Origin of the sequence: Kitasatospora sp. NPDC091276, from assembly GCF_040684355.1 — a bacterium.
In the GTDB taxonomy this organism is placed as follows: Bacteria; Actinomycetota; Actinomycetes; order Streptomycetales; family Streptomycetaceae; genus Kitasatospora.
In genome coordinates this window covers 1-47,868 of record NZ_JBFBFU010000048.1, presented here as the reverse complement: position 1 = coordinate 47,868, position 47,868 = coordinate 1, and the positions used below count along the sequence as shown (strand labels likewise).

56 protein-coding genes and 1 pseudogene are annotated in these 47,868 nt (G+C 71.7%); 42 read left to right on the top strand and 15 right to left on the bottom strand.

The window, feature by feature from the left end:
- Positions 1 to 478: 478 nt before the first annotated feature.
- The 13 genes from AB0O19_RS35945 (at position 479) to AB0O19_RS35885 (ending at position 13,484) form a co-directional block, all read left to right on the top strand.
- Positions 479 to 760 carry a hypothetical protein gene (locus AB0O19_RS35945; protein WP_363625710.1) on the top strand — a complete coding sequence of 94 codons (282 nt, stop codon included), beginning with the start codon at positions 479 to 481 and terminating at the stop codon, positions 758 to 760.
- A 196-nt stretch (positions 761 to 956) separates the two neighbouring features.
- Positions 957 to 1,082, top strand: a complete 126-nt coding sequence (locus AB0O19_RS35940; RefSeq protein WP_363625709.1) for a hypothetical protein — start codon at positions 957 to 959, stop codon at positions 1,080 to 1,082.
- Positions 1,075 to 1,587, top strand: coding sequence for a hypothetical protein (locus AB0O19_RS35935; protein ID WP_363625707.1), 513 nt, complete (start codon positions 1,075 to 1,077; stop codon positions 1,585 to 1,587). Before AB0O19_RS35940 ends, AB0O19_RS35935 begins: the two co-directional genes overlap by 8 nt.
- The gene (locus tag AB0O19_RS35930; RefSeq protein ID WP_363625705.1) at positions 1,574 to 4,009 is read left to right on the top strand and encodes a phage/plasmid primase, P4 family; all 2,436 of its coding nucleotides are present in this window, start codon (positions 1,574 to 1,576) and stop codon (positions 4,007 to 4,009) included. Before AB0O19_RS35935 ends, AB0O19_RS35930 begins: the two co-directional genes overlap by 14 nt.
- A gap of 67 nt (positions 4,010 to 4,076) precedes the next feature.
- Positions 4,077 to 5,936, top strand: a complete 1,860-nt coding sequence (locus tag AB0O19_RS35925; protein ID WP_363625703.1) for a DNA polymerase — start codon at positions 4,077 to 4,079, stop codon at positions 5,934 to 5,936.
- Positions 5,937 to 6,363: 427 nt separating this feature from the next.
- Positions 6,364 to 7,179, top strand: a complete 816-nt coding sequence (locus AB0O19_RS35920) for a sigma-70 family RNA polymerase sigma factor (RefSeq protein WP_363625701.1) — start codon at positions 6,364 to 6,366, stop codon at positions 7,177 to 7,179.
- A 411-nt stretch (positions 7,180 to 7,590) separates the two neighbouring features.
- A complete protein-coding gene (locus tag AB0O19_RS35915) occupies positions 7,591 to 7,962 on the top strand; it encodes a hypothetical protein (RefSeq protein ID WP_363625699.1) in 372 nt (123 codons plus the stop codon).
- Positions 7,959 to 8,231: a hypothetical protein gene (locus AB0O19_RS35910; RefSeq protein ID WP_363625697.1), complete on the top strand. Its 273-nt coding sequence runs from the start codon at positions 7,959 to 7,961 to the stop codon at positions 8,229 to 8,231. Before AB0O19_RS35915 ends, AB0O19_RS35910 begins: the two co-directional genes overlap by 4 nt.
- Positions 8,232 to 8,396: 165 nt before the next feature.
- Positions 8,397 to 9,632 (top strand): helix-turn-helix transcriptional regulator, encoded by a 1,236-nt coding sequence (locus AB0O19_RS35905; RefSeq protein WP_363625695.1) that lies wholly within the window; start codon positions 8,397 to 8,399, stop codon positions 9,630 to 9,632.
- A 182-nt stretch (positions 9,633 to 9,814) separates the two neighbouring features.
- Entirely contained in the window at positions 9,815 to 9,937 is a 123-nt protein-coding gene (locus AB0O19_RS35900) for a hypothetical protein (protein WP_363625693.1), read from the top strand.
- A complete protein-coding gene (locus tag AB0O19_RS35895; protein ID WP_363625691.1) occupies positions 9,930 to 10,415 on the top strand; it encodes a hypothetical protein in 486 nt (161 codons plus the stop codon). The genes AB0O19_RS35900 and AB0O19_RS35895 overlap by 8 nt, the downstream gene beginning before the upstream one ends.
- Positions 10,416 to 11,566: 1,151 nt before the next feature.
- Positions 11,567 to 13,039 (top strand): ASCH domain-containing protein, encoded by a 1,473-nt coding sequence (locus AB0O19_RS35890; protein WP_363625689.1) that lies wholly within the window; start codon positions 11,567 to 11,569, stop codon positions 13,037 to 13,039.
- Entirely contained in the window at positions 13,023 to 13,484 is a 462-nt protein-coding gene (locus AB0O19_RS35885; protein ID WP_363625687.1) for a low molecular weight phosphotyrosine protein phosphatase, read from the top strand. Before AB0O19_RS35890 ends, AB0O19_RS35885 begins: the two co-directional genes overlap by 17 nt.
- A gap of 96 nt (positions 13,485 to 13,580) precedes the next feature.
- On the opposite strand, the gene AB0O19_RS35880 is transcribed toward AB0O19_RS35885, so the two are convergent.
- A complete protein-coding gene (locus tag AB0O19_RS35880) occupies positions 13,581 to 13,847 on the bottom strand; it encodes a winged helix-turn-helix domain-containing protein (RefSeq protein WP_363625685.1) in 267 nt (88 codons plus the stop codon).
- Positions 13,848 to 13,994: 147 nt separating this feature from the next.
- On the opposite strand from AB0O19_RS35880, the gene AB0O19_RS35875 reads away from it, so the two are divergent.
- Together AB0O19_RS35875 and AB0O19_RS35870 are read left to right on the top strand one after the other, a co-directional pair.
- Positions 13,995 to 14,441 carry a hypothetical protein gene (locus tag AB0O19_RS35875; RefSeq protein WP_363625683.1) on the top strand — a complete coding sequence of 149 codons (447 nt, stop codon included), beginning with the start codon at positions 13,995 to 13,997 and terminating at the stop codon, positions 14,439 to 14,441.
- Positions 14,442 to 14,851: 410 nt separating this feature from the next.
- Entirely contained in the window at positions 14,852 to 15,268 is a 417-nt protein-coding gene (locus AB0O19_RS35870) for a DUF732 domain-containing protein (RefSeq protein ID WP_363625681.1), read from the top strand.
- A gap of 67 nt (positions 15,269 to 15,335) precedes the next feature.
- On the opposite strand, the gene AB0O19_RS35865 is transcribed toward AB0O19_RS35870, so the two are convergent.
- Positions 15,336 to 15,692, bottom strand: a complete 357-nt coding sequence (locus AB0O19_RS35865) for a VOC family protein (protein WP_363625679.1) — start codon at positions 15,690 to 15,692, stop codon at positions 15,336 to 15,338.
- 542 nt (positions 15,693 to 16,234) lie between these two features.
- Here AB0O19_RS35865 and AB0O19_RS35860 point away from each other — a divergent pair.
- On the top strand, positions 16,235 to 16,663 hold the full coding sequence (locus AB0O19_RS35860) for a hypothetical protein (RefSeq protein WP_363625677.1): 429 nt from the start codon (positions 16,235 to 16,237) through the stop codon (positions 16,661 to 16,663).
- Between the two features lie 314 nt (positions 16,664 to 16,977).
- On the opposite strand, the gene AB0O19_RS35855 is transcribed toward AB0O19_RS35860, so the two are convergent.
- The gene (locus tag AB0O19_RS35855; RefSeq protein ID WP_363625675.1) at positions 16,978 to 17,913 is read right to left on the bottom strand and encodes a LysR family transcriptional regulator; all 936 of its coding nucleotides are present in this window, start codon (positions 17,911 to 17,913) and stop codon (positions 16,978 to 16,980) included.
- Positions 17,914 to 18,099: 186 nt separating this feature from the next.
- On the opposite strand from AB0O19_RS35855, the gene AB0O19_RS35850 reads away from it, so the two are divergent.
- Together AB0O19_RS35850 and AB0O19_RS35845 are read left to right on the top strand one after the other, a co-directional pair.
- Positions 18,100 to 18,711, top strand: coding sequence for a cysteine hydrolase (locus AB0O19_RS35850; protein ID WP_363625673.1), 612 nt, complete (start codon positions 18,100 to 18,102; stop codon positions 18,709 to 18,711).
- Between the two features lie 225 nt (positions 18,712 to 18,936).
- Positions 18,937 to 19,161, top strand: a complete 225-nt coding sequence (locus AB0O19_RS35845) for a hypothetical protein (protein ID WP_363625671.1) — start codon at positions 18,937 to 18,939, stop codon at positions 19,159 to 19,161.
- Positions 19,162 to 19,230: 69 nt separating this feature from the next.
- On the opposite strand, the gene AB0O19_RS35840 is transcribed toward AB0O19_RS35845, so the two are convergent.
- From AB0O19_RS35840 to AB0O19_RS35825, 4 genes are all read right to left on the bottom strand, one after another.
- Positions 19,231 to 19,956, bottom strand: coding sequence for a dienelactone hydrolase family protein (locus tag AB0O19_RS35840; protein ID WP_363625669.1), 726 nt, complete (start codon positions 19,954 to 19,956; stop codon positions 19,231 to 19,233).
- A 231-nt stretch (positions 19,957 to 20,187) separates the two neighbouring features.
- Positions 20,188 to 20,718: a hypothetical protein gene (locus AB0O19_RS35835; RefSeq protein ID WP_363625667.1), complete on the bottom strand. Its 531-nt coding sequence runs from the start codon at positions 20,716 to 20,718 to the stop codon at positions 20,188 to 20,190.
- A gap of 165 nt (positions 20,719 to 20,883) precedes the next feature.
- Positions 20,884 to 21,396 (bottom strand): protein phosphatase, encoded by a 513-nt coding sequence (locus AB0O19_RS35830; protein WP_363625665.1) that lies wholly within the window; start codon positions 21,394 to 21,396, stop codon positions 20,884 to 20,886.
- A gap of 139 nt (positions 21,397 to 21,535) precedes the next feature.
- Positions 21,536 to 22,678: an AI-2E family transporter gene (locus AB0O19_RS35825; RefSeq protein WP_363625663.1), complete on the bottom strand. Its 1,143-nt coding sequence runs from the start codon at positions 22,676 to 22,678 to the stop codon at positions 21,536 to 21,538.
- A 555-nt stretch (positions 22,679 to 23,233) separates the two neighbouring features.
- Here AB0O19_RS35825 and AB0O19_RS35820 point away from each other — a divergent pair.
- Both AB0O19_RS35820 and AB0O19_RS35815 read left to right on the top strand, forming a co-directional pair.
- The gene (locus AB0O19_RS35820; RefSeq protein WP_363625661.1) at positions 23,234 to 23,656 is read left to right on the top strand and encodes an STAS domain-containing protein; all 423 of its coding nucleotides are present in this window, start codon (positions 23,234 to 23,236) and stop codon (positions 23,654 to 23,656) included.
- Positions 23,657 to 23,668: 12 nt separating this feature from the next.
- A complete protein-coding gene (locus AB0O19_RS35815) occupies positions 23,669 to 24,175 on the top strand; it encodes an ATP-binding protein (RefSeq protein WP_363625659.1) in 507 nt (168 codons plus the stop codon).
- An 8-nt stretch (positions 24,176 to 24,183) separates the two neighbouring features.
- Here AB0O19_RS35815 and AB0O19_RS35810 read toward each other — a convergent pair whose 3' ends face one another.
- Entirely contained in the window at positions 24,184 to 24,450 is a 267-nt protein-coding gene (locus AB0O19_RS35810) for a hypothetical protein (RefSeq protein WP_363625656.1), read from the bottom strand.
- Positions 24,451 to 24,460: 10 nt separating this feature from the next.
- Positions 24,461 to 24,784, bottom strand: coding sequence for a plasmid stabilization protein (locus tag AB0O19_RS35805; protein ID WP_363584226.1), 324 nt, complete (start codon positions 24,782 to 24,784; stop codon positions 24,461 to 24,463).
- Positions 24,785 to 25,068: 284 nt separating this feature from the next.
- Between AB0O19_RS35805 and AB0O19_RS35800 the strand changes: the two genes are divergently transcribed.
- The 9 genes from AB0O19_RS35800 (at position 25,069) to AB0O19_RS35760 (ending at position 32,584) form a co-directional block, all read left to right on the top strand.
- Complete coding sequence (locus tag AB0O19_RS35800; RefSeq protein ID WP_363625654.1) at positions 25,069 to 26,112, top strand: SigB/SigF/SigG family RNA polymerase sigma factor; 1,044 nt, start codon at positions 25,069 to 25,071, stop codon at positions 26,110 to 26,112.
- A gap of 103 nt (positions 26,113 to 26,215) precedes the next feature.
- The gene (locus AB0O19_RS35795) at positions 26,216 to 26,374 is read left to right on the top strand and encodes a hypothetical protein (protein WP_363625652.1); all 159 of its coding nucleotides are present in this window, start codon (positions 26,216 to 26,218) and stop codon (positions 26,372 to 26,374) included.
- Between the two features lie 37 nt (positions 26,375 to 26,411).
- A complete protein-coding gene (locus tag AB0O19_RS35790; RefSeq protein WP_363625650.1) occupies positions 26,412 to 26,774 on the top strand; it encodes an STAS domain-containing protein in 363 nt (120 codons plus the stop codon).
- Positions 26,775 to 26,964: 190 nt separating this feature from the next.
- Positions 26,965 to 27,531, top strand: coding sequence for a response regulator (locus AB0O19_RS35785; RefSeq protein WP_363625648.1), 567 nt, complete (start codon positions 26,965 to 26,967; stop codon positions 27,529 to 27,531).
- Positions 27,528 to 29,870: a SpoIIE family protein phosphatase gene (locus tag AB0O19_RS35780; protein ID WP_363625646.1), complete on the top strand. Its 2,343-nt coding sequence runs from the start codon at positions 27,528 to 27,530 to the stop codon at positions 29,868 to 29,870. The genes AB0O19_RS35785 and AB0O19_RS35780 overlap by 4 nt, the downstream gene beginning before the upstream one ends.
- Before the next feature lie 130 nt (positions 29,871 to 30,000).
- Positions 30,001 to 30,456, top strand: coding sequence for a hypothetical protein (locus tag AB0O19_RS35775; RefSeq protein ID WP_363625644.1), 456 nt, complete (start codon positions 30,001 to 30,003; stop codon positions 30,454 to 30,456).
- A gap of 75 nt (positions 30,457 to 30,531) precedes the next feature.
- Positions 30,532 to 30,957, top strand: coding sequence for an ATP-binding protein (locus AB0O19_RS35770; protein WP_363625642.1), 426 nt, complete (start codon positions 30,532 to 30,534; stop codon positions 30,955 to 30,957).
- A gap of 241 nt (positions 30,958 to 31,198) precedes the next feature.
- The gene (locus AB0O19_RS35765; RefSeq protein WP_363625640.1) at positions 31,199 to 32,008 is read left to right on the top strand and encodes a ribonuclease BN; all 810 of its coding nucleotides are present in this window, start codon (positions 31,199 to 31,201) and stop codon (positions 32,006 to 32,008) included.
- A gap of 117 nt (positions 32,009 to 32,125) precedes the next feature.
- Positions 32,126 to 32,584: an SRPBCC family protein gene (locus AB0O19_RS35760; RefSeq protein WP_363625638.1), complete on the top strand. Its 459-nt coding sequence runs from the start codon at positions 32,126 to 32,128 to the stop codon at positions 32,582 to 32,584.
- A 94-nt stretch (positions 32,585 to 32,678) separates the two neighbouring features.
- Here AB0O19_RS35760 and AB0O19_RS35755 read toward each other — a convergent pair whose 3' ends face one another.
- Complete coding sequence (locus AB0O19_RS35755; protein ID WP_363625636.1) at positions 32,679 to 34,850, bottom strand: catalase; 2,172 nt, start codon at positions 34,848 to 34,850, stop codon at positions 32,679 to 32,681.
- 255 nt (positions 34,851 to 35,105) lie between these two features.
- Between AB0O19_RS35755 and AB0O19_RS35750 the strand changes: the two genes are divergently transcribed.
- The 9 genes from AB0O19_RS35750 (at position 35,106) to AB0O19_RS35710 (ending at position 40,001) form a co-directional block, all read left to right on the top strand.
- Positions 35,106 to 35,624, top strand: coding sequence for a hemerythrin domain-containing protein (locus tag AB0O19_RS35750; RefSeq protein WP_363625634.1), 519 nt, complete (start codon positions 35,106 to 35,108; stop codon positions 35,622 to 35,624).
- Positions 35,625 to 35,679: 55 nt separating this feature from the next.
- A complete protein-coding gene (locus AB0O19_RS35745) occupies positions 35,680 to 36,009 on the top strand; it encodes a helix-turn-helix domain-containing protein (protein ID WP_363586941.1) in 330 nt (109 codons plus the stop codon).
- Between the two features lie 346 nt (positions 36,010 to 36,355).
- Complete coding sequence (locus AB0O19_RS35740; protein ID WP_363625632.1) at positions 36,356 to 36,736, top strand: STAS domain-containing protein; 381 nt, start codon at positions 36,356 to 36,358, stop codon at positions 36,734 to 36,736.
- Between the two features lie 40 nt (positions 36,737 to 36,776).
- On the top strand, positions 36,777 to 37,013 hold the full coding sequence (locus AB0O19_RS35735; RefSeq protein ID WP_363586939.1) for a DUF6296 family protein: 237 nt from the start codon (positions 36,777 to 36,779) through the stop codon (positions 37,011 to 37,013).
- A 191-nt stretch (positions 37,014 to 37,204) separates the two neighbouring features.
- Entirely contained in the window at positions 37,205 to 37,528 is a 324-nt protein-coding gene (locus tag AB0O19_RS35730) for a helix-turn-helix transcriptional regulator (protein WP_363625631.1), read from the top strand.
- Positions 37,529 to 37,531: 3 nt separating this feature from the next.
- Positions 37,532 to 38,041 (top strand): hypothetical protein, encoded by a 510-nt coding sequence (locus AB0O19_RS35725; protein WP_363625629.1) that lies wholly within the window; start codon positions 37,532 to 37,534, stop codon positions 38,039 to 38,041.
- A gap of 101 nt (positions 38,042 to 38,142) precedes the next feature.
- Positions 38,143 to 38,835, top strand: a complete 693-nt coding sequence (locus tag AB0O19_RS35720; RefSeq protein ID WP_363625627.1) for an SDR family NAD(P)-dependent oxidoreductase — start codon at positions 38,143 to 38,145, stop codon at positions 38,833 to 38,835.
- 99 nt (positions 38,836 to 38,934) lie between these two features.
- Positions 38,935 to 39,132, top strand: coding sequence for a hypothetical protein (locus AB0O19_RS35715; protein WP_363625625.1), 198 nt, complete (start codon positions 38,935 to 38,937; stop codon positions 39,130 to 39,132).
- Positions 39,133 to 39,221: 89 nt separating this feature from the next.
- Positions 39,222 to 40,001, top strand: coding sequence for an SDR family NAD(P)-dependent oxidoreductase (locus AB0O19_RS35710; RefSeq protein WP_363586935.1), 780 nt, complete (start codon positions 39,222 to 39,224; stop codon positions 39,999 to 40,001).
- 69 nt (positions 40,002 to 40,070) lie between these two features.
- Here the strand turns inward: AB0O19_RS35710 and AB0O19_RS35705 are convergent, their stop codons facing one another.
- The 3 genes from AB0O19_RS35705 to AB0O19_RS35695 form a co-directional block, all read right to left on the bottom strand.
- The gene (locus AB0O19_RS35705) at positions 40,071 to 41,462 is read right to left on the bottom strand and encodes a hypothetical protein (protein WP_363625624.1); all 1,392 of its coding nucleotides are present in this window, start codon (positions 41,460 to 41,462) and stop codon (positions 40,071 to 40,073) included.
- A 215-nt stretch (positions 41,463 to 41,677) separates the two neighbouring features.
- On the bottom strand, positions 41,678 to 42,256 hold the full coding sequence (locus AB0O19_RS35700) for a TetR family transcriptional regulator (protein WP_363625622.1): 579 nt from the start codon (positions 42,254 to 42,256) through the stop codon (positions 41,678 to 41,680).
- A gap of 173 nt (positions 42,257 to 42,429) precedes the next feature.
- Entirely contained in the window at positions 42,430 to 43,953 is a 1,524-nt protein-coding gene (locus tag AB0O19_RS35695) for an FAD-dependent monooxygenase (protein WP_363625620.1), read from the bottom strand.
- Positions 43,954 to 44,021: 68 nt separating this feature from the next.
- Here AB0O19_RS35695 and AB0O19_RS35690 point away from each other — a divergent pair, with 68 nt between their 5' ends.
- Positions 44,022 to 44,651: a TetR family transcriptional regulator gene (locus AB0O19_RS35690; RefSeq protein ID WP_363625618.1), complete on the top strand. Its 630-nt coding sequence runs from the start codon at positions 44,022 to 44,024 to the stop codon at positions 44,649 to 44,651.
- Positions 44,652 to 44,775: 124 nt separating this feature from the next.
- Entirely contained in the window at positions 44,776 to 45,078 is a 303-nt protein-coding gene (locus AB0O19_RS35685) for a hypothetical protein (protein ID WP_363625616.1), read from the top strand.
- Between the two features lie 58 nt (positions 45,079 to 45,136).
- On the opposite strand, the gene AB0O19_RS35680 is transcribed toward AB0O19_RS35685, so the two are convergent.
- Positions 45,137 to 46,042, bottom strand: coding sequence for a LysR family transcriptional regulator (locus tag AB0O19_RS35680; RefSeq protein ID WP_363625615.1), 906 nt, complete (start codon positions 46,040 to 46,042; stop codon positions 45,137 to 45,139).
- Between the two features lie 138 nt (positions 46,043 to 46,180).
- Here AB0O19_RS35680 and AB0O19_RS35675 point away from each other — a divergent pair, with 138 nt between their 5' ends.
- Entirely contained in the window at positions 46,181 to 46,993 is an 813-nt protein-coding gene (locus tag AB0O19_RS35675) for an EamA family transporter (RefSeq protein WP_363625712.1), read from the top strand.
- A 144-nt stretch (positions 46,994 to 47,137) separates the two neighbouring features.
- Positions 47,138 to 47,797 (top strand): dihydrofolate reductase family protein, encoded by a 660-nt coding sequence (locus tag AB0O19_RS35670; RefSeq protein WP_363625613.1) that lies wholly within the window; start codon positions 47,138 to 47,140, stop codon positions 47,795 to 47,797.
- On the opposite strand, the pseudogene AB0O19_RS35665 reads toward AB0O19_RS35670, so the two are convergent.
- Positions 47,784 to 47,868 (bottom strand): annotated as a pseudogene (locus tag AB0O19_RS35665) (hypothetical protein); the annotation flags it as partial. The gene AB0O19_RS35670 and the pseudogene AB0O19_RS35665 overlap by 14 nt on opposite strands.

Sequence of the window (47,868 nt, the reverse complement as noted above, 5' to 3'; positions counted from 1 at the left end):
GCACACCCAACACGGCCGGGCGGCCCCCCCCCCCCCCCCCAGTCTGCCGCTTCCCGAAGCCAACCTCACGGAGCCACGCTTGCCGATGAAGTGTGCTTTCTACTGCCCTACTCCGACAGCCTCAGACGGGCTGGGCGGACCGGGGACGGGACCGGCCCGACAGGGCGGAATGAATCTGCGGACTCTGGTCATTCACCTGCCGCATGGTGGGGCGACTACCACCCCGTAATCCACCAGTGGGAAAAGCGGTTCGGCTATCCGGCACCCGCGCCCACCGAACGGGGACCACGCGGCGGAATCCGCGTCACGGCCAAGTTTGCCGAATGGCTCATGGGATTTGTCCCGGGCTGGGTGACGGGCATTCCCGGGCTCACCCGAGGCCAGCAGCTAAAGGCCATCGGCAACGCAGTGCAGCCGCAGCAGGCATACGCGGCATTCACACAGCTACTTGAAATCGAATACGAGGGGGACGCCGAGGATGGGTAAGCGGGGAGTTCTCGCCGACTACGGCGGCGAGGAGCTTTACAGGGGCGATCTGATCGCCTACGCGGCACGCATGGGGAACCGCGTGCGCATGGCTGACGCGATCGTTCTACGGGTCACTACGCGGCTGGAGAACGGGCGACTCCGCCCCATGCTGCTGGTACGCCCCACCGGAGTTGAATCCGGTTTCGCAAAGCGCCGCACGCTGCGCGCCGAATGGATTTCCGCCGAACACGTGCGGTTGATCGTTCCGGGCGCTACCGGCGAGCGCGACTAGCAATCTACGGGGGATCAATGGAACTGCGAATCACGGCGGAGTCGGCTCCGCCTCTGGGGGACGTACGCGCGGCGGGGCCGGGTGACGTGGTGGTCATGGTCCCCGGATACAAGACCCGCCCGGATTGGGTGCGGTATCTCGCTGCGGCGGCACACGCCTTTTCCCGGGGTGCCCGGATTCGGCAGGGGGACAGCGCGTGAGCATTCCGTCCGAGCCGTTCGGCTTCTGGCTGGTGGTCTCGCTGCTCGGCGAGGCCGCTTGCCTGCTGGGGCTGATTGCCGCCCTGGCGTACCTGCTGTGGGGGTGGATTGACCGTGGCTAATCCCAACAAGCGCCAGGGAACCGCGTGGGAATCCTCGGTGCGCAACTACCTGAATCGGGTTCTCGGGCTGGTGGACTCGGCGGGCCGGCTACTGAATCCCGCTGACGGGATGAACGTCCGCAGGGCCGCGCAGGAAGGCGCCAAGGACGTTGGCGACGTGCACTGTTGGCCGTTTGTTCTGGAATGCAAGGACGTACGGAATCCGGCCGTCCCGACCTGGCTCCGGCAAGCGAATGCCGAGGCGGAGAACGCCAATTTCCCGTTCGGCGTGGTCGTGCACAAGCTGCGCGGCAAGCCCGTGGCCTCGGGCCGGGTGCACGTCTCGGTGAGCACGTGGACGGCCGTGCGGAACTACCTCGGGGTGCCCGTGGACGACGCGGCCGGGCTGTACGGGGTCGAGTACCGGGCCCGGGGGCTCGAAACCGCCCGGTGGTACGTCTCGCTGTCCCTCGGGGACTTCGCCGACCTGGTGAGCGACGTTCGGGGGGCCCATGCTGTTCCGTGACCTGCTCGCCCGGTTCTCCGGGGTGCTCGACCAGGCCGACGGCGGATACGCGGCGCTGTGCCCCGCACACTCCGACTCGCGGCCGTCCCTGCGCATCTGGCGCGGGGCAGACAACAAGGTCAGGTTGACCTGTCGGGCCGGGTGCCGCACCGAGGACGTGATCCGGGCCGCCCGGTTGTCCTGGCCGGACCTGTTCGACGTGACCGGCCCCGGCAGCACCGTTCCGGCCGCGCGCCCGCAGCTGGTCCCCGTCGCCCTGGTGGCCGCGCTCTCCGGCTACGTGGACCGGTGCTCGCTCGCCCTCGGGGACTTCGCCGGCCAGTGGGCCGAGCGCGCCCGTGCGTACCTGCTTGACCGGTTCGGGGTGGACGCCGAGACGGCCGCAGAGCTGCGGATCGGCGTTGACCCGGGCGACCAGGCCGAGGGGTTCCCGTACGTCTCCCGGGCCTACTCCGCGCACCCGAGGCTGACCGTGCCCCTGGTCGGGTTCGACGGGGCCCCTCGGGGCCTACAGGGTCGGGACCTGTCCGGCCAGTGCCCGGGGCGGTGGCTGTCGCTGACCAACCCCGAGGGCCTGCGGTGGGCGCCGTACGGGGTGATGCGCGGTACCGGCGGGTGGGGCGTGGTCCTGGTGACTGAGGGCCCGGGGGACGCCCTGACGGCCGTAGGGGTCGGCTATGACGCACTGGCTATCCGGGGCGCTTCACTGGCCAACTCCCCTGAGATGGTAGCCGAGTTGGCCGAGGGCCTGCGCGGCTCGCTGGTGGTGATCTGCGGCGACCACGACACCGCCGGGGCCGGGTTCTCCGCCCGGCTCGCCGAGGGGCTGACCGAGCACGGAGTGACAGCCCACGTTCTCCAAATCCCCGTCCGTGGCTGGGACTTGACCGACTGGCGCGAGTCGGCGCCCGAGGCGTTCGCGGGCGAGCTGCACCGCGCGGTCAAGGTGGCCCGGCCGGCTCTCGCCCCGGCGGAAGCCCAAGAGGCCACCCGCGCGGCCGAGTTGGCCACCCGCACCGGGGCCGACACCGTGTCCCGCGACCAGGGCACCGAGGCGGCCCGCATCCTGTCCGACCTGGTGTCCACCTACGGGGAGTCGGACGCCATGAACGCGCACGCCCTGGTGGCGTTCACCAACGGCACCATTCGGTACGCGGCGGGCCTCGGGTTCTACACGTGGAACGGCCGAATATGGGTCCGCTCGGATATGCGCGTCCGGCAGGAAATCCACCGCATGGGCGCGGCGCTGGTGCTCGCCGGTCAGAATCAGCTAGCGCGCGGCTTCACTATGACTTCGCGCATTGACGCGCTGCTGACCGAGCTTTGTTCCGTCCCGTCCGTCTCTATCGACGCCTCGGATTTCGACAACCGGCCCGACCTGCTGAATTTCAAGAACGGGACCGTGGACCTGCGGACTGGAGAAATCCGCCCGCACGACCTCGGGGACTTGCTGACGTACGGGCTCGATATCGACTATGACCCGTACGCGCAGTGCCCTCGCTGGGAATCCTTCCTCTTGGAAATCTTCCCTGGAATGCCGGAGATGCCCGCCTATATTCAGCGGCTGGTGGGCTACGGGATCACCGGGCACGTGACAGAGCAGGCGTTCGGCGTACTCTGGGGAAAGGGAGCGAACGGAAAGAGTGTTCTGGTGGACACCCTTACTTCCGTGTTCCGCAGCATCACAAAGACAACGCCGTTCGCAACTTTCGAGGAACGCAAGAACGCCGGTATCCCGAACGATGTGGCAGCCCTCCGCGGAGCCCGTTTGGTAATGGCCAGCGAGGGCGAGTCCGGCAAGGCAATGTCGGAATCAATCCTCAAGCGAGTGACCGGCAAGGACATGATCTCGGCACGTTTTCTTCGCCAGGAATTTTTTGAATTCAAGCCGTCCTTCCTGCTGCTGCTGGCGACGAATCACAAGCCTAAATTCAAGTCGCAGGACGAGGGGCTTTGGCGTCGGGTCAAGCTGCTGCCTTTCGCCCGCTACTTCGCGCCGCACGAGCGTGACCCGGACCTGGACCGGAAGCTGTTGGCCGAGGCCGAGGGAATCGCCGCGTGGGCGGTGCGCGGTGCGGTCGAGTGGCACCGCCGAGGGCTGCAAGACCCGCAGGTCATCGCGGGTGCATCGCGTGAGTACCGCGAGACCTCGGACCCGCTCGCGGGTTTTCTTCCGGGCATTCTGGAGCGCGCGGAAGACTCCGTTCTCATGAACGGGAACGAGGCTTTCAACGAGTATTTGGCGTGGTGTGAGGCTGAGAACCTTCCCGCTCGGGAGCAATGGACTCGGCGCACTTTCTACGACGCTATGGAGGAACGCGGGGCGGTCCGGAAGACCACTAAGCGGGGCATCGCGCTGGCGGGCGTACGGCTCGCCGGCCAGGGCCCCGAGCCGACAGGGCCAGGCATTTTCGGCGCCTGACCAGCACCACACGGGGCCGTCCACCTTGACCGGGTGGGCGGCCCCTTTTTTGTTTCCGGGGGGAAGCATGATTGAGTACCGGCACCAGATTGCCGGAGACACCATCACGGTTCACGTGCCCGAGACACCCGAGGATCTACAGGAATTCCGGGAATGGCTCGACCGGGCCCGGCGGCGCGGCCCCGTGGCGGTCGATACCGAAACCACGGGCCTTGATATCCACGGCCCGTCTTTCCGGCTCCGCACGGTCCAATTCGGGGACGCGCACGACGCTTGGGTGATCCTGTACGAGCGGGGCGGATACCACGAGGCTTACGCCCGGGACTCGCTGCGGCGGTGCCGCGAGATCCTGATTCACAATGCGGCCTATGACTGGCTGGTGATCAACCGGTGCGCGGGAATCCCGCTGGAAGAACTCGCGCCCCGGACCACGGACAGCCGCATTCTGGCGATGCTCCACGACCCGAGGCAGCCCCAAGAGGGCGGCATAGGAACCGCACTCAAGCCGCTTTCCGCGCGCTGGGTTGACCCGTCCGCGCCGGATACTCAGAACGGCTTGACGAAGGTTTTCAACAGCCTCGGGTTCACGAAGGAAACCGGGTGGGCGAATATCGAATTGACCCACCCTACTTTTTTGCTCTACGCCGGTTTGGACGTGATCCTTACCGCCCGTCTGGTGCCCGTCCTGCGGGCCGAGCTGGACCGCCTCGGCGTCCCGGCCCGCCTGGTCGAGTACGAGCACCACATAGCCCGGCTGTGCGCCGTGATGCAGCGGGCCGGGCTGCTGGTTGACCAGGAGTACGCACGCGCCCTCGCTGGCCGGCTCGCCGAGGAGGCCGAGCGGTACGCGGCCGTGGCGGCCCGGTACGGGGTCGTCTCGCTCGGCAGTCCCGCGCAGGTGGCCGAGGCACTGCAAGCCCTCGGCGAGACCCTGACGGAGCGCACAAAGGCCGGGGCGCTCAAGGTGGACAAAGCCGTGTTGCTCCCGCTCGCGGACCTTGACCGGGACTGGCAGCGGATTGGCGCCCGGGAGCCAAGTGCCCTCGCGGATGCGGTACTTCGGGGGAAGCGGGCCGCTAAGTGGGGTGTCAGCTACGCCGAACGCTTCCTGCACAAGCTCTCGACCGAGGGGCGCATACACCCCACGGTGTCAGCACTGGCCGCGCGCACGGGCCGTATGTCCGTGACGGACGGGCTGCACCAGCTACCGAGTTCGGATCACGTGATCCGCCGCGCAATCCTCGCCGAGCCGGGGCACGTCATGATCTCGACGGACTTTCAGGCAATCGAGATGCGCGTCTTGGCGGCCCTGGCGAACGTCAAGGCCATGAAAGCCGGATTCCTCGGAGCCGCCTCGGGCGAGAAATTCGATATCCACCAGTTCACGGCCGAGCTGATCAAGGGCGAGCACGCCACCAAAGCCGACCGCAAACTGTTCAAGGCGGCCGGGTTCGGCAAGGTCTACGGCGGCGGAGTTACCGGTATCGCCAGGCAGACCGGGGCCCCGGAATCCGAAATCGCCAACGCGGTTGCTGCGTACGACCGGGTGTTCCCCGAGATCAAAAGGGCGTCGTCCCGCTGGCAGCGAGAGGCTTTCCAAAACGGAATGGTCTACATCTCGGCCGTTGGCCGGCGGCTCCCCTTGGACCGGGACCGCACTTACGCCGTGGTCAATTACGCCTGCCAGTCAGTTGCCCGCGATGTTCTTGGACAGGCAATGCTGAATGTCGAGGCGGCCGGGCTGCTCGACTATTGCCGCCTCCCTATTCACGATGAGCTGTTGGCTTCGGCCCCGCGCGAGGACGCCGAGGACGTTGCCCGCGAGTTTGAGAAGTGCATGACGTGGAGCCTGTACGGCGTACCCATCACGGCCGACGCCGAGATAGGCGGGCGGTCCTGGGGGAGCCTGTACGGCGCCGATTACTGATTGCCCGTCACAGAGTTGCACTCCTGCTGATCACGAGTCGATGACGGTTCGGGTCGCACCCCCTACTACCAGCGGATACAGCAGTTCTGGAGATCATCCCCAAGGGGGATGCGGAGCCGCATCCGCTACTCGGGGTCACCTCAATGTTTCGACTTGGGGCACGAACTCAAGCGTATGCCCCGCCTGTCCGAAATAGTCCGTAATAACACCTTTGCCGCCACATAGCCAATTCGCTGAATCTGGTTCCACGCAGCGATTAGGCAATGCGCAAGCCCCGTCCTGCTAATCCGGGACGGGGCATTTTTATGCCCTTTTTGAGGCGCATTCATTAACGGCCGCGGGGCGATTTCTCGACCCCGCACGCCCCGTTCCGGGCAAGCCCCGCTCCCCACGTGGAGCAAAGCCCCCGAAGCACGGAGCACGCCCCATGACGCACCTCACCATTGACCAGCTCTACGCCGCTAAGGCCAATGACATGGACGCAATATCGGCCGTGATCACTGAAACTGACGCCCTGGTGATCGGCCGAGCGAGGAACTTTGCCACACAAGCGGGCCGCCTTGACCAGGACTTGGCGGAAGACCTCGCGCAGGCCGGACGCATGGTTGTGTGGGACAGCCTGCGGACGTTCGAGGGGACGACCCCCGAGCAATTCATGACCTACATCACCCGGGCCATGACTTCCGCCATGCGCGACCACCGCCGGGAAATTACCCGGCCCGGGGTCACGGCGCAGACGGCAAAGGACTTCGACCTTGCCTTGACCCTCGCAGCCGGCGACCCGTACGAGGCAGTGCGAATCGCCAGCACGGCTGAAATGGGGCCGCGCCGAATGGAACCGGACCGCGCGAACGCCGCGCTTCTCGCGTGGCTCGGTATGGACTCGCTCGACCGGCCGTGGGTGCTCGACACCGGAGAGGTTCCGTCCGTCACCCTCGGGGACGTGGTGGCCACCATCGCGGCCGTGCCCGTCGATCTGGTCGAGGCGGCCGACTTCGAGACCACCCGGCGAACGGTCATCCGGGACCAAGTTCACCGCACGCTCGGCCTGTTGAGCGATCGGCAGCGCCACGTACTCAAGGCGGACCACGGTATTGCCCCCGTCCGGGACTACGCCGCGCACGGCGGTGACGCCGAGCTGGCCGACGAGATGGGCATCACGCGCAAGGCCGTGCACGAGGCCCGATGCAAGGCGCAGAAACGTTTCGGCGAGCTGTACCAGGCCGGAGCGCAGACGTGGTGACCCTGCCGACCCGCGACGGAGGGACAGTTGAGATCACCCGGTGCGGTGCCCTGGTGGACGTCCACGTTCGGGACGCCGAGGGGCGGACCGTGGCCACGGTGGTCCGCCGGGCCGGCCAGGCTGCCCTACTCCTGTCGCAGCCAAGGAAGTTGAAGGATGAACACTATTCGACATGATCTGATGACTGTGAGTCACTGAAAAGGCCCCCCCTTGCTTCGGCGAGGGGGGATTTTTTCATGTCCACAGACAATTGTGTCCACGACAAACCGCGGAACGCGACACGCTACGAAACATGCAGGTCAGGGGCCCTTGTCGGTGGTAAAGACTACCTAATGGGAAGCTTAAGGAGTGGTCTAGATCACACCAAGAAAAGGGCTGCCGATTGTCGGTCCTGTGGTTTAACGTCAGGTCATGGTTACGCACCGCAACGAGTTTCGAGTTCGAACGACTGTCGTCGTGTCCGCGTCCGGGGGAAGCCTGCCCGGAGTGTGGCCCACCTGCCCCGAGCTGCCCGAGCTGTTCGGCGAGACCCGCATTCACCGCTGCCACGACCTGTACCGCACGCTGGAGACTCAAGGCGGGATCGTCGCCCGCCTGGTCGCCCGCAGCCCGTATCAGGCGTTCCGCGTGCTGGCCCGAGACACCGAGACGGACGGGCTCGCTGGCTTCGTTGAATGGGTCCGCAGCGCCGAGACCGGCCGTTGGGTGCAGTGGGACGAGCCGGTAACCGGGTGCGCCCACGGGCTCCACCAGCCGGCCCCGACCATGCTGGAGGCGGCGTGAGCACCCGGCGTGAGTTCCTGCTGTCCTACGACTGCGAAGTCACGGCCTGGTCGGTCGGGTTCCGCCTCGGCGGTCACCTGGTCGGCTACGGCCTGGCCGAGCGGTACGGCATCGCGGTCCGCCGCGTCCCCGGGCGCCGAGCCGATCCCGCGTGGGCGCTGTGGCTGGTGGACCGGACCCCGGGTGAGCCCGCGCCCTCGGTGGTGCTCGCCTCGGTGCCGGTGACAACTCGCGCCCTGGTGGTCGAGCTGCTTGCCCTGGCTGCCTGAGCCCAGCAAGGCGGGTCGGATCAGTTGACGGGAACTGGTCCGGCCCGCCGTTGGACATGGCACCGTTGGCGGTGTTGCCCTCCGGCCCTTTGGCGGGTATGGGCACCTGTGGACGGAGCAGCGGCACACGGCGCGCGTACCGTGGTGCCGAGGATGGGTGAGGCTATGTCAAACGAGCTGTCAGAGAACGTTCGTAAGTACCGCCGGGCTGCCGGCTGGAGCCAGCAGCAGCTAGCCGACGAATCGGGCCTGTCCATTGGCACGGTCCGCAAGATCGAACAGGGCGGAGAAGTACGTACCGACACACTCCACACGCTTGCCCGTGCGTTGGGCGTCGCTACCTCCGCGCTTTTCGCTGCGGACTCTCCCGCGCCTGTGGTGGGCGACGAAGCGACCCGGCGCAACCTGGTAGACCTGCGGATGGCACTGATGCCCCCCGTAGGGCTCAACGCGCCCGTGGTCAGCACCGCAGGGGCAGGCAACGTGCGCGAGCTTCGGCAGCGCATCGAGGACAGTCACGCTCTCTACTGGGCAGACCGGTACGACTCGGTAGCCCGGCGATTGCCTGATCTGTTGCGGACCGCCGAGGCGACAGCCGCAGCCGCAGACGGCGACGACCAGCACGAAGCCCAAGTGGCGTACAGCCATGCGCTGTTGCTCACGGGCAAGTACCTGACGCAGGTTCGGCAATACGACATGGCGTATCACGCTCTTGCGTCCGCCATTCGCCTGAGCCGGGAGACCGGCCAGACCCTTACCGCAGGTACCGGCATCGTGGGCATGTGCTGGCTCTTGCTCCGGCAAGACCGATTCGACGAGAGCGAGCAACTTGCCGCCAGTACAGCCGAGTTGATGGAACCTCGCATGTCGGGCGCTACTAACGAACAGTTGGCCGTCTGGGGCGAGCTGTGGTTGCGAGTGGCGTCAGCCTCGGTGCGCAACAACCGGCCCGACGTGGCGCGGGAGGCTCGGCGAATGGCGGCCACGGCCGCAAGCGCTATCGGCTCCGAACACGACAGCTTCCCGAATCACTGGGGCGGATTCGGTCCGGTTACGGCTGAGATGAAAGCGACCGAGGATCTTGCGCTCATCGGCGACTCGCGCGGAGTGCTCCGGCGTGCTGACGAGGGGGTCCTAAGTGGCAAGGCCCTGCGGACAATTGGGAAGCCCACCGCCCCAAACTGGGGCCGTCACCGGCTCGACGTGGCACAGGCTCACGTGCGGCTCGGGTCGCACCAGGACGCCATGACCGAACTGCTCGGGCTCAAGGAGACCTCGGGGGCCTGGCTCCGGCACCAGCCAATGGCGCGGTACGTCATGGGCGACATCCTCCGTTCGCGCAAGCGAACCCTTACACAGGACATGCGAGACATGGCGGCCTTCCTGGGGGTGGTGGCATAACTACCACGCTCCGTGGTACTTCCCTCACAGTGCGCCTCAAACTACGGCGAGTGGTATCTATCTGACCGTTCGTCACGGCTCTACGGTCGTTAAGTCCCACCCACGACTCAACGACCGGGGGCACGGTGGCAAGGCGAAGCGAGGCGGACCGACAGCGCCGCCGAGACTTGTACGACTGGATGATGGGCGGCGCTCGCCCGGCGGACACTCTTCGGTCCATCGTGGACCGGATCGACGCGGGCACCCCGTACGACTGGGACGCGCTGCTCTCGGCGATCCTCGGAGACGGGGGCCGCAATGACTAGCTCCCTGCTCTCCCAACTCGCCGAGGGGTTGCAGGCGCAGGCCAAGGAGGCTTGCGCCGAACTCCGGGGGGCGACCAAAGAGGCGGGCTGCCCGCTGCCCTCGCTGTCGGTGGACCCCCCGTCGATTGTGACGGGGCGAGTCCTGGTGAACCTGGGCAGCGTGATGCCGGAGACGGCTCTCCGGCTCGCCGAGGTGATCCGGGCCGGGGTGGACGCCCTTGCCGCCGAGGACCGCCGCACGGGCGCCGTGACGCCGCTAGGGACACCGCGCGTTGGTGACCCCGTGGTGGACCTGTCGGCGGGCGTTGTCGGCGCGTACCAGGGACGGGACGGCGACCGGTGGCAGCTTGCTCCGCTGACCGGCGGCGAGCCGTGGTTAGCGGACCCTGAGCACGTCAGGACGGCCACGGTCAACGAACTTGTCCGGGACGGCATGACCGGCGCGGAGCCGGCTGCGGACGCCAAGAGGGCCGGATGAGGACGGGACGCGGGAGGCTCGGCGCTGTCGCCCTGGCGGTCGCGGTCGCTCTCGGGCCTGCCGCTCTGGTGCTCGCCCTCGGCAGGCTCGACCCGCAGGCCGCGCGTCGGTGGGTGTGGTGGTTCTCCGCCCTGGCGGTCGCCATGCTTGGCATCGTCTACGGCGGGGACTGGGAATCCTGGTGGCGCCGAAGACGGGCCCGAGCGCGCGTGCGGATCGCTCGGCGCCACGGTACGGCGCTGTGTCGATCGGCGCGGCATGGGCGGGTCGGAAGGTGAGCGGGGAAGCCCACATACCGCCCGACGGCCCGCGCTGGGCCTCGGGCTGGTGCTACCCCTGCGGGGCGACGCAGGACGTTGCACCGGTACCGGCGGTAGGGCTCCGGTCGATCCTGACCGTTTGCCCGAAGCACTACGACCGGTACTCGGAGCGGTTCCGACGCACGGTCCAGTTCCGGGCCTGGTACGGCGCGCGCTCCCGCCCGCGTGTCCGTCCGGCGCCGCAGTCTCCCGGAGTGTTCCCCCGACACTTCGGGACGCCCGCCGGTCCCACCCGGCGGAAGGATGCGCAGGACAGCGCGCGTCGGTGGTCCTGGTTCAGCTCCCCGGCGCGAACCAGGGCCACCCCTTAGACCCCCCCGGCGGGTGCCTGCTTGCCGCCGGAGGAAGCACAACCCCCGCCCCGGTGACGCGACTTGGACGGACGCGGACGACCGGGGCGGGGCACAACGGATCACGGTATGGAGCGGAGATGCACGAGTGCCCCGAGGGCGCCGGACACACGGTCGAGACGACCACAGAACCCGGTGCCTTACAGAGCGGTCCGGGCGGGCCGGTCTGGCGGTGCCTGACCTGCGGCCGATGGGGCGGCATCCTCACCCCCGAGTGGGCTGCGCTGTTCCCGGGTGAGCTGGAGTTGTTCCCCCTCGGCTGGACGCGTCCCGGGGAGCCTGCTCCGCTCCGCAAGCCTCTGCCCCTCGGGCGCAGAACGTAGCGCCGCGAACTCCCGTTCCGGCGGGCGGGGAAGGGTCAACACCCCCGCCGGGACGGGGCTCAACTCCCGCTCCGGGCACACCCAACCCCGTGCCCGGAGTGGGACACCACCGCAAACGCACTACCTCACCGGACCACCGACCAGAGGGAGAGCACACGATGACCATCACGGAGCCGGACATTCTCCGGTCCCCGAACACGGTGCTTGCCAACGCTGTTGACAGCACGCTGGACGTGCTCCGCCCGCGCATCTTCGCCGAGGACCCCGAGCGCATTCGGTTCACGGTCGGGACGCAGATCAACGGGCACCCGCACATCGGCACGCACCTGGTGCAGTCGCTCGCGTTCCTGGTCGCTGAGCGGGCCCGGGACGACTACGGCATTGACGTGGACGTGGAGTTCTACGCGCTCGACAACGCGCCCGCCGAGACCGTCCGCGACCCCGAGAGCGGGCACCGGTACCAGCGGACGTACTTTCACCAGCTCGGGCCGGACGCCATTGGCGCGTTGGTCGGCGAGCACTACAGGCCCTTGTTCGCCGAGCTCTCGCAGCGCACGGGCGTCCCGTACGGGCTGACGACCTACACCGCTCAGCAGAACTCGCCGGAGTTCCGAGCCGAGTTCGTGCGCACGCTGGAGTATCTGGACGAAATCCGGTACTGGCTCGACCCCTCGGCCGGCTCGGCGCACATCCGGCTTCCCTGCCCCGTCTGCGGGTGGGCCGAGAAGAACGCCGAGCGAACCCGACTGCTCGAACTCGACGACTCGGGAGCCCTGTTCGAGTCCGTGTGCATGCACCACGGCCGGTACGAGTCCGATATCACTCCGCTTGGCGGCGGGTACCTGGACCTGGCCACCTTGTACCGCAACGTCGTCAAGGAACGGTCCTACCGGCCTGACGACACCCTGCGCGTGATGGTCAAGGGCGGTGACTGGGTGTTCGGCTGCTCGCTGGTGGACGGGGCACAGACCGCCATCGGCCCCACCACGACCGCCCCCGCGCGCATCTTCACCCCTCAGATTCTCGGCTCTGACGGCGGCAAGCTCAGTAAGAGCCTGCTCCGTGAGGCGGCCGAGGCCGGACCCGCCGAGGGCAACCCGTTCGGGTGGTTTCTCGATCCCTCGCGCTGGCCTGGCACCCCCGAGGACTACGTAAGCACGTTGACGGGGCTCGGTGAGCTGCTGCTCAGCGACCCCCGGCACTTCTTCCGGTCCTACACCACAACCGAGATGGAACGACTCATCATGAGCACCCGCCAGCCTGCAAGGAACCAGTCCCAGGCGCATGGCCGCCCCCGCAACATCCAGATCTACCGGGAGTACTTCGACATGATCGCCGACGGGTCGAAGACCGTCGAAGTCCGCGTGGCGTACGACTCCATGAAGCGGATCAAGGCCGGCGACCTGCTCAACTTCACGTGCCGCGAGCTGTCGTGCCTCACCCGCGTGACCCGGGTGGGTACGTACAGGACGTTCAAGGAGATGTTCGGCACCGAGTCCGTGAAGGCGGTCAACCCGAACGCCACCGAGGCCGAACAGCTCAAGGCGATTCAGTCCATCTTCCCGCCCGCGAAGGAAGCGTTGGGCGTGCTCACGTTCGAGCTGGAGTTGGTCAATGAGAACAACAAGTGAGCAGCCTCGGCGGGTCCTGGTGGTCTGCAAAGGGAACTACTGCCGTTCCCCGCTGGCCGCACTGCTGATCGGTGCCTTGTCTGACGGGGCGATCGTGGCCAAGTCCGCCGGACTCCGAGGCTGGCACGTGGGCGACCCTGCCCACGCTTTCATGGTCTCGGCGGCGGCGGGCCTCGGCTACGACCTGACGGAGCACACCGGCGCCGACCTGACGCCCGAGCTGATCGACTGGGCTACCGACCTGGTCGCCGTAGACGATGAGACCGCGCACGATCTCGCCGAGCGTGCCCCCGGACACTCGGTGTTCGTGCTCGGTGGCGGAATCGCCGACCCGTACGGCGAACGGCTGGACGTGTTCGTTACGACCGCCAGCCAGATTGAAGAGGCTGCGCGGGCCTACGTCGCCACCGTGGCCGCAGAGCAGCCGGCGACCCCTGCGGGGTAGTCTCCGGTGGGGGCGCGGGCGTCGATACTCACAGACGATCCATGCCGGACCCGTGCTCCCGCTAGGCCCCGCTCGCTGGTCACCAGTGCGCGGGGCCTACTCGCTTTCGGCGGGGGCTTCGCTCGGCTCGACCACGTACGTACCCCGGTTCGGAACGGTCTCCACCAGGCCGTCATCACGGAGAACCCCGAGCGCCGAACGGGCCGTGTTCCGGGCGACGCCGAACCGCTCGGAAAGATCTCTTTCCGACGGGACCGGACTCCCCGGAGCCAACTTCCCAGACTTGATCTCGTGAGCCAACACGGCGGCTACCTGCCGGAACGGGGGTGTGGCTCCCCGGGGGTCGATTTCGCGCGCTGCCATGCGGAGCAGCGTAGACAATCTGCCCGGCCTATACCGGCCTGCACCAAGGTAGACCGGCCTATACCGGTTGCCGTACCGTCAGACACGAAAAAGCCCCCGGCTGCAACCGGGGGCCCGTGCCGAACAGCTTTCGAGGAGCTGCCAGCAATGCGTCATCTTATCGTTTGGGTCCTGCTTCGGGCCCTGGTTCTCTGCCTGCCGGCTCGCAGCCAGCACCGCCCCACCATGGCCCCCGAGGCCGCCCCCGAGGTCCCGCCGCTGCACATCTGCGGATGGGAGAAGCCGATCCACCCGCACCACCTGGTGAAGACCATGCCGCCCGTGGCACTCGGCTTCCGGATAAGCCCCGTGGTGCTTCGGTGGGAACGGCTCCCCGAGGAAGTGCAGCAGGCGGAACTCAAGGCGCACGCCGAGGCCGCTTGGCCGCAGTGGCTCAAGACCAGGACCGCAATCGAGCGGAGCCGACAGACCCCCGAGGACGAGAAGCGCCGCAGGGTCGAGCTGTTCGCCACGGCCTACAGCCTCCCGAGCCCGGCCGATTGCTGGGCCGAGCTGACCGACGCCGCGCCCGCGATGGCCGGGGCGGTGGCGTGATGACCATGGCCACCGACGACAAGCCCACGTGCGGCGCACGGCGCCCCGGATGGGAGTACGGTCCCGCCATCGGGATCAACCGCCTTCCGTGCGTCCTTGACCCCGAGCACCAGGAAGACCACGAAAACGCCTGGTGCCTGCGCTGGCCCCGAGTCGAGACGCCCGCTATGCGGCGCTGCTGCCGCTGCCACCAGCTCACCGCGACCCCGGTACTGGTCGGCGCCATTGAGAGGCAGAGTGGCGCCCCGTGGCCCGTCTGGGGATGCGCCGAGGATGCTCCCGCGTTGCGCGTGCTGCTCGGCCAGTAGGACCCCCTCGCCCCGTCCGGGACTGCCCCGGGCGGGGCTTCCGCATGTCAGAGCCCGTGTGATAGCCATTGCTGATCACCAAATAATGATCAAGGGGTGGCAATGAGTAGGAAAAAGTGGCTGGTCATAGGCGGTGCCGTGCTCGCGTTCGGTGCGGTGCTCTCGCTGTTCGAGGACAAGCCCGACAAGGCGACCGCCGAGGCCAAGCCGTCCGCCAGCGCTCCGGCCCCGCAGGCGCCCGCTGAAACCCCGAAGCAGCCTTCCGGCGCCCCCTCGCCCGACCAGGCACAGACGGCCGCCCTGGTGGCCTCTCTGCGGGCCGTGGACCCGGCGTTGGTGGCCAAGGAGGACAAGGCCGTATCGCGGGCCCGAGACACCTGCCTAGACCTGCGGAGCGGCAAGGACGCTGCCACGGTCCAGAAGAACGCTGCGGCTCGGTTCACGGGCGGCTCGGTGGCCGTCACGGACGACCAGGCCGCGAAGATCGTGGACGCGGTGAAGGGGTCGTTCTGCGGCTGACGCCAGACAGCAAAGCGCCCCGTTCGGCCAAGTGCCGGGCGGGGCTTCTTTGTTACCTGACCTGCGGCTATGCTGCACAGAACTGGTAGTCACGTGTGTTGGGGTCCGCGAGGACGGCCCAGCCGGCACCATCGGGTTCCCGGCGGTCGTCGACGAGGGTGGCCCCGAGGTTCAGCAGCCGCTCGACCTCCGCCTCGCGGGTGGTCTCCGGACGCAGGCACAGGTGGACCCTGTTCTTGATCGTCTTCGGTTCCGGCACCTGGTGGAAGTACAGCAGCTGGCCCTCCGGCAGCATCACCGCAGTCTCCGGATCACCCGGGCCGTCCTCCGGGTGCAGCGGACGACCGAGCACCTCACTCCAGAACCGAGCCAGCCCGTAGGCATCCGCACAGTCGATCGCCACGTTCTGCAACACCGAGACCATGCACGCGAGCCTGCCCGAAGCACCACTCGGTCCGCTACCGAATTGCGGCCGGACAGCAGACAGCGCCGGCACTTTCCGGCGCGGCGGGGAGCGGGGGCCTGCGGACGCGTTGACCCTCGGAGTCGCAGGCGGCGACTGCCCGGTACCCGGACGAAGATCGCGCAGCACTCGTCGTTGGCTGTCTCCGTCATGTCGCGCCGTTCTCGGCCGACTCGCTCCCGGACCCGTACGTTCGACCGGTCCGGGTGCTTGACGGTCTTCCGCGCCTCCCGAACGTACCGGGTCCGGAGGCGCCGTGCCCTCGCGGGCCGTCGCGGCGGACTATCGGGTCCGACTGCCGTGTCCGTAGAACAGGAAGCGCCAATTCCGCTCGTCTGCTTGGGTGTTGGGAACTCCGAAACATCGCCGACCGTTACAAGGCGGTGACGATCCGCTCACAACCGAAGCGTGGAGCGCGGCGTCCCTACAGATGACAGAGCCCGAATCGCGCCGACCGTGCTCTTCGGGCCGAGCAATCACCTCCCCTTGAAAGGGGTGCACCCGTGATCGTCTCCAAGCGGAACTCCCTGCGCCTGGCCGCCGTGACCACCGTCGCCGTGCTCTCCCTCGGGCTGGCGGGCACCGCCGCCATGGCGGCCGCCCCGGCCGCCTACCCCACGTCCACCACGCAGCAGGCCGCGGCGCAGCAGGCCGCCGCGCACGCCGGCATCACCGCCAAGCCGTCCGTCACGACCGTCCAGGCCTGGCAGCTGTTCCGGGTCACCGGCACCACCACCGGGCTCAAGGCGGGCACCGAGGTGACCCTGCAGCAGAAGCAGCACGGTAAGTGGGTCACCCTGCCGGCCTCCGTCCGCACCGACCACAACGGCTCCTACTCGCTCGGCGTGAAGCTCGGCATCAAGGGCCTGAACGAGCTGCGCATCGTCAGCGGAGACGTCGCCTCCCCCGTGTTCACCGTCACCGTGCGCTGACCCACGGCCTACGGCCCCCGCCGTCGGGCGGTGCGGTGCCCGCTTCCGAGCGGCCACCGCACCGCCCGACGCCGCACGTGGGAACCAACTTCGGTGCCGGGTTCGTGGTTGTGGCCGTCGTCCGGGTCTGCTGGAGTTTGACCGCTTGTCCCTTCCGTCGGGCCCTGCCTGCGTCCAGCTGAGCAGGTGGTCGAGCGCTGTGACCACGGTGAACGACACGTCCGGCCACGGCAGGGCCGAGGTCCGCGCGTGGGACCAGGCCAATCCCAGGCCAGAGGCCGAGGACCAAGCTGATTGCGGGCGCGCGGTGGCGTTCAGCGTGGAAGGACCCAGTCCGGTGTCCAGGTGCCGGGGGCGTCGTGGCCGGTCGTGGTGGCGGCGAGGTGGGCGCGGAGGGTGGCCAGTGCCGGGTGGGGGTTGTCGCGGTGCCAGAGGAGTGAGTGCGGGTAGACGGGCGTCGGGTCGGTCACCGGGATGCGGCGCAGGCCGTGGTCGGTGGGCCAGACGAGGCGGGTGTGCTCGCCCATGAAGGTGGCCAGGGCCGGAGTGTCGGCGATGGTGTCGAGGAGCGCGTCGGAGCCGAAGTTGGGGCCGGTCGCCTCGATGGTGAGGCCGAACTCGGCGACGAGGTCGTCGTAGTAGGCGCCCCACTCGGTACCGGGGACGATGCCGGGCATCCAGATCCGGTGCCCGGCGAGCTGGGCGACGGTCACCGACCGGGCGCCAGCCAGCGCATGGGCGGGACCGGTGAGGAGCTGGAGCGGTTCGTCGATCACCCGGACGGACTCGATGTCCTCGGGAAGGGGCCGGCCGGGCGCGACGACGGCGCGGAAGGAAGCGTCGATCGCACCGGAACGGATGGCGTTGACGGCCGTCTCGATCTCGAACAGCATCATCACGTCGAGATCGATCTCGGGGTGCGCGCGGTGGAAGCCGCGCATCAGGCCCGACGCCGAGCCGCGAAGGTTGATCACGTCGACGCGCAGCGGACGGCGGCCGGGGCGCACGGACTCGACCGCGCGCTCGGCGGCGCGCAGCAGCTCGCGCGCGTGGGGCAGGAAGGCCTGCCCGTCGATGGTGAGCTCGGCCCCGCGTGCGGTGCGGGTGAACAACCGCACGCCGAGGTTGCGCTCCAGCGCGGCGATGCGCTTGGAGACGGCCTGCTGGGTGACGGCCAGCTCGGCGGCGGCCTCCTGGAACTGCCCGGCGTCGGCGGCGGCGACGAAGGTCCGAACGGTGTCGAGGTCCATGACGACACTCTATAGGTACAACTGGTGGTTGTGTCTTGGCGGTCCTGTGGTTGTTTGATCCCCGAGGATGAGGCGCGCTTTGATGCTTCCGATCGCTGATCGGTTGTGCGGAGGGGGATGGCCGTCGGTCCGCCGAATCGTCTCCCCGCGCCGACCGGGTGCCGCCAAGGTAAGGAGAGAACTCGCGTGAGTACTGCCCCTGCGTCTGCCCCCGCGCTTGACCCCGAGCACACCGCTCTGCTCGTCCTGGACTGCCAGCCCGCGATCCTGGCCGTTCTGCCCGAGGGCGGGGGCCGGGAAGCCCTGCTCGACCGTGTGGAAGCGGCGATCGCCGACGTCCGCACCAGCGGCGCCACCGTCGCCTACGTGCGCGTCGGCTTCACCGAGGCCGACTGGGACGCGATCCCGGCCACCAACAAGTCCTTCGACCCGCTGGCCCGACACCGCGTCATGCACCACGAGGACCCTGCCACGGCCGTCCACGAGCGCCTGGCCCCCCGGGACGGCGACCTCGTCGTGCGCAAGACCCGCTACGGCGGCATGTCCACCACCGACCTCGACCGGCAGCTGCGCGAGCGCGGCATCACCACGCTGGTCGTCTCCGGCATCAGTACCAGCGGCGTCGTCCTGTCCACCGTCCTCGACGCGGCCGACCGCGACTACCGGCTCTACGTCCTGTCCGACGGCGTCGCCGACCCGGACACCGAAGTCCACGACGTCCTGCTCCAGAAGGTCCTCCCCTCGCGGGCCCACATCATCGACACCGCCGAGCTGCGCACCCTGCTCCGGGCCGACTGACTCGAGCCGCCGAACCGCCGAACCGCCGAACCGCCGAGCCGCTGAGCCGCCGAACCGCCGAGCCGCTGAGCCGCTGAGTGGTCGAGCCGGAGACGGGAACGGTGTCAGCCGGACACCGCGCGCGCCCGGCGAGCACACTTCCACCGCGCCCCCCGTGCCCGAGGGTCGTGGTACTCGGCCGGCTGCGGGTTCTCCCCGGTCCCGGCGGCCGCCGCGGATCCGCAGGTGTTCATGTGGGCCCTCGGGAAGGAGGACGCGAGCGCTGCCGAGACGGCGCTGATCCGTTTGGCGGCGATGACCGGCGGCACGCGGCTCGCCCAGGGCGCCGGCTGGGGCTGGGGCTGGGGCCGTGGAGACCGGGCGGGGAGTCCGGACCCGGTTCACCAGCTGTTGAGCCGCTGGTTCGAGGGTGATCACATGGTCCGTCAGATCGCAGAACCCGACGCTTGACTCGCCGGGCAGGTCGGGTCCGCCGACCGGGTCGCCCCGGTACGGCCAGGTCACTCCGTTACGACCGGGTCACTCCGTTACGGGCAGGCACTCGGTGAGCAGGCCGACGATGTCGCGCCAGGCGCGCTGAGCGTGCCGGGGGTGGTGGCCGACGCCGGGGAGCACGGTGTGGCCGACCGTCGGGTGGTGGAAGGCGTGCACGGCGCCGCCGTAGACCACGAGGCGCCAGTCGACGCCCGCGGCCTGCATCTCGGCGGCGAACGCGTCCCGTTGTGCGGGCGGCATGATCGGGTCTTCCGATCCGACCCCGGCCCACACCGGGCAGCGGATGCGCGCCGCCTCGCCGGGTCGGCCCGTGGTCAGGGCGTTGACCGTCCCGATCGCCCGCAGGTCGACGCCGTCGCGCCCGAGTTCCAGTGCGATCGCGCCGCCGGTGCCGTAGCCGATGGCGGCGATCCGGTCGGGGTCGGTCCGCGGTTCGGCGCGCAGCACGTCGAGCGCCGCGTGGCCGATGCCCCGCATCCGGTCGGGGTCGGCGAGCAGGGGAGTGACGTGCGCCAGCATCTCCTGCGGGTCGGTGAACCAGCGCCCGCCGTTGATATCGAAGGCCATTGCCACGTAGCCGAGTTCGGCGAGGGCGTCGGCCCGGCGGCGCTGGAAGTCGTTGAGCCCGGGCCCCTCGGGCCCGACCAGGACCGCGGGTCGGCGGCCGGTACCGGCCGGGAGCGCGAGGTGCCCGATCATCGTGAGGCCGTCGGCCGGGTACTCGACCGTGTGCGTGGTAACCGTCGTCATGGGACCGGACTGTAGTGAGCGTCGAGCCCGGGCGGGCCGGTTTTTCGCCGGCGGCAGAACGGCGCGGGTGTGCCTCGGACGATGCGGCGATGGCCGTGGTGGGACCGGCTCGGGGGCCGGTCCCACCACGGACGGCGGTCGGCGGGAGGCGGATCGGCGGGTTCGTCTCCCGCGACGTCGTCGGCCGCCCGCGCTTGCACCGCCCGCTCCGTCATCCGCTCCAGACTCGTGTCAGTATCCGGCCGGGGCGTCCTCGATGTCCGAGATGAGCTTGGTGCTCAGGTCGCTCTGCACGGCCAGCTTGGTGTGCGTGGCGTTGGGGCCGGTGCCCCAGGTGAGCGTGACGGTGGTGAACAGGTGGCCGGCTCCGGAGTCGTGGTACCGCACCTCCCAGTGGGTGGGCACGTCCTGGGCGCGGAGGACGCCGTCGGCGTGGTTGGCCTGCTCCCAGGCGGCCAGTCGCTGCTGGAAGTCCGCCGTGAGGTAGTGGGCGCGCAGGCCGTCCGACAGGTTGTCCGTGCCGTCGGAGACGGCGTCGATGTAGGCGCCGTAGAAGTCGGCGACCCGGTCGACCGCGGAGTCCGGGCTCCCGTCGCGGACCGGGTCCCCCGGCGCCACCCGCTGCCCGCCCGCCTGCTCGGTACGGGTCGTGGAGGCGGGGTGCTGCGGGCCGGCCGCCGTGGCCTGCGGCGCGGCCGCCGCCAGGATCAGGCCGACCGTGGCTGCCGCCGCCAGCAGTCCGCGTCGAACACTCAGCTTCATCGTCAGTCTCCCTCGTCATGCCAATGGGTCGAGCCCTGGGCGGGTCACCTGGCAATGCGCGGACCGTCCGGGCCGGATCACACCAATCACCTGCTCAACGACGCCCGGCCCGGAAGGGAACGGGCCGCGCGAAATTCCGGCGCAGATCCGACCCTTCGGCGCTGGTCAGGTGCGGGCTTCGAGTCCGGCCAGGAGGTAGGCGACGTCCAGTCCTGTGTTGAGGTACTGCTCGAAGGTCCGGTTGTTCAGGGCCCAGGGCGATCGCTTCTGCCGGATGAGGGCGATGGCGGTGACGGCGTCGTGGCCCAGCTCGATCAGGGTCTGAGCGACGACGAGGCCTGAGCGGTTGTAGCCGGAGTGGCAACGCACGAGAACGGTCCGGTCGTTCCGTACGGCCGCAGCGGCAGTGACGGCCAGCTGTCGGACCGAGTGGAGCTGCTCGGCAGTCAGTGGGCTGTCGGGGATTTCACTGATCAGATGGTCGACTCCAGGGCTCGGCCCGTGGCCTGCTCGGGTGAACAGACTGATGACCAGGTCGAATTCGCGACCGACAACGGCGGTCTGCGCCTCGCCTTCAGGGCCGGCCCAGAAGTGTCCGCCCAGCCATAGCTGCGGCCTGACCTCGTTCCACGGCGCCTGCGGTTCGGGGGCATCGCGGTCCTTCTGGCGCGTCTTCATGGGCGCTCCTCTCCGGGTGGACCAACGACACGGTCGGACGGATGCGTTCCCTGCCCATTCCGATGCGCTGACGGCGGCCCCGTAGACGCAGGCGGTGCCGAGGTGGCGAGGTGGCGAAGGTGTCGTGAGGTCCGGCCGGTCACCGGGTGCCGCGGCTGGGGGCGGGTCGGTGCGGGGGGCGGCGTTCGTCGCGTTGGCGGTGCGGCTGCCCGTGGTGTGCCGTTGGGGGGCTGGGTCGTGACCCCGGTCGGGGTGGTGGGCCGTGGTCGCGGAGTTCGCAGATCACCGCCCAGGCGACCGACACCACCGGCACCGCGACCACCGCGCCGAGGACACCGGCCAGCACGGCGCCGCCGATCACCGACAGCGCGACCGCCACCGGGTGGATCCGGACGGACCAGCCCATGACCAGCGGGTGCAGCAGATGGCCCTCGATCTGGCCGATGACCACGATCAGCCCGAGCACCAGCAGCGCGACCACCGGGCCGCGGGCCGCCAGGGCGACCAGCGCGGCGACGGCCAGCGCGATGGGGGAGCCGATCAGTGGGACGAGCGCCGCGACGAACTCCAGCATGATCAGTGGCAGCACGAGCGGCACGCGTAGGACGGCCAGCGCGACGCCGACCAGCACCGCGTTGGTCGCCGCCACGATCAGCACACCCCGGGTGTAGCCGGCGAAGGTGCGCCACGCGGCGTGCCCCGCGCGGTCCCAGGCAGATCGTGACCGGGCCGGGAGCTGGTGCTGCGCCCAGCACCACATCCGGTCGCCGGAGTGGAGGAAGAACACCGAGCAGAACACCGCGAGCGCCAGCCCGGTGAGCATTTCGACGACCCGGCTCGCCCCGCTGAGCGCGGTGCTGAGCAGCGCCGAGCGGTGGGCGGTGATGAACTCGCCGAGCTTCGCGCGCAGGTCGGTGACGGTGCCGGCCCGCAGGTGGAAGGGGGCGCCGGTGAGCAGGTGGTCGATCCGCCCGAGGCCGCCGCGCAGTTCGGTGCCCAGCCGGCCCCACTCGCCGGCGACGGTCGTCCCCACCAGGGCGAGAACGCCGCCCACGACCACGATGGCGCACACGAGGACCAGCAGGACGGCGATCGAGCGGGGCAGCGCCCGTGCCAGCAGGTCGACGAGCGGCCGTAGGACCGAGGTGATGACCAGCGCCAGGAACACGGCGATGACCGGCAACTGGAGCCGGCCGAGGACGGAGACGGCCAGGTAGGCGGACACCCCGAGCAGGAGCAGCCGCCAGGTGTACCCGGCGGCGGTCCGCAGCCCGGCCGGCACGCGGCCTCCGGACCCGTCGGACACGACGGGGCGCGCCCGGGGCAGGACCACCCGGGTCGGGTGGCGCCGCCGGGCCGGTCTCGCGCCGTTCACTCGCACGGGCGGCCTCCCTGGCGTCTGCCGGGCTTCGTCCGGCGTCGCGCGGCTACCCGGGCCGACGGGCCGGAAACGGGAGAGGGCCCGGAAACGGCCGAGGGTCCGGAAACGGTCGGCGGGCCGGAAGCGGTCGGCAGGCCGGAAACGCTGGCGTCCACAGCTGCGCCGTGAGCGCGCGACCGGCAGCGCCGCGAGGCCCGCCACGTACACCGCCGCGGCGGTCAGGGACAGGCCGACGTGCCCGACGGTGGAGAACGCGGGCACACGTGTAGCCACCGTGGCTGCGGGCACACGCGGGGCATGGATGAGGAGCGGGTGGTGAGCCCGGCCCTGCCCGGGGCGGCGGCCCTGCCCGGGGCGGCGGCCCGTCCGGCCCGGGCCGGACGCGGGACCCGAACCGCCGCGCGGGACGGCGGTCGGGACGGCAGGACTTCGCCGCGAACGGACCGGGAGCCCGCTGTGCCACGGCCGGCCGAGCAGCCCGGCGGGGGTGAGGGGGAGCAGCAAGTCGGCGGCCTGCGCGTCGCGGTGCGCCGGGAGGGCCGCGCGCGGGTGGTCTCCCTCGGAGGCGAACTGCGCCCCGGCAGCACGAACGGTCTGTGGACGGCGCTGTCCCGTCCGGTGGCCGGGAGCGAGGAACGGATCGTCGTCGACCTCACCGGCCTGCGGTTCTGCGACTCCACCGGGCTGAACCTGCTGCCGCGCTCACGCCTGGACGCCGAGGCGGCCGGCCTGCGGCTGGGACTCGCCGGTTCGAGGCCCGTGGTGGCGAGGCTGTTCGCGATCACGGAAGCCGACGCGGCGCTGCGCATCCACCCTGACCTCGACGCCGCTCTGAAGACCGCGGACCCGCAGCAGCGCGGCTGCGACGACGTGGAGTGAGGAGAACCCGGCATGAAGAGCTCCGGGGAGGGAGCGTTGCCGAAGGACTCCGGCCGGAGGACGACGGCTTCCGGCCGGCGGCCGAGCGGCTCCGACCGGACCAGGCGGCTCGTGCTGGCCGGCAGTGAGAGCGCGGTCCAGCGGTCCCGGGACTTCAGCCGTGCGGCGCTGCTCGCCTGGCACTGGCTGCCCGCGCCGGATGCCGGGCGGCTGGCGGCGGCGGAGGACGTCCTGCTGATGGTGTCGGAGCTGGTCACCAATGCGTGCCTGCACGCGCCCGGCGGCCCCCGGGAGCTGCGGCTGGGCTGGGACGGCGAGCGGCTGCGGGTGGAGGTCTCGGACGCCAGCCCGGCCGCGCCGCGGCTGCGCCCGTTCGCGGACCCGGGCCGTCCCGGCGGCCACGGCCTGCGGGTGGTGGACCGGCTGGCGCGCGACTGGGGCTGCCTGCCCGAGGGCGAGGGGAAGCTGGTCTGGCTGGAGGTCGCGTCTCCGGTGGACCCTGGCGCCCTCCAGAGCTGAGCGGGGTCTCAGGCCTGACCGGGGTGCGGCTGGGGCGGCGGTGCCGGATCGGGGTCGGAACCGGGGCCCGGGAACGGGTCGGGAGTGGGGAAGGGCGGGATCGGCGACGGTGCCGGATCGGGGTCCTCGCCCGGCTTCGGGGCCGGGTTCGGGTGGGGGACCGGTTCGGTGTCCGGGCCCGGGGGAGCCGGGACGGTCATCATCACCGGCGTGGTCGTCATCAGCGGCATGGTCATCCTGACCGGCGTGGTGGTTCTGACCGGCGTGGTCGTCATGACGCCCTCCTCAACGGCCCAGCGCGTGCGACAGCTCGCGCTTGTTCATCTTCGAACGGCCCTTGACGCCGCGCTGCCTGGCCTCGTTGTAGAGCTGGTCGTAGGTCGGGCCCCGGGCCCCCGTGTGCGAGCGCTGCCCGCCGCGGCGGCCGGAGGAGATGTCGTGGAGCGAACTGCGGCTCGCGGTCTTCGACTCGCCGTGCCGGGCGCGTTCCTTGTTCACCGTGCGGGCGGCGATCTCCTCGGCCCGCTTCTCTGTCTCGCCCCGGTCGAGCGCGCTCTCCTTGATGTGCTCGTACTGGCGCTCCCGTTTGGGGCTGGATCCTCGGGGCATGGCGGCGCTCCTTTTCGTGACGGCAGGGCGTTGCCCGAGCGCGTGTACCCGTGGACAAGGTAATAAACCGCCCAAAACATGAATCGGAAGTCGTGTGTCGGGTAGAGAACGCATGACGCGGCCGTGGATCGCAGCCAGTCGCGTCCGCACCCTCACCGGGTGCCACCGGGACCGTCGCCCGACGACGCCGGGCCCAGGTCCTCCGGAAAAGCAGCCCCGTCGCGTTCGGCGCGAGCCGCTCGCGGCGCCGGGCGTTCGCCCCGATGCCCCAGGAGAGAGCCACCGTGTCCACCACGCTGGAAACCGGTCGCCCCACCGACCGGACGGCCGCCCCGCCGTCCGGCCTTCCGCCCGACGTGCCACCCCGCCCGACGGACGCGCAACTGCGCGCGATGGGCAAGTACGAGGCACGCGAACTCAGCGACGCGCTGTTCGAGCGCCTGGCCGCACTCGCCCGCGAAACGCATGCGTACAGCTACGTGCGCGGCACGATCATCGAACTCAACATGCCGCTGGTGCGCTTCATCGCCGCCCGCTTCCGCCACCGCGCCGAGGACATGGACGATATCCTCCAGGTCGGCACGATCGGCCTGATCAAGGCGGTCGACGGCTACGACCCGCACCGCGGCGTCGAGTTCGTCACCTACGCCATCCCCACCATCGCCGGTGAGATCAAGCGCTTCTTCCGCGACACCTCCTGGCCGGTCCGGGTCCCACGCGGCATGCAGGAGCTGTACCTGACCGTCGCCCGCGGATCCGACCGGCTGGAGCAGGAACTCGGCCGCCTCCCGCACCCCGACGAGATCGCCGAGGACCTCCACATCACCGTCGAGCAGGCCGCCGAGGGCTTGGTCGCAGGCCGCGTCTACCGGCCCGACTCGCTGGACGCAGCGCGCGAGCAGGACCTCGACGAGAGCGGCAGCGCCATGCTGGACCGCATGGGGGCCTGTGACCCCGGCATCGAACTCGCGGATTTCCGCACCGCCGTGCGCCCCCTGCTCGCCCGGCTGTCGTGCCGCGATCAGACGGTGCTCAAGCTGCGCTTCTGGGACGGCTGGACCCAGTCCCAGATCGCCGAGCGCATCGGCGTCTCCCAGATGCACGTCTCCCGCCTGCTCACCGCCACCCTCACCAGCCTGCGCGAGCAGTTGGAGGACCGCGACGCCCCCGGCTGGGCGGACGAACCCGCAGGTCCGGCCGAACCCAGGGGAGCGGAGGACGGGCGAGCGGAGGACGGGGGAGCGGAGGACGGGGGAGCGGAGGACGGCGGAGCGGAGGACGGCGGAATGACCGACCAGGGAGCCGCCGGACCCGAGGCGCCACGCTGATTTCTTTCCCTTCCGGGTGTTTCCGGCCCCCCGCAGCGGATAGCCGCGCCGCGGGGGGCCGTCCTGGACGAAGCGTGATGAAGCGTGACGAAGGAGGAACACCGTGTCCCCGAAGGTTTCCGACCGCGTCCGGATCGAGCGGCCGCTCTTCGACGGCACCGCCGATCCGGCGGGCGGCACCGTCACCCCCGGCGCGGACGGCGCCCCCGGCCACGGGCTGCGCCTCGCACCCGCCCGAGCGGATGCGTACCGCACGGCGTGAACCGCGTGACCGGCCGGTGACGGAAGGAGCCGACACCATGACCCGCCGACCACCGACCGGCCGTGCCCCGGGGCCGGGCGGGTTCACCGCACGGGCCCGGCCGTGGGCCGGCGGCACCGTCCTCGCGCTGTACGGCGAACTCGACCTCGACTCGGTCGGCGCCCTGCACACGGCCCTCGACGCGGCCCTGGCCGCGCCCCTCACCGTCATCGTGCTCGACTGCGCCGGCCTGGAGTTCTGCGACTCCACGGGGCTCAACTCGATGCTCCGGGCCCATGCCCGCGCGGTCGCCGAGGGCAGCCGGATCGAACTGGCCCGCCCCCGCCCGCTGGTCCTGCGGATGCTCGAACTGACCGGGGCCGTCGAGGTCTTCGCGCTGCGGGACGTGCCACCGGAGTGAACGCGCGGCCTGCCGCCCCGGGGCGCGCGGGCGCGGGCCCCGGCCCCCGGCCCCGGCCCGCCGGACCGACACCTGTCCTGCCTGCCGCCCTCCGGTGGCACAGTGGAAACAGGGCGGCGGCCCGCCGCCCCGGGGTCGGGGCGTCCGGTCGGGCACCCCGGCCGTGCGGCGGACCCGGGCGGTGGAACGGATGGACGAGCGGCCGGCACCCGACGCCGACCCGGCCGAGCAGGCCCCGCGGCACCTGCTCGCCGGGCTGACCACCGTGCGCGACGGGGACTTCGCCACCCGGCTCGCGCCCGAGCAGCCCGGCGTGCTCGGGGAGTTCGCGACGGTCTTCAACAGCATGGTCGACCAGCTGTCCGCGTTCGCCGGCAAGGTGACCAGGGTCGCCCGCGAGGTCGGCCCCGCCGGCAACCTGGGCGGCCAGATCACCGTCAAGGGCGTCACCGGGCAGGGCCTGACCGTGCTGCACGCCCCCGACGGCCGCGCCGGACTCGACCTGCTGCGCACCCACCCCGAGACCGACCTCGTGCTGATGGACGTGATGATGCCCGGCCTCGACGGCTACGCCGCGATCGCCGCCGTCCGCGCCGAGGAGCGCTTCGCCCGCCTGCCGGTCATCGCCGTCACTGCCAAGGCCATGCCGGGGGAGCAGGACAAGAGCCTCGCCGGCCGCGCCGACGACCACGTCACCGAACCCGTCGACACCCGCCACCTGCTCGGCCGGATGCAGTACTGGCTGGACACGCCATGACCGCCGGGCACGAGCCCTCGGACACCACGGCCCGGGCCCTCGCCGAGACCGTGCGCCGGCTCCAGAGCACCGCCGCCCGGGTGCAAGCCGACGCCCGCGCCCGCGCCGTCGTCGACCTGGCCACCGGGATCCTGGCCGAACGCCTCGGCCTGCTCCCCGCCGAAGCCGCCGCCCGCCTCGCCGGGCTCGCCCGGGAGGCCGCCGTGCCCGTGGCGGCCCTGGCCGCCGACATCGCCGGGGTGTCCGGGCAGACACCCGGCCAGGCACCCGGACCGCTCGCGGGCACAGCCGACCCTGCGTCGCCCGGCCCCGTGACGCCCGCGCTGGCCGCCGTCCCCGATCTGCAAGGCGCCGCCGAAGCCGTCCTGGAGCAGACGGCGGACGCGCTCGGCGCGCACGCCGTCGCGCTGTGGCTGCGGCTGCCGGGCGGTGTGCTCGCCCTCGCCGCGCACGCCGGGCTGCCCGCCGCCGAGGCCGACGCCTGGAGCCGGGTGCCACCCGGCGTCCCCACCCCGGCCCAGCACGTCGTGGTCGGCGGCGCGGAGCTGTGGCCCGGCGATCCGGAGGCCGCAGGCCCGTCGGTGGGAGCCGGCTCGGCCCGGGCCGTCCTCCCGCTGATCGACGCGGGCCGCCGCCGGGGCGCGCTGGAGGTCCTGTGGCCCGCACCCGGCCCCGCCCCCGTGCTCGGCGCGCCCCAACGCCGCCGGCTCCACGCCCTCGCCGACCTCTGCGTGACCCTCCTGGCCGACGTCCGCACCCCCGCTCCCGCTCCCGCTCCCGCTCCCGCTCCCGCCCCCGCTCACGCCCTCGCCCCCGTCCCCGCCCCGCCCGGCGACGACACCGCGCTCCTGGAGGGCCTGCCCACCCCGGCCCTGCTGCTGGAGCCGGTCGTCCGCCGAGGAGAGATCGCCGACTTCACGCTCCTGCGGACCAACGCGCACTTCCGCGATCCGCTGGGCCGCCCCCGGGACACGCTGGAGGGCGCCTCGCTCCTGGAGGTCTACCCGGCCGCGTGCGCCACCGGCCTCTTCGAACGGCTGATCCGGGTGCACGAGACCGGGGTCCCGTTGCCCGGCGAGCGGGTCCGGCTGGTCTTCCAGCAGGGCGGACTCGGGCTTCCCGCCACCGTCCTGCTCGCGGCGGCCCCCGTCGGCGGCCGCGTGCTGGTCGGCTGGCAGGAGGAGACCGCGCGGGCCGGTGAGGCCGAGCAGAGTGCCCTGCTGCGCCAGGCCCAGCGGCTGGCCCGGGTGGCCGGGTTCGAGGAGCACCCGGCCGACGGCCGGATCCGCTGGAGCGACGGCCTGCACGAGATCTACGGGCTGCCGCCCGACACCGACCCGGTGCCGCTGGCCCAGCTCGCCCGGCACGCCCACCCCGACGACGAGCCCGCGATCCGGCGCCTGCTGGACACCGTCCAGCGCCGGCACCGGACGGCCTCCGCCGTCGTCCGGCTGGTCCACCAGGACGGCACCCACGGGTACACCCGGGTGATCGCCGAGCCCGTCCTCGACGACCACGGGCGGCTCACCGGTGTGCGCGGCGCCTTCCACGACGTGTCCGCCCAGCACCGCACGGAGGTCGCACTCGGTGCCACCCGGGCACGCCTCGCCGACAGCGAGCAGGAGACCGCCGACAGAGAGCGACTGGCACTGCGGCTCCAGCAGGCCATCCTGCCCGCCGCTCCGCCCCCGCTCGGCCCGGCCGGCCTGCGGGCCGCCGTCCGCTACCGCCCCGCCGCCCAGCACGACCGGGTCGGCGGCGACTGGTACGACGTGCTGCTGCTGCCCGACAAGCGGGTGCTGCTCACCGTCGGGGACGTCGCCGGGCACGGCGTCGGCGCGGCCACCGGCATGGTCGCCCTGCGGCACGCGCTGCGTGCCCTCGCCGTCACCGGGGCCGGCCCGGCCCGGCTGCTGGAGTGGGCCAACACCGTCGCCCTGCGCGAACCCGGCCAGATCACCGCGACGGCCGTCTGCGTGCTCGTCGACCCGGCCGGCGGCGAACTGCGCTGGGCGCGGGCCGGGCACCTGCCCCCGATCCTGGTCGGAGCGGACGGCGCCCACGTGCTGCCGCTGCCGCACGGCATGCTCCTCGGCGCCCTGGACGACGCCCGGTACGAGGAGCACACCGCCCACCTGCCGCCGGGCGACGTCCTGGTCCTCTACACCGACGGCCTGGTCGAACGCCGGGACCGTCCGGTCGAGGAGTCCGTCGACCAGCTGATCCGTGCCGCCGGAGCCCCCGGCCCCGACCTGGAGCGCTACCTCGACCGGCTGTTGGAGCTCAGCCCCGCCGACACCGACGACGACACCTGCCTGATCGCCGTCCAGAGCCGGTAGCCCTCTGCCGCGTGAACCCCGGTCCCCTCGTCCTGAGCGGGTCTGCGAAGCGCGGCGTTAGGTCCGGGCCCGCCCGGGTAGGCGCGGCGCTGCGGGGGCGACCGGAACCGAACGACGGAGAGGACTCCCCATGTTGCTGCTAGGACTCCTGCTGATGGCGGCGGCCGGTGCCTTCGCCGGACTGCTGATCGCGGACAACCTCTCCGGCGGGCCCGACTACCAGGCGACGGTGCTGGGCATCCGCCTGCCGGCGCTCGACAGCCTGGGCATCTTCCTCGCCGGGCTGGCCCTCGCCCTGCTCTTCTGCCTGGGCCTGGCCCTGATGGTCCTGACGGCCCGGCGGGCCCGGCGGACCCGACGCCCCGTCCGGCTGTCCGCGCACCGGGCGGCCCACCAGCGGTCCCAACCGGTGGTGCGGCCGGACCCGCCCGAACGATCCCTCCCGCCCGAACGATCCCTCGCGCCCGACGAGGGCGAGCAGCCCGCGCCGCCGGAGGAACGCCCCGCCCAGCAGGGCGGCCGGGACGTCGGCCTACCGGCCGAGCCTCCACGCGGCGGTCGGACCCGCCACCTGTTCGGCCACTGAGGCGCCGCGACGCCCCCCGGAGCCGATCCCCCGACGACCACGGGTCCCTCACCGGGCCGGGAAGGACGCGACCGCATGACCGGACCACGGCCTTCCCTCGGACGCCCGTTCCCCACGAGGCCGTGGGCGCAGCGGCTGCCGCTCCAGGCCGACCTCAGAGCGGCCGCCGACGCCCGGGCCTTCACCGCCGAGTTCCTGGCCGACGTCGCCGACCCGCTGCTGGTCGCCGACGCCGTCCTGCTGGTCTCCGAACTCGTCGGCAACGCCCTGCGCCACGGCGGCGAGCCCGGGACGCTGCTCCTGGTCCGCGCCACCGGCCGGCTGCGGATCGAGGTCAGCGACGCCAGCCCGCGCCCGCCGCTGCCCCGGCCCCCGCACCCCCCGGACGAACCGGGAGGCCTCGGCCTGTTCCTGCTGAGCCGGCTCACCCTGCGCTGGGGCTGGTACCCGTCGGGGCCGGGCAAGACGGTGTGGTGTGACCTACGGCTGCCCGCGAGCTGACGGCCCGCCCGGCGCCTGCCGGGCGGGTGTTCTGCGTCCGGGAGGAGCGGTGTCCGTGCGCGGCCACCCGGCGGCGGCGGACGCCGGTCGCGACGCCGGAGCGCCGGACGCGCCCCGCGCGGTGGCATCCTGACGGGGCAGGTCCGTCCGTGGGCGTCGAGCACAGCGAGGATCCAGTGGCCGTGAACCGACCGTCGTCGTCGCCGTCGCCGTCGCCGTGCGGCGTCCTGGGTTGAGCGGCGTGCGCCGCCGCAGCCGGTTGACGGCGATCGCCCGCAGCTGGTGGCAGGTCCTGCGGGCGGCCGTCGTCGGCGTGTGGGAACACGGCCGCACCATCGAACTGCTCCAGCGCTCGATGGCCTTCGCGGCGCTCTTCTTCGTGACCCTCGTGCCGCTGCTGATCGTCATCGCGGCGGCCTTCCCCGCGCGCGGCAGCGGGATCTCCGAGTGGATCACCGACGGCCTCGGCCTGAGCGGGCCGGGCGCCGACGCCGTCCACCGGCTCTTCGCCTCCCGGGGCCAGGTGCTCAGCACGACCACGGGCTTCGGCCTGGCCGCGCTGGCGGTCTTCGGGGTCTCGTTGATGGCGTCCGTCCAGGGCGTCTACGAGCGGGTGTGGGAACTCGACCGCGGCCCGTGGCACGCGGTCTGGCGCCAGACCCTCGGCCTGGCCGGGCTGACCGGGTACATCGTGCTGGCCGCCTCCAGCGGCGCGCCCTGGCGCCACTCGGCCGTCCAGCCCTCCTTCCGCATCGCCGTCACGACCGTCGGCGGCCTCCTGCTGTTCTGGTGGCTCCAGCACCTGCTGCTCGCCGGACGCGTCCCGCCGAGGCAGTTGCTGCCCGGAGCCGTCGCGACCATGGTGGCGCTGGCGGGCCTGCGGCTCTTCTCGCGGCTGGTCTTCGCGCCGCTGCTGGTGTCCAACGCGGTCTCCTACGGGACGGTCGGGACGGTGCTGATCGTCCAGTCCTGGCTGATCGGCGTCGGCTACACCGTCTACGGCGGCGCGCTGGCCGGGCGCGCCGTGGTCCGGGCCCGCCGCACGCCGTAGCGCCGGCCAGGCCGGTTGGCCCGCGCCGGTGTTCGGGTGGGTTAGGGCGCGGCGCAGCGGGCAGGCGCGCGGGCGGCCGGGAAGGGCTCGGCCACCGCACACGTGAGGAGGCCCCAGATGAGCATGGTGAAGAAGACGGTCGACGTCGACGTGCCGCTGCACGCCGCGTACAACCAGTGGACCCAGTTCGAGGAGTTCCCGCGCTTCATGGAGGGCGTCGACGCGGTGACCCAGCTGGACGAGCGCCACAACCACTGGCGGACCAGCATCGGCGGTGTCACCCGCGAGTTCGACACCGAGATCATCGACCAGCTGCCCGACGAGCGGATCGCCTGGCGCACGACGGACGGCGACGTGAAGCAGAAGGGCGTCGTCACCTTCCAGGAACTGGATGACCGGCACACCCGGGTCAACCTGGCCATCGACTTCCAGCCGGAAGGGATGGCCGAGAAGACCGGCGACATGCTGGGCATGGTCGACCGCAGGGTCAAGGGGGACCTCCGGCGCTTCAAGGACTTCATCGAGGACCAGGGCCGGGAGGGGGGAGCCTGGCGCGGCCGGATCACCCCCGGCTGAGCCCCGCCCCCGTCCACGCCCCCCTGTCACCCCCTGGCGGCGGCCCCGGCCCGAACGGCCGGGGCCGCCGCACGTCCGTGGCGCCGCTGCGGCGTCAGCGCTCCGGGAAGCGGTGCTGCTCGACCAGCCGGGCGAAGCCGTCCCACAGGGCCGGATCCGCCGGCTCCCGCAGGTCGTGGAGCGTGACGCCGGCCAGGCCCCCGGGCGCGTCGCAACCGCCCGCCCGGGCCAGTTCGACGCCGGAGCCGAGCAGCGCCGCCGGCTTGCCGTGGCGCAGCGCCTCGGCGAGGAAGCGGACGGCGTCCGGATCGGCGGCCAGCGCGGGCCCGGCGCCGTCCGGAACCACCACCGCGTCGTACAGCACCGAGGCGGTGGTGGGCAGCGGGCGGTCCACCGGCAGAGGGTCACCGCCACGGGCGGCCACGTGACCGCCGTGCGCGGCCAGCGTCTCCACGACGGCGCCCTGCGCACCCAGCCGCTCGTGCGCGGCCCGCACCTGGCCGCCGTCGACCCCGGGCGCGGTCAGCACGGCGACCTTGCGGGTACGGATGCCGCTGCCGCGCAGATTCTCCAGGCTGAGCGCCGGGGAGACCCGGGGGACCGCCGCCTCGCCGCCCCTCGCCGCCGCCCGGTCCTCGGGCGCCGGCTGCGGCTCGGGCACGCCGATGCGCCGGGCGACCTCCGCCGCCAGGTCGGGGTCCACGCGCACCAGGTTGCCGACCATCCGGCGCCGTACCTCCTCGTCGCCCACCTTGCCGAGCTCGAACGCGAACGCGGCGGTGATGTGCCGCTGCTCCCAGCCCGCCATGCTGCGCCAGAACAGCGCGGCCTGGCTGTAGTGGTCGGCGAAGCTGGGGCTGCGCCGCCGGATCGCCCTGCCGTTGACCCGTTCCTGGTAGTGCTGGAACACCCCTTCCGGCAGGTGGCCGCCGCCCATGGTGAACGGGCAGCCGCCGCCCACCGAGTTCGGTGCGTAACTCGTCCCCGGGTGGACGACCTGCTGGCCGTAGCCGTCGCGCTGGTTGGTCCGCACGTCGGCCAGCGGGCGGTTGACGGGCAGCTGGCCGAAGTTGGGGCCGCCCAGGCGGATCAGCTGGGTGTCCAGGTAGGAGAAGTTGCGGCCCTGGAGCAGCGGGTCGTTGGTGAAGTCGATCCCGGGCACGACGTTGGCGGTGTGGAAGGCCACCTGCTCGGTCTCGGCGAAGAAGTTCTGCGGGTTGCGGTCGAGGACCATCCGCCCCACCGGACGCACCGGCACCAGTTCCTCCGGGATCAGCTTCGTGGGGTCCAGCAGGTCGAAGGGGAAGGCGAACTCGTCCTTCGCCGTGACCAGTTGGACACCGAGCTCCCATTCGGGGAAGTCCCCCGCCGCGATCGCCTCCCACAGGTCCCGGCGGTGGAAGTCCGGATCCCGCCCGGCGGTGATCTGGGCCTCGTCCCACACCTGGGAGCAGACGCCGAGCCGCGGCCGCCAGTGGAACTTGACGAACGTGCCGCGCCCGTCCCGGTTCACCAGGCGGAAGGTGTGCACACCGAAGCCCTGCATCATCCGGTAGCTGCGCGGGATGGCCCGGTCGGACATCACCCACATCAGCATGTGGGTGGACTCGGGCTGGAGCGAGCAGAAGTCCCAGAAGGTGTCGTGCGCGGAGGCGCCGGTGGGGATCTCGTTCTGCGGTTCGGGCTTCACCGCGTGGACGAAGTCCGGGAACTTGACGGCGTCCTGGATGAAGAACACCGGCATGTTGTTGCCCACCAGGTCGTAATTCCCGTGCCGGGTGTAGAACTTGGTGGCGAAGCCGCGGACGTCCCGTACGGTGTCGGCGGAGCCGCGCGGGCCCTGCACGGTCGAGAAGCGCACGAACACCGGGGTGCGGCGCCCGGCCTCCTGGAGGAAGTCGGCGCAGGTGAACCCGGCGAGCGACTCGTACGGTTCGAAGAAGCCGTAGGCGCCGGCGCCGCGGGCGTGCACCACGCGTTCGGGGATGCGCTCGTGGTCGAAGTGGGTGAGCTTCTCGCGGAGGTGGAAGTCCTCCAGCAGGGTGGGGCCGCGGTCGCCGACGAGGAGCGAGTTGTCGGTGTCGTCGACGCGCACACCCTGGTCGGTGGTGAGCGGGCCGTCCGGGTCGGGGGCGCGGAAGGCGTCGAGTGCGGCGTCCTTGGCGTCGGTGGTGTTCTTGGCGTCCGTGGCGTTCTTGGCGTTCTTGGCGTCGGGTCCGGGGTCGGCGGGCGGCTCGGGCTGGGGGGTTTCGGGGTTGATGGGCATGTCGCGATCTCCGTCCTGGGAACGGCGCGGGGCGGCCGGGCCGGCGGCCCCCGGCTCGTGTCGGCGGGGCGGCTGCCCGGTGGGTGGCCCGGCAAACCGCGCGCGAGCGGCCGTCGGTGCCGCAGCACGAGGTCAGCGGTGCTGGGCAGAGGCGCGCGGTGTTTGAGTGCGGTGTTTCAGTGCGGTGTTTGACGAAGGGGCCTCGGGGGACACGCCTGGGTCGGGAGGGGAAGCCTCTGAGTGAGGAGACGAGCAATGTCGAACGATGCCATCGTCCTGTTGCGGGAGGACCACAAGGAAGTCCGCCGCCTGTTCCGCCAGTACCGGGAACTCGCCGCCGGGGACGGGGACGGAGACGGTGGGGGCGACGCGCGGCACGAGACGGTCGAGCGGATCGTGGAGGCGCTCACCGTCCACACCTACCTGGAGGACGAACTGGTCTACCCCAGGATCCGTCAGGAGGTTCCCGGCCTCGCCGAGGACATGGACCGCGCCCGGCAGGAACACCACGTCGCCGACCTGCTCTGTGAGGAGCTGAGCCGGATGAGCCCCGGTGACGAGGGCTACGACGCCAAGACCGCCGTCCTGATCGACGCGGTCGACCGGCACATCGACCAGGAGGAAGGCTCCTGGTTCCCGATGGTCCGGGCCGCACTCGGCCGCAGGGAACTCCAGGAGATCGGCGAGCGGATGCAGGCCATGCGCGAGACCGCGCCGCGCCGCCCGTCCAGTGGCGGCGTGCTCCACCGCATCGCCAACGCGATCGAGGGCTGACGACGGTGCGACGCCGCGACCACGAAAAGCGGGAAGGAGCACGCGAATTCCTCTCATGTCTCAGCCAACGCGACCGTCCTATCCTGAGGGCGTGGAAGAACAGCCGGCAATCGGGCGCCAGTGGACGTTCCTGACCAATCACGCGCGCGTCCTGGTGCAGATCGCCCGGGACCCGGGCATCAGGGTGCGCGACATAGCGACCAGCTGCCTGCTGACCGAACGAGCGGTCCAGCGGATCATCGCCGACCTCGAAGCGGCGGGCTATCTCAGCCACCACCGCGTCGGACGCTCCAACGTCTACCGCGTCCTCGACGGCAAGCAGCTGCGCCACCCCGCCGACAGCGGCCCGACGCTGGCGGAACTGCTGGCCGTCCTGCTGCGCTGACCGCTCCGCCCGCCCACCCGCCCCTCGGCCGGTACGGCGTGCTCGGTCCCTCGTAGGATCCCGAGGGCACGCCGAGGGCACGCCGAGGGCACGCCGAGGGCACACCGAGGGCACGCCGAGGGCACACCGATGACACGCATGGCCGAACCCGATTGCACGTATTGCCATTGACGAATTTCCGTTCACGTATCGGTTGACGTGAGAAGGGATTCGGCAGACGCTGGAGATGTCGTCCCACGGCTCACAGGCAGGAGAAGAGACCATGCGCGGTAAGCCGCCCGTGGCGCGTTCCGCTGCCCCGAACCCGACTCCTCCACCCCCCGCGCCGCCCCCGGTCAATGGGAGCGTGCCCACAGACCTGCACGTCGCCGAGGGCCTGCTGGTCCGGCTCGCCGTCGAAGGGGACCGGGTCCGTGCGACGGTCCACGGCGAGATCGACCTCGACGTCGCCGGCGGCCTGGACGAGACCCTCGGACGCGCGTTGCAGGCCAGCGGCACCGGGCTCGACGTCGACCTGTCCGGCGTCCCCTTCTGCGACAGCTCCGGCCTCAACCTCCTGCTGGGCCTGCGCAGCACCGCGCACCGTACCGACCGCACCCTCGCGATCACCGCGGCCAGCACCCAGGTCGAGCGCCTGCTCGCGATCACCGAGACGACCGGCCTCTTCACCCCCGCCGCCACCGAACGCCCCGCCGGCCCCCCGCACACCGAGAACGCAGACCCCTGACCGCACGCGGGCCACCCCGCACCACCGCAAGCCGAGAACCATGGACCCCGTCCGCCGCTACGCCATCGCCCTGCCCGGCGCGCCCGGCGCCCACGCCGCAGCGCACACCGTCATCGTGCACCTCACCGACCAACTGGGCCCCGCGCGCGAGCCCGTCTACGAGGACGCCACCGGCCTGTTCCGCGTCCAGATCCGGGGCACCATCGCGGAAGTCCTCGCCGCGCCGGCCGAGTACGGAACCATCCACCCCTGCCTGGAAGCCGTTCCCATGCCCTGACCGCACTCCGGGCCGCCGGTGGACCCGCTGGCCACCCCGGCAGGCGTGGGGGCGTCCGGCGCGCCTGAAACCGTCCTGCCGCAGGCCGTTCCACCCATGGCCGCTGCCGCGGGCCGGGGCCGGGAGGACACGTTCTTCCAGGGAAAAACATGTCCTGCCAGCTCGCGCGGCGCCCTGGCACAGTGGCCGGTGTGAGCACGAACAACGACAAGCGCCGGGAGTTCGCCACGTTCCTGCGTGCCCGGCGCGCGGAGGTCTCCCCCCGACAGGCCGGACTCCCCGCGTACGAACGGTCGCGCAAGGTGGCCGGGCTGCGCCGGGAGGAGGTGGCCGGGCGGGCCGGGATCAGCGTGGACTACTACACCCGCCTCGAGCAGGGCCGGCTGCCCGCGCCGTCCGGCAGTGTCCTGGACGCGTTGGCCCGCGCCCTGCTGCTGGACGACGACCAGCGTGACTACCTGCGCCAGCTGGCCGACCTGGCCCCGGCCCGCCGACAGCGGCGTTCACAGCACTAGGTCGTGCCCGCCGCGGTGCTGGCCGTACTGGCCGATCTGCGGACCACGCCCGCCGTGGTCCTGGGCCGGTTCATGGACATCCTGGCCTGGAACGACCTCGCGGCCGAGCTGCTGCTCGACTTCGCCTCGGTCCCCGAGGAGCACCGCAACTACCTGTGGCTGACGTTCCTCGACCCGCGGACGCGCGAGCGCGTGCCGGACTGGGACCTGTCGGCGGGTGAGTGCGTCGCCTACCTGCGGATGGACGCCGGCCGCTACCCCAGCGACCCCAGGCTCGCCGAACTGGTCGCCGAGCTGAGCGCCGAGGACTCCGACTTCCAGCACTGGTGGACCACGTACCGGGTCTCCGGCAGGAGCTTCGGGAGCAAGCGCATCCTGCACCCGGTCGTCGGCGAGGTCCGGCTGGACTGGCAGGTCCTCACCGTCGCCCAGGAACGCGACCAGTTCCTCGCGGTCATGCCCGCCGCCGACGAGGAGAGCAGACAACGGCTCACAGCTCTGAGCACACCGTAGGAACGCGCACGGCGCGACCGTACGCCTCCACCCACCCGGAAAGGAGGTGAAGGCGCGAGGAGCCCCGGATCACGAGGGGCCCGGCGCCTTCACAGCACGCCATGACGACCACACTCATCACCGGAGCCACCCGCGGGATCGGCCTGGAGGCCGCCCGCCAACTGGCCGGGGCCGGACACACCGTCTACCTCGGTGCGCGCGACCTGGAGCGGGGCCGGGAAACCGCCGAGCGGATCGGCGCCCGCGCGGTGCAGCTCGACGTCACCAGCGAGGAGTCCGTCCAGGCCGCCGCGCGGCTGATCCGCGAGGAGGCGGGCGGCCTCGACGTCCTGGTCAACAACGCCGGCGTCCCGGGCAGGTGGAACCCGCCTGCCGAGATCACCGCCGACGACATGGAGACCGTCTACGCCACCAACGTCTTCGGCCTCGTCCGCGTCACCCACGCCTTCCTGCCGCTGCTGGAGGCCGCCGACCAGCCCGTCATCGTGAACGTCAGCAGCAGCGGCGGCTCCCTCACCCGGTGCAGTGACCCCGCCGGCCTTGAGGCGACCTTCCCGATGGTGGCCTACTGCTCGTCCAAGAGCGCGGTCAACATGATCACCGTCCAGTACGCCAACGCCTTCCCGGACATGCGGATCAACGCCGTCCACCCGGGATCCGCCGCCACCGATTTCAACCCCCGCGGCACCGTGTCGGCCGAGCAGTGCGCCAAGATCATCGTCCGGATGGCCACCGTCGCCCCCGACGGCCCCACCGGAGGGTTCTTCGAGGAGGAGGGCCCCGTCCCGTGGTGACCGTGGTGACCGCGGGGTCACACGGCTGACCGGTGGGGTCTCGCCCCGGCCACGGCGTGCCGCACCCCGTGGCCGGGGGACGATCACCACCCTGGAGCGGTGAACGACTCCACCGGGATGCCGGCCCCGGCCGGACACGGGTACCGGGCGAGCTGGTTCGAGCTCTTCTTCGACCTGGTGTCCGCAGTCCTCCCCGCCGGACCGCTGCTCCCCGCCTGGGCCAGGATCGCGGTCACGGCGACCATCCTCATCGCGATCACCGCAGTCGCCACCCGGTACGGGCCCCCGACCCACTGACGATCGATCAGCCACGGACAGCACCCTCGTGACGCCGCGAGACCCGCACTCCGGCCGCCTCGGCCGACTACCGACAGGGAACGACGCCCATGAGCAACCTCGCACTCGTCACCGGCGCCACCTCCGGAATCGGCAGGGCATTCGCCGAGCGGCTGGCCGGCGACGGTTACGACCTGGTGCTGGTCGGCCGGCGCCGGGAGCGGCTGGAGGAGTTCGCCGCCGCCCACACCGGGGTCGAGGTGCGATCCGTGGCCGCCGACCTCTCCACCGGCGAGGGCATCGACACCGTGGCGCGGATCTGTGCGGCCGAACCGCTGACACTGCTGGTCAACAACGCGGGCGTCGCCCACTACATGCCGCTCGCCGACCTGCCCGCGGATCTGGCCCGCGAACTGGTCGACGTCAAGGTTCTCGCCCCCACCCTGCTCACCCGTGCCGCCGTCGCGGGCATGCAGGAGCGCGGCCGGGGCGCGATCATCAACGTGGCCGGCATGATCGCCTTCAGCGGACCCGCCCCGCAGTCCCAGCTGCCCCGCCGCGCCGTCTACGCCGGCGCCCTGGCCCACCTGGTCGCGATGAGCCAGACCCTGTCCGCCGAGCTCGAAGGCACCGGCGTCCAGGTCGAGGTCGTCTGTCCGGGGGTGGTGGCCACCGAGTTCCACGAGCGCCAGGGCCTCGATCTCAGCGCCGTACCCAGGATGAGTGCCGAGGACGTCGTCACCGCGGCCCTGCGCGGCCTGCAACTGGGCGAGGTCGTCTGCGCGCCCGGTGTCGAGGACGCGAGCCTGCTCGATGCCGTCTTCCGGGCCGAGCTGGCGGCGTTCGGCGCGCAGAGCCCCGAACTCGCCACCCGCTACCGGGCCGGCTGACCCGTACCCGCCCCTCGGTGGCCGGGCGTCGGCTACCGAGGGGCGGTGCTTCCTCTCGTGGCGCGGGCGTCAGTCGGCCTGCGGCGGATCTATCCGGACCACCAGCCGGCTCGGGCCGTCGCCGGAGGCGGTTGCCCGCTCGGCGGGGTGGGTGACGGGGCGGTCGGCGGGGTGCAGGGTGACGTTCTCCGGGTAGAGCCGGCCGAGCAGGGCCAGGACGACGAGGTCGCCCTGGCCGGTGGCGTCCAGGACGGCGTCACCCGCCTGCGTCCACACCAGCCCCGATGCGCGCAGGGCCGTCCACACGTCCGCGGCGGCGGGCGGGTCGGCGACCGGTGCGTCGGCGACCGGTGCGTCGGCGGGCACGTCGCCCGTGGCGCCGTCCGGCCGGTGGGCGAAGCGGTGGCCGCGCAGGGCCTGGCCGAGGTCGACGCGGGCGGTGGCGCCGTCGTGGGTGAGCTCGATGGCGGCGGTGCGGGCCCCGCCGGCGACCGGCCCGGCGACGACGCGGCCGGTGATGCGGCCGGGGCGCGGACCCGGTGCGGTGGTGGCGGGCGGCAGGTGCTCGACGAGGGTGCGCGGCGCGGCGTAGTAGTCCCGCAACTCGGCGACGTGCGTGACGGTTTCGTCGGCGGCCGGGTCGGGACGCCAGGTCAGCAGGTACCGGGGGGCGCTCAGGGGCGGCTGGTCGAGGACGGCCGGCAGGGCGGTGCCGCCGCTCGCCTCGAAGCCGTAGCCGGCCGGGCCGGAGGGGTTGGGGGTGCCGGAGGTGCCGGAGGTGCTGGACGTGCCGGAGGTGCCGGTGACGGCGTGGCGGGCGAAGGCCACGATGCTGGCGTGCCGGATCCGGCGGACCAGGAGTTCGGTGAGGAACGCGTCCCGGGCCGGTTCGATGTGCCGCAGCCCGGTCGGAGTGATCAGCAGCGGGACGTCCTGCCAGTTGGTGAAGGGCAGCAGGGCGTCGCGCAGCAGGACGACCTGGTGCAGCCACTCGTTGTAGAGCTGCATCGTGACGGGTCCGCCACGGCGGCCGAGGAGCAGGTCGGTCGCGGGAGGGGTGAGCAGGTGGCCGTAGCAGTGGCTGCGGACGACCAGCGGGCCGGCGGGCAGCGCGATCCGGTCGGCGAGCAGCCGTTCCAGGGCCGCGGCGGCCCAGGAGGCGAGCTCATGGCCGATCTCCTCGGCCTGCGTGCCCAGTTCGCGAGCGGCCGGGGAACTGCCGGGGCCGACGGCCAGCGGCAGGGAGGTCTCCCGGGTCCCGAGGGCGAGGGTCGCGCGGATCTGGGCCTCCAGCACCTCGCCGTCGGCGGCGGTGAGGGCGTTGTCATCGATGACGCCCTGGAGCAGCGGCTCCGTGGCCGTGAAGAACTCACGGGCGGTCAGGGCGGTGCCGGCCGCGGGGAAGGTGTTCCAGCGGCTGCCGCCGAGGGCGGGCGTACTCGGGGTGGGGGCGATGGGCACGGGTCCTCCGAAGTGTCGATGGAGCGTTGCGATCGAGCAGAGGTGGAGCGGTGCGATGGAGCAGAGGTAGAGCGGTGCGATGGAGCAGAGGTGGAGCGTTGCGATCGAGCAGGGATGGAGCGTTGCGATCGAGCAGGGATGGAGCGGCGGATTCCGCGGGTGCGGGGCCCGGCCCTTATCTGGATCGTGCGATACAGATTGCGGACATGAAAAAATCAGTCGAGGGCGGTCAGCGCGACCTCCACGACGGGTGCGAGGGCTACGGGGTCCGGTGTGATCTTCGAGGAGACCAGCAGCCCGTTGAGGAAGGTGACGAAGAAGGCGGCGAGGCTCTGCGGGTCGTGCCGCGCCGCGATCTCACCCCGTTCCGCCGCGACCCGCAGCACCTCGGCGAGCGCGTCCCGGCTGACATCCTGCATGTCCCGTACGGTGCGCCGGATCGACGCGTCCCCCGGTAGGCGCTCGCAGGCGGCATTGACCGCCAGACAGCCCCGGCCGCCGTGCTCGGCGGCGACGCGGACCCGCTCCATCAGCATCGTGCGGATCGCCGAGCGGGCGTCCGCCCCCTCCTCCAGGCTGCGCAGGGCATCCGCCGCGAGGGTGGCGCGGTAGTGGTCCAGCGCGGCCCGGTACAGGCCGGCCTTGTCGCCGAACGCCGCGTACAGGGATCCCTGCCCGATCCCCAGGTGCTGGGTCAGGTCGCGCACCGAGGTCGCCTCGTAGCCGCGCGTCCAGAACAGTTCCATGGCGCGGCTCACCGCCGCCTCGGTGTCGAACTCCCGGGTCCTTGCCATGGTTTCACCGTAGCCTATCTGGATCGGATGCTCCAGATAGAGCGAGTCGCGCTCCTCCCGGGGCGAGGCCTCCGCAGAACCGGCGGACGCCCCGTGCGGCAGGTGACGACAGCGCGACGGGCGGTCCGTCGGCGCGCCGAGGATCGTGGCGCGCCGACGAACCGCCCGGGGCCTCAGCCGAACCAGCGGGCGAGGGCCGTGTCGAGCGGGGTGCCGTCGGTGTCGGTCCAGGCGAGGTAGCCGTCGGGGCGGACCAGGAGGGCGCCGGCGCCGTCCACGTCCTCGTCGGTCTTCGCCATGACGTGCTCGACCCGGTCGGACCGGTCGCCGACCGACCGCCGCCTGCCGTCGAGGGAGAGCAGCAGGCCCCGGCCGGAGCGCATCAGCCGGCTCGCCCGGGTCGAGCCGTCCTCGGTGGTCAGGTCCAGGTCGATCAGCCGGGGGCCGACGCCGGGGTACCGGAGGTCCAGGCCGGACATCATGCCCGAGACGTACCGGTTGGTGTCGGGCAGGCCCAACAGCTCGGTCACGAGCTCGCGGACCGTGCCGAGTTCCTCGTCCCGGCCGGGATTCATGATCACGGCCTGGGCCCGGGTGTGGCGCAGCACGCGCGCGGCGACGGGGTGCCGCTCCTCGTGGTAGCTGTCGAGCAGGCCGGCGGGCGCCCAGCCGCGGATCGTGCCGGCGAGCTTCCAGCCCAGGTTGACCGCGTCCTGGAGGCCCAGGTTCACGCCCTGGCCGCCGATCGGCATGTGGATGTGCGCCGCGTCCCCGGCGAAGAACACCCGGCCCTCGCGGTAGCGCTCGACCTGGCGGACGGCGTCGCCGAACCGGGAGGCGGCGCGCAGTTCGCCCAGTTCGGTGTCGGGGCCGTACACGGCGTGCAGCGCCTCGCGGACCTCGTCGGCCGAGACCGGCGTCTCGCGGTCCGGGCCCTGTCCGGAGAGCCTGCCGAACAGTATCCGGTACAGGTCCGGGCCGATGGGGTGCAGGATCGAGTGGAAGCCGCCGGCCACGCGGGTGTACTGGCTGAAGTGCTTGCGCTCGGTGGGGACCGTCTCGGACCGGGAGGCGAGGGTGATGTCGGCCGCCACGGCGGACATCCGGCGCTCCCGGCCGGGGAACGGGACGCCCAGCAGCCGGCGGACCGTGCTGTGCCCGCCGTCGCACGCGACGAGGTAGCGGCCGCGGATCTCACCGTCGCCGCCCCGGATCTCACCGCCGCCCCGGACCTCACCGCCGTCGGGGGCGTCACCGCCGCCCGGGGTGCCGTCGGCGTGCCACGTGACTGTGATCCCCTCCGCGTCCTGCGCGACCGCCGTCACTTCGTGGCCGCGGAGCACGGGCACGCCCTGCTCGCCGAGGAGCCGTTCGAGGTGGGCCTCCAGCCGGATCTGCGGAACGTTGACCGGGTGGGGGTACCGGGTGCGCCAGGGCCGGCAGTCCAGCTCGACCGGCAGGGTGGCGAAGTGCCCGCCGGTGGTGCTGTCGGACGGCTCCTGCGCGAGCAGCGGCTCCAGCAGCCCGCGCAGGTCGAGCACCTCGGCGGTGCGCGGCTGGAGTCCGCCCGCCCGGGACTGGGTGCTGTGGGTGCGCTGCTTCTCGACGACGACGGCCGGCACTCCGGCCAGCGTCAGCTCGTACGCCAGCATCAGCCCGGTCGGGCCCGCCCCCACCACGATGACCTCGGTTCGCACGATGACCTCCCGAAAGACGAAGCTGGGTGCAATTCTGCACTCAGTCTACCACAAGGTAGACTGAGTGCATGAATCAGCAGATGGGCCTGCGGGAACGCAAGAAGGAACGCACCCGGGAGACGATCGCGGCGACGGCGATCCGCCTCTTCCTCGACCGGGGCTTCGACCAGGTCTCGATCACCGAGATCGCGGAGGCGGCGGAGGTCTCCCGGCGGACCCTCTTCGCGTACTTCCCGACGAAAGAAGACCTCGTACTCCAGCGGTTCGCCGACCACGAGGGCGAAGCGGCCCGGACGGTGCGCGCCCGCCCGGCCGGCCAGCCGCCGCTGGAGGCGCTGCGCGCGGCCATGCTCGACGCCCTGGCCCGTCGCGACCCGAACACCGGCCTGTGCGACGACCCCGAGGTGATGGCCTTCCTCCGTATGATCGTCGAGACCGAGAGCCTGGCGGCACGGATCATCCGCTACGCGGCACGCGGCAGCGACGAGCTGGCCGAGGCACTGCTGGAGGCTGACGTCGACCCGCTCGACGCCCGTCTCGTGGCCACCCAGGTGATCGTGGTGCAGCGGGAACTGGCGGTCATGAACCAGGAACGCCTGGCCGACGGCACGTCCGCCGACGACCACTACCCGGAGGCCGTCCGCGCCGCCGAGCGGGCCTTCGCCCTGCTGCGCGACGGACTGGGGCAGCACGGGTAGGGCCCGGGTGCATCGGCCTCCCGGAGCACTCCGAACTGTCGGGGGTGGGCGTCATAATCGCCACTGCCGTGATCACCGGACCTGCTGGAGGCCCCCGTTGTCCTCGTCGTCGTCCTTGCCGTCCTTGCCGCCCTCGTCGTCCTCGCTGCACGACTTCGCGACCTGGGAGCCCCTGCTGCGGCTCCTGCGGGCTGACCACGCGCAGGCGCTCGCCGCGTCGGGCGGCGAGGTGGCGGGGCTGGTCGGCCGGCAGGGGTGGAGCGTGCCGGTGAGGATCCCGCGCGGCCTGTCGGCCGCCGCCATCGAGGCCCCGAGCGACCACGACCTGCGCCCGATCATGGCCCTCGCGAACGAACTCCTCACCCTCTGGGAGCGCCCCCTGATCACGGAGACCGTCGTCGAAGGCGACCTCGGCCCCCTGCCGTAGCCGTGCCGCGGATCTCGTGTGCCCGGGAGAGCGAGGCGGCCCTGCTGGGGTGCCGCTGTCACTTTCGCGGGGGCGGCGGGGAGTCGGGCTTCTCGCGGTAGAGGTCGAGGGCGAGGGCGACTGCGGCGTGGGTCGCGGGGTGGGGGTCCTGGCGGCGCCAGATGAGGTGGACGGGGACGGGGGCGGCGTTGCGCAGGGGGCGGTAGACGATGCCGTCGCGGCGGTACTGGGCGGCGGTGGCCTGGGGGGTGACGCCGATGCAGCGGCTGGTGGCGATGGCGGCGAGCCAGTCGTCGATGTCGTGGGTGTAGATGACGGCGGGCCGCTGCTCCTCGGGCCACAGGTTCAGGGCGGTGGTGCCGGTTCGGCGGTCGATGGCGAGGGTGCGGGCGGGGATCTCGTCGAGGCGGATGCTGCGCCGGCGGGCCCACGGGTCGTCGGAGGCGAGTGCGACGATGCGGTGTTCGTGGCCGACCAGGGCGTGTGACCAGGGCTTCAGGTCGAGCGGGGCGCGGACGACGGCGAGGTCGCACATGCCTTCGGCCAGCCCGCCGGTGGGGGAGTTGTGGCGGACGAGGCGCAGCTCGACCTCGGGGTGGCGCTCGTGCCAGCGGCGCTGGAAGTCGGTGGTGTGGCGGCCGAAGGCGGACCAGGCGTGGCCGAGGTGGAGCCGGGCGTGGCCGGCGGTCGCTTCCTCGACCAGGTCGTCGGCGCCGGCGAGCAGGACGCGGGCGCGGGCGAGGACCCGTACGCCGGCCGGCGTGGGCGCGATCGTGCGGCTGGTGCGGTGCAGCAGCCGCACCCCGAGGAACTGTTCCAGGGCGTGCAGGTTGCGGGAGACGGCGGCCTGGGAGATGCCCAGCTCGGGGCCGGCGTCGGTGAAGCTGCCGGTGTCGATGATGGCGACCAGGCAGCGCAGGTGCTTCAGTTCCAGATCGGCGGGACTTCGTCGTCGCTCATCCATACGCCCAGCGTATCAATGGGCCGGTGAATGCATTTTGCGTATGACTACGTCGGCTCCACTGTGGAGGGCATGGTGCTGAAGAGCTCTCACGACGCCGCTACCGCCCGGGGTGACGGGCGCCTGGCCGGGGTGGCGCTGATGCTGGGCTCCGGCCTGTCCAACCAGGCCGGAGCCTCGATGGCGGCGCTCGCCTTCCCGGTGATCGGCCCCGCGGGTGTGGTGGCCGTCCGTCAGTGGGTGGCCGCCGGGGTGCTGTGGGCGGTCGGCAGGCCGCGGCCGCGGTCGTTCACGGCGGCGCAGTGGCGTCCGGTCCTCGGGCTCGCGGTGGTGTTCGCCGTGATGAACCTGTCCCTCTACACGGCCATCGACCGCATCGGGCTCGGGCTGGCCGTCACCCTGGAGTTCCTCGGTCCGCTCGCGGTGGCCCTGGTCGGCTCGCGCCGGCGCCTCGACGCCCTGTGCGCGGTGGCCGCCGCGGCCGCGGTGGTCGTGCTGGTCCGGCCCTCGCCCTCCACCGACTACCCGGGCATCGCCCTGGCCCTGCTCGCGGCGGTGTGCTGGGCCGGCTACATCCTGCTCAACCGTGTCGTCGGCCGCCGCCTGCCCGGGCTGGAGGGCTCGGCCGCCGCCGCCGCGCTCTCGGGGGTGCTCTACCTTCCCGTCGGGATCGTGGTGCTGTGGCTCCGTCCCCCGACCGCCGCCGCCCTGGCCTGCGCGCTGGCCGCCGGCGTGCTGTCCTCGGCCGTACCCTTCCTGGCCGATCTGCTGGCGCTGCGGCGGGTGCCCACGCAGTTCTTCGGCGTGTTCATGAGCGTCAACCCGGTCTTCGCCGCGCTGATCGGCCTCGTCGTGCTCGGCCAGCACCTCGGCGCGGCGGCCTGGCTCGCCATGCTGGTGATCGTCGGAGCGAACGCGGTCGTCGTCACCACCGCCCCCACCAACCCCGCGTGATGAGCAGGGCCCCGAGAAGAAGTTTCGAGCCGATGTCGATTCGGCCGCGTCCGCTGCGACGTCATGATGTGCGGCGCCCCGCCGCACGGTGACGCGACGCCTCGCCGCACGGTGACGCGACGACGAGACCTGACGAGGGAACACGTGGACCAACTGCTCAGAGTCATGAACTTCAACGTCTCCAGTGACGGCGTCGGTGCCGGTGCCGGTGAGCACCAGAGCTTCGAGCGGCCGTTCGGCCACGACCACCCCGAGAAGCTGTTCGCCTGGGCCGGGGCCACGGCGAGCTGGCCCATGCGGACGGCTCCCGGGGGGAGCCGGGGCCTCGACGACTACTTCACGCGGGACTTCGCGCGCAACATCGGTGCCGAGATCATGGGCCGCAACAAGTTCGGGCCCCAGCGCGGGCCCTGGCAGGACGACGAGTGGCGCGGCTGGTGGGGTGACGAACCCCCGTTCCACACCCCGGTGTTCGTCATGACCCACCACGAGCGTCCGTCGTTCACGCTCTCCGACACCACGTTCCACTTCGTCGACGGCGACCCGGCCACGGTCCTGGCCCGGGCGCGGGAGGCCGCGGAGGGCAAGGACGTGCGGCTCGGTGGCGGGGTCGGCACCATCCGGCAGTTCCTCGCCGCCGACCTCGTCGACACCCTGCACGTGGCGGTGTCGCCGGTGGAGCTCGGCCCCGGGCTACGGCTCTGGGAGTCCCCCGACGAACTGCTGGACCGGTTCCACCTGGAGGTGGTGCCCAGCCCGAGCGGGGTGACGCACCACCTGTTCTGGCGGTCCACTCGGGGATGAGGTTCCCGAGCGGGCAGCCGTTGTGGCAGAACGGGATGCCGCAGTCCATGCAGCGGCCGGCCTGCTCGGTG

Excerpts from the sequence above, each read along its gene's own strand:
- AB0O19_RS35945 (WP_363625710.1), top strand. The coding sequence starts at position 479 with ATGGGTAAGCGGGGAGTTCTCGCCGACTACGGCGGCGAGGAGCTTTAC.
- AB0O19_RS35930 (WP_363625705.1), top strand. The coding sequence starts at position 1,574 with ATGCTGTTCCGTGACCTGCTCGCCCGGTTCTCCGGGGTGCTCGACCAG.
- AB0O19_RS35925 (WP_363625703.1), top strand. The coding sequence starts at position 4,077 with ATGATTGAGTACCGGCACCAGATTGCCGGAGACACCATCACGGTTCAC.
- AB0O19_RS35920 (WP_363625701.1), top strand. The coding sequence starts at position 6,364 with ATGACGCACCTCACCATTGACCAGCTCTACGCCGCTAAGGCCAATGAC.
- AB0O19_RS35915 (WP_363625699.1), top strand. The coding sequence starts at position 7,591 with ATGGTTACGCACCGCAACGAGTTTCGAGTTCGAACGACTGTCGTCGTG.
- AB0O19_RS35905 (WP_363625695.1), top strand. The coding sequence starts at position 8,397 with ATGTCAAACGAGCTGTCAGAGAACGTTCGTAAGTACCGCCGGGCTGCC.
- AB0O19_RS35900 (WP_363625693.1), top strand. The coding sequence starts at position 9,815 with ATGGGCGGCGCTCGCCCGGCGGACACTCTTCGGTCCATCGTGGACCGG.
- AB0O19_RS35895 (WP_363625691.1), top strand. The coding sequence starts at position 9,930 with ATGACTAGCTCCCTGCTCTCCCAACTCGCCGAGGGGTTGCAGGCGCAG.
- AB0O19_RS35890 (WP_363625689.1), top strand. The coding sequence starts at position 11,567 with ATGACCATCACGGAGCCGGACATTCTCCGGTCCCCGAACACGGTGCTT.
- AB0O19_RS35885 (WP_363625687.1), top strand. The coding sequence starts at position 13,023 with ATGAGAACAACAAGTGAGCAGCCTCGGCGGGTCCTGGTGGTCTGCAAA.
- AB0O19_RS35880 (WP_363625685.1), bottom strand. The coding sequence starts at position 13,847 with ATGGCAGCGCGCGAAATCGACCCCCGGGGAGCCACACCCCCGTTCCGG.
- AB0O19_RS35875 (WP_363625683.1), top strand. The coding sequence starts at position 13,995 with ATGCGTCATCTTATCGTTTGGGTCCTGCTTCGGGCCCTGGTTCTCTGC.
- AB0O19_RS35870 (WP_363625681.1), top strand. The coding sequence starts at position 14,852 with ATGAGTAGGAAAAAGTGGCTGGTCATAGGCGGTGCCGTGCTCGCGTTC.
- AB0O19_RS35865 (WP_363625679.1), bottom strand. The coding sequence starts at position 15,692 with ATGGTCTCGGTGTTGCAGAACGTGGCGATCGACTGTGCGGATGCCTAC.
- AB0O19_RS35855 (WP_363625675.1), bottom strand. The coding sequence starts at position 17,913 with ATGGACCTCGACACCGTTCGGACCTTCGTCGCCGCCGCCGACGCCGGG.
- AB0O19_RS35840 (WP_363625669.1), bottom strand. The coding sequence starts at position 19,956 with ATGACGACGGTTACCACGCACACGGTCGAGTACCCGGCCGACGGCCTC.
- AB0O19_RS35835 (WP_363625667.1), bottom strand. The coding sequence starts at position 20,718 with ATGAAGCTGAGTGTTCGACGCGGACTGCTGGCGGCGGCAGCCACGGTC.
- AB0O19_RS35830 (WP_363625665.1), bottom strand. The coding sequence starts at position 21,396 with ATGAAGACGCGCCAGAAGGACCGCGATGCCCCCGAACCGCAGGCGCCG.
- AB0O19_RS35815 (WP_363625659.1), top strand. The coding sequence starts at position 23,669 with ATGAAGAGCTCCGGGGAGGGAGCGTTGCCGAAGGACTCCGGCCGGAGG.
- AB0O19_RS35810 (WP_363625656.1), bottom strand. The coding sequence starts at position 24,450 with ATGACGACCACGCCGGTCAGAACCACCACGCCGGTCAGGATGACCATG.
- AB0O19_RS35805 (WP_363584226.1), bottom strand. The coding sequence starts at position 24,784 with ATGCCCCGAGGATCCAGCCCCAAACGGGAGCGCCAGTACGAGCACATC.
- AB0O19_RS35790 (WP_363625650.1), top strand. The coding sequence starts at position 26,412 with ATGACCCGCCGACCACCGACCGGCCGTGCCCCGGGGCCGGGCGGGTTC.
- AB0O19_RS35785 (WP_363625648.1), top strand. The coding sequence starts at position 26,965 with ATGGACGAGCGGCCGGCACCCGACGCCGACCCGGCCGAGCAGGCCCCG.
- AB0O19_RS35780 (WP_363625646.1), top strand. The coding sequence starts at position 27,528 with ATGACCGCCGGGCACGAGCCCTCGGACACCACGGCCCGGGCCCTCGCC.
- AB0O19_RS35775 (WP_363625644.1), top strand. The coding sequence starts at position 30,001 with ATGTTGCTGCTAGGACTCCTGCTGATGGCGGCGGCCGGTGCCTTCGCC.
- AB0O19_RS35770 (WP_363625642.1), top strand. The coding sequence starts at position 30,532 with ATGACCGGACCACGGCCTTCCCTCGGACGCCCGTTCCCCACGAGGCCG.
- AB0O19_RS35760 (WP_363625638.1), top strand. The coding sequence starts at position 32,126 with ATGAGCATGGTGAAGAAGACGGTCGACGTCGACGTGCCGCTGCACGCC.
- AB0O19_RS35755 (WP_363625636.1), bottom strand. The coding sequence starts at position 34,850 with ATGCCCATCAACCCCGAAACCCCCCAGCCCGAGCCGCCCGCCGACCCC.
- AB0O19_RS35750 (WP_363625634.1), top strand. The coding sequence starts at position 35,106 with ATGTCGAACGATGCCATCGTCCTGTTGCGGGAGGACCACAAGGAAGTC.
- AB0O19_RS35745 (WP_363586941.1), top strand. The coding sequence starts at position 35,680 with ATGTCTCAGCCAACGCGACCGTCCTATCCTGAGGGCGTGGAAGAACAG.
- AB0O19_RS35735 (WP_363586939.1), top strand. The coding sequence starts at position 36,777 with ATGGACCCCGTCCGCCGCTACGCCATCGCCCTGCCCGGCGCGCCCGGC.
- AB0O19_RS35720 (WP_363625627.1), top strand. The coding sequence starts at position 38,143 with ATGACGACCACACTCATCACCGGAGCCACCCGCGGGATCGGCCTGGAG.
- AB0O19_RS35710 (WP_363586935.1), top strand. The coding sequence starts at position 39,222 with ATGAGCAACCTCGCACTCGTCACCGGCGCCACCTCCGGAATCGGCAGG.
- AB0O19_RS35700 (WP_363625622.1), bottom strand. The coding sequence starts at position 42,256 with ATGGCAAGGACCCGGGAGTTCGACACCGAGGCGGCGGTGAGCCGCGCC.
- AB0O19_RS35690 (WP_363625618.1), top strand. The coding sequence starts at position 44,022 with ATGAATCAGCAGATGGGCCTGCGGGAACGCAAGAAGGAACGCACCCGG.
- AB0O19_RS35680 (WP_363625615.1), bottom strand. The coding sequence starts at position 46,042 with ATGGATGAGCGACGACGAAGTCCCGCCGATCTGGAACTGAAGCACCTG.
- AB0O19_RS35675 (WP_363625712.1), top strand. The coding sequence starts at position 46,181 with ATGCTGGGCTCCGGCCTGTCCAACCAGGCCGGAGCCTCGATGGCGGCG.